This window comes from Paraclostridium sordellii (assembly GCF_000953675.1).
Taxonomy (GTDB): Bacteria; Bacillota; Clostridia; order Peptostreptococcales; family Peptostreptococcaceae; genus Paraclostridium; species Paraclostridium sordellii.
The window spans coordinates 1,953,043-2,010,713 of the sequence record NZ_LN679998.1 but is presented as its reverse complement, the minus strand read 5'-3'; the positions used below and the strand labels follow the sequence as shown (position 1 = coordinate 2,010,713).

57 protein-coding genes (2 of these 57 only partly in view) are annotated in these 57,671 nt (G+C 26.4%); 45 read left to right on the top strand and 12 right to left on the bottom strand.

Annotation, left to right across the window (positions count from 1 at the left end; genetic code table 11):
* On the top strand, window positions 1-1,129 hold the 3' portion of the coding sequence (locus tag ATCC9714_RS09625; RefSeq protein WP_244465142.1) for an MFS transporter. 101 nt of this gene lie to the left of the window's left edge; only the last 1,129 of its 1,230 coding nucleotides appear in the window; the start codon falls outside the window, past its left edge; it ends in the stop codon at window positions 1,127-1,129.
* Window positions 1,130-1,200: 71 nt separating this feature from the next.
* Window positions 1,201-1,746, top strand: coding sequence for a flavodoxin domain-containing protein (locus ATCC9714_RS09620; RefSeq protein WP_021129433.1), 546 nt, complete (start codon window positions 1,201-1,203; stop codon window positions 1,744-1,746).
* A 29-nt stretch (window positions 1,747-1,775) separates the two neighbouring features.
* Here ATCC9714_RS09620 and ATCC9714_RS09615 read toward each other — a convergent pair whose 3' ends face one another.
* The gene (locus ATCC9714_RS09615; RefSeq protein WP_057545130.1) at window positions 1,776-2,573 is read right to left on the bottom strand and encodes a M55 family metallopeptidase; all 798 of its coding nucleotides are present in this window, start codon (window positions 2,571-2,573) and stop codon (window positions 1,776-1,778) included.
* Between the two features lie 123 nt (window positions 2,574-2,696).
* Between ATCC9714_RS09615 and alr the strand changes: the two genes are divergently transcribed.
* The 7 genes from alr to ATCC9714_RS09580 all read left to right on the top strand — a co-directional run bounded on the left by alr (window position 2,697) and on the right by ATCC9714_RS09580 (window position 10,200).
* Window positions 2,697-3,788, top strand: a complete 1,092-nt coding sequence (gene alr, locus ATCC9714_RS09610) for an alanine racemase (protein WP_057545129.1) — start codon at window positions 2,697-2,699, stop codon at window positions 3,786-3,788.
* A gap of 36 nt (window positions 3,789-3,824) precedes the next feature.
* The gene (locus ATCC9714_RS09605; protein ID WP_057545128.1) at window positions 3,825-4,754 is read left to right on the top strand and encodes a S66 peptidase family protein; all 930 of its coding nucleotides are present in this window, start codon (window positions 3,825-3,827) and stop codon (window positions 4,752-4,754) included.
* 96 nt (window positions 4,755-4,850) lie between these two features.
* Window positions 4,851-5,351, top strand: a complete 501-nt coding sequence (locus tag ATCC9714_RS09600; RefSeq protein ID WP_021129429.1) for a MogA/MoaB family molybdenum cofactor biosynthesis protein — start codon at window positions 4,851-4,853, stop codon at window positions 5,349-5,351.
* Window positions 5,335-6,288, top strand: coding sequence for a GTP 3',8-cyclase MoaA (moaA, locus tag ATCC9714_RS09595; RefSeq protein WP_057545127.1), 954 nt, complete (start codon window positions 5,335-5,337; stop codon window positions 6,286-6,288). The genes ATCC9714_RS09600 and moaA overlap by 17 nt, the downstream gene beginning before the upstream one ends.
* 151 nt (window positions 6,289-6,439) lie before the next feature.
* Window positions 6,440-7,609, top strand: coding sequence for an L-threonine dehydrogenase (gene yiaY / locus ATCC9714_RS09590; RefSeq protein WP_054630402.1), 1,170 nt, complete (start codon window positions 6,440-6,442; stop codon window positions 7,607-7,609).
* A gap of 193 nt (window positions 7,610-7,802) precedes the next feature.
* A complete protein-coding gene (locus tag ATCC9714_RS09585) occupies window positions 7,803-8,522 on the top strand; it encodes a hypothetical protein (RefSeq protein WP_054630403.1) in 720 nt (239 codons plus the stop codon).
* A gap of 142 nt (window positions 8,523-8,664) precedes the next feature.
* Window positions 8,665-10,200 (top strand): hypothetical protein, encoded by a 1,536-nt coding sequence (locus tag ATCC9714_RS09580; RefSeq protein WP_057545126.1) that lies wholly within the window; start codon window positions 8,665-8,667, stop codon window positions 10,198-10,200.
* A gap of 71 nt (window positions 10,201-10,271) precedes the next feature.
* On the opposite strand, the gene ATCC9714_RS09575 is transcribed toward ATCC9714_RS09580, so the two are convergent.
* The 4 genes from ATCC9714_RS09575 to ATCC9714_RS09560 form a co-directional block, all read right to left on the bottom strand.
* Window positions 10,272-10,820 (bottom strand): hypothetical protein, encoded by a 549-nt coding sequence (locus ATCC9714_RS09575; protein ID WP_021121406.1) that lies wholly within the window; start codon window positions 10,818-10,820, stop codon window positions 10,272-10,274.
* A gap of 13 nt (window positions 10,821-10,833) precedes the next feature.
* Complete coding sequence (locus tag ATCC9714_RS09570; protein ID WP_057545125.1) at window positions 10,834-11,874, bottom strand: glycosyltransferase family 4 protein; 1,041 nt, start codon at window positions 11,872-11,874, stop codon at window positions 10,834-10,836.
* A gap of 23 nt (window positions 11,875-11,897) precedes the next feature.
* The gene (locus ATCC9714_RS09565; protein ID WP_057545124.1) at window positions 11,898-13,250 is read right to left on the bottom strand and encodes a glycosyltransferase family protein; all 1,353 of its coding nucleotides are present in this window, start codon (window positions 13,248-13,250) and stop codon (window positions 11,898-11,900) included.
* A gap of 189 nt (window positions 13,251-13,439) precedes the next feature.
* Window positions 13,440-14,516, bottom strand: coding sequence for a M24 family metallopeptidase (locus ATCC9714_RS09560; protein WP_054630408.1), 1,077 nt, complete (start codon window positions 14,514-14,516; stop codon window positions 13,440-13,442).
* A gap of 203 nt (window positions 14,517-14,719) precedes the next feature.
* On the opposite strand from ATCC9714_RS09560, the gene ATCC9714_RS09555 reads away from it, so the two are divergent.
* The 6 genes from ATCC9714_RS09555 to ATCC9714_RS09530 all read left to right on the top strand — a co-directional run bounded on the left by ATCC9714_RS09555 (window position 14,720) and on the right by ATCC9714_RS09530 (window position 19,115).
* The gene (locus ATCC9714_RS09555; protein WP_077065683.1) at window positions 14,720-15,313 is read left to right on the top strand and encodes a DUF3793 family protein; all 594 of its coding nucleotides are present in this window, start codon (window positions 14,720-14,722) and stop codon (window positions 15,311-15,313) included.
* A gap of 101 nt (window positions 15,314-15,414) precedes the next feature.
* Window positions 15,415-16,218 (top strand): Cof-type HAD-IIB family hydrolase, encoded by an 804-nt coding sequence (locus ATCC9714_RS09550; RefSeq protein WP_021121598.1) that lies wholly within the window; start codon window positions 15,415-15,417, stop codon window positions 16,216-16,218.
* A gap of 125 nt (window positions 16,219-16,343) precedes the next feature.
* Window positions 16,344-16,562, top strand: coding sequence for a hypothetical protein (locus ATCC9714_RS09545; RefSeq protein ID WP_021121559.1), 219 nt, complete (start codon window positions 16,344-16,346; stop codon window positions 16,560-16,562).
* Window positions 16,563-16,709: 147 nt separating this feature from the next.
* Window positions 16,710-17,666, top strand: a complete 957-nt coding sequence (locus ATCC9714_RS09540) for an alpha/beta hydrolase (RefSeq protein WP_057545122.1) — start codon at window positions 16,710-16,712, stop codon at window positions 17,664-17,666.
* A gap of 129 nt (window positions 17,667-17,795) precedes the next feature.
* Window positions 17,796-18,329 carry a hypothetical protein gene (locus tag ATCC9714_RS09535; RefSeq protein WP_021121422.1) on the top strand — a complete coding sequence of 178 codons (534 nt, stop codon included), beginning with the start codon at window positions 17,796-17,798 and terminating at the stop codon, window positions 18,327-18,329.
* A gap of 18 nt (window positions 18,330-18,347) precedes the next feature.
* The gene (locus ATCC9714_RS09530) at window positions 18,348-19,115 is read left to right on the top strand and encodes a hypothetical protein (RefSeq protein ID WP_054630411.1); all 768 of its coding nucleotides are present in this window, start codon (window positions 18,348-18,350) and stop codon (window positions 19,113-19,115) included.
* A gap of 52 nt (window positions 19,116-19,167) precedes the next feature.
* On the opposite strand, the gene ATCC9714_RS09525 is transcribed toward ATCC9714_RS09530, so the two are convergent.
* The gene (locus ATCC9714_RS09525) at window positions 19,168-21,168 is read right to left on the bottom strand and encodes a CgeB family protein (RefSeq protein WP_057545121.1); all 2,001 of its coding nucleotides are present in this window, start codon (window positions 21,166-21,168) and stop codon (window positions 19,168-19,170) included.
* Between the two features lie 140 nt (window positions 21,169-21,308).
* Between ATCC9714_RS09525 and ATCC9714_RS09520 the strand changes: the two genes are divergently transcribed.
* The 18 genes from ATCC9714_RS09520 (at window position 21,309) to ATCC9714_RS09435 (ending at window position 39,082) form a co-directional block, all read left to right on the top strand.
* Window positions 21,309-22,559, top strand: coding sequence for a nucleotide sugar dehydrogenase (locus ATCC9714_RS09520; RefSeq protein ID WP_057545120.1), 1,251 nt, complete (start codon window positions 21,309-21,311; stop codon window positions 22,557-22,559).
* Between the two features lie 208 nt (window positions 22,560-22,767).
* Complete coding sequence (locus tag ATCC9714_RS09515; RefSeq protein WP_054630414.1) at window positions 22,768-23,070, top strand: hypothetical protein; 303 nt, start codon at window positions 22,768-22,770, stop codon at window positions 23,068-23,070.
* 246 nt (window positions 23,071-23,316) lie between these two features.
* Window positions 23,317-23,940: a DUF4397 domain-containing protein gene (locus ATCC9714_RS09510; RefSeq protein WP_054630415.1), complete on the top strand. Its 624-nt coding sequence runs from the start codon at window positions 23,317-23,319 to the stop codon at window positions 23,938-23,940.
* 57 nt (window positions 23,941-23,997) lie between these two features.
* Window positions 23,998-24,810, top strand: coding sequence for an alpha/beta hydrolase (locus ATCC9714_RS09505; protein WP_057545119.1), 813 nt, complete (start codon window positions 23,998-24,000; stop codon window positions 24,808-24,810).
* A 17-nt stretch (window positions 24,811-24,827) separates the two neighbouring features.
* The gene (locus tag ATCC9714_RS09500) at window positions 24,828-25,862 is read left to right on the top strand and encodes an acyltransferase family protein (RefSeq protein WP_057574256.1); all 1,035 of its coding nucleotides are present in this window, start codon (window positions 24,828-24,830) and stop codon (window positions 25,860-25,862) included.
* Window positions 25,863-25,935: 73 nt separating this feature from the next.
* Window positions 25,936-26,571: a peptidylprolyl isomerase gene (locus ATCC9714_RS09495; RefSeq protein ID WP_054630418.1), complete on the top strand. Its 636-nt coding sequence runs from the start codon at window positions 25,936-25,938 to the stop codon at window positions 26,569-26,571.
* 114 nt (window positions 26,572-26,685) lie between these two features.
* Complete coding sequence (locus ATCC9714_RS09490) at window positions 26,686-27,744, top strand: lysylphosphatidylglycerol synthase transmembrane domain-containing protein (RefSeq protein ID WP_057545118.1); 1,059 nt, start codon at window positions 26,686-26,688, stop codon at window positions 27,742-27,744.
* A gap of 284 nt (window positions 27,745-28,028) precedes the next feature.
* Window positions 28,029-28,202, top strand: coding sequence for a hypothetical protein (locus ATCC9714_RS09485; protein ID WP_021121475.1), 174 nt, complete (start codon window positions 28,029-28,031; stop codon window positions 28,200-28,202).
* A 23-nt stretch (window positions 28,203-28,225) separates the two neighbouring features.
* Window positions 28,226-28,387: a hypothetical protein gene (locus ATCC9714_RS09480; protein ID WP_155485689.1), complete on the top strand. Its 162-nt coding sequence runs from the start codon at window positions 28,226-28,228 to the stop codon at window positions 28,385-28,387.
* Between the two features lie 179 nt (window positions 28,388-28,566).
* Entirely contained in the window at window positions 28,567-29,901 is a 1,335-nt protein-coding gene (locus tag ATCC9714_RS09475) for a uracil-xanthine permease family protein (protein WP_054630420.1), read from the top strand.
* 77 nt (window positions 29,902-29,978) lie between these two features.
* Window positions 29,979-31,214: a cation:proton antiporter gene (locus ATCC9714_RS09470; protein WP_057545117.1), complete on the top strand. Its 1,236-nt coding sequence runs from the start codon at window positions 29,979-29,981 to the stop codon at window positions 31,212-31,214.
* A 205-nt stretch (window positions 31,215-31,419) separates the two neighbouring features.
* Window positions 31,420-32,214 (top strand): FAD binding domain-containing protein, encoded by a 795-nt coding sequence (locus tag ATCC9714_RS09465; protein ID WP_057574257.1) that lies wholly within the window; start codon window positions 31,420-31,422, stop codon window positions 32,212-32,214.
* Entirely contained in the window at window positions 32,208-32,657 is a 450-nt protein-coding gene (locus tag ATCC9714_RS09460) for a (2Fe-2S)-binding protein (RefSeq protein ID WP_021121359.1), read from the top strand. The genes ATCC9714_RS09465 and ATCC9714_RS09460 overlap by 7 nt, the downstream gene beginning before the upstream one ends.
* A complete protein-coding gene (locus ATCC9714_RS09455; protein ID WP_057545116.1) occupies window positions 32,658-34,922 on the top strand; it encodes a xanthine dehydrogenase family protein molybdopterin-binding subunit in 2,265 nt (754 codons plus the stop codon).
* 321 nt (window positions 34,923-35,243) lie between these two features.
* Window positions 35,244-36,050, top strand: a complete 807-nt coding sequence (locus tag ATCC9714_RS09450) for an AAC(3) family N-acetyltransferase (protein WP_057574258.1) — start codon at window positions 35,244-35,246, stop codon at window positions 36,048-36,050.
* 168 nt (window positions 36,051-36,218) lie between these two features.
* Complete coding sequence (locus tag ATCC9714_RS09445; RefSeq protein WP_021121407.1) at window positions 36,219-36,512, top strand: hypothetical protein; 294 nt, start codon at window positions 36,219-36,221, stop codon at window positions 36,510-36,512.
* Window positions 36,513-36,591: 79 nt separating this feature from the next.
* Window positions 36,592-37,215: a hypothetical protein gene (locus tag ATCC9714_RS09440; protein ID WP_057545114.1), complete on the top strand. Its 624-nt coding sequence runs from the start codon at window positions 36,592-36,594 to the stop codon at window positions 37,213-37,215.
* Window positions 37,216-37,381: 166 nt separating this feature from the next.
* Complete coding sequence (locus ATCC9714_RS09435; protein WP_057545113.1) at window positions 37,382-39,082, top strand: ABC transporter ATP-binding protein; 1,701 nt, start codon at window positions 37,382-37,384, stop codon at window positions 39,080-39,082.
* 30 nt (window positions 39,083-39,112) lie between these two features.
* On the opposite strand, the gene ATCC9714_RS09430 is transcribed toward ATCC9714_RS09435, so the two are convergent.
* The gene (locus ATCC9714_RS09430; protein WP_054630427.1) at window positions 39,113-39,955 is read right to left on the bottom strand and encodes a sulfurtransferase; all 843 of its coding nucleotides are present in this window, start codon (window positions 39,953-39,955) and stop codon (window positions 39,113-39,115) included.
* Between the two features lie 249 nt (window positions 39,956-40,204).
* On the opposite strand from ATCC9714_RS09430, the gene ATCC9714_RS09425 reads away from it, so the two are divergent.
* From ATCC9714_RS09425 to ATCC9714_RS09390, 8 genes are all read left to right on the top strand, one after another.
* Window positions 40,205-41,398: a pyridoxal phosphate-dependent aminotransferase gene (locus tag ATCC9714_RS09425; RefSeq protein ID WP_021129397.1), complete on the top strand. Its 1,194-nt coding sequence runs from the start codon at window positions 40,205-40,207 to the stop codon at window positions 41,396-41,398.
* A gap of 222 nt (window positions 41,399-41,620) precedes the next feature.
* Window positions 41,621-42,793 (top strand): MalY/PatB family protein, encoded by a 1,173-nt coding sequence (locus ATCC9714_RS09420; protein ID WP_057545112.1) that lies wholly within the window; start codon window positions 41,621-41,623, stop codon window positions 42,791-42,793.
* A gap of 12 nt (window positions 42,794-42,805) precedes the next feature.
* Window positions 42,806-43,516 (top strand): selenium cofactor biosynthesis protein YqeC, encoded by a 711-nt coding sequence (yqeC, locus tag ATCC9714_RS09415; RefSeq protein WP_057545111.1) that lies wholly within the window; start codon window positions 42,806-42,808, stop codon window positions 43,514-43,516.
* Window positions 43,517-43,518: 2 nt separating this feature from the next.
* Window positions 43,519-44,088 carry a molybdenum cofactor cytidylyltransferase gene (gene mocA / locus ATCC9714_RS09410; RefSeq protein WP_057545110.1) on the top strand — a complete coding sequence of 190 codons (570 nt, stop codon included), beginning with the start codon at window positions 43,519-43,521 and terminating at the stop codon, window positions 44,086-44,088.
* Window positions 44,089-44,102: 14 nt separating this feature from the next.
* The gene (locus ATCC9714_RS09405) at window positions 44,103-45,119 is read left to right on the top strand and encodes a molybdopterin-binding protein (RefSeq protein ID WP_057545109.1); all 1,017 of its coding nucleotides are present in this window, start codon (window positions 44,103-44,105) and stop codon (window positions 45,117-45,119) included.
* Window positions 45,120-45,201: 82 nt separating this feature from the next.
* The gene (locus tag ATCC9714_RS09400; protein ID WP_021129392.1) at window positions 45,202-46,830 is read left to right on the top strand and encodes an ABC-F family ATP-binding cassette domain-containing protein; all 1,629 of its coding nucleotides are present in this window, start codon (window positions 45,202-45,204) and stop codon (window positions 46,828-46,830) included.
* Between the two features lie 142 nt (window positions 46,831-46,972).
* Entirely contained in the window at window positions 46,973-47,113 is a 141-nt protein-coding gene (locus tag ATCC9714_RS09395) for a hypothetical protein (protein WP_155484054.1), read from the top strand.
* A 320-nt stretch (window positions 47,114-47,433) separates the two neighbouring features.
* Window positions 47,434-47,943, top strand: a complete 510-nt coding sequence (locus tag ATCC9714_RS09390; RefSeq protein ID WP_021121576.1) for a TDE2712 family protein — start codon at window positions 47,434-47,436, stop codon at window positions 47,941-47,943.
* Window positions 47,944-48,409: 466 nt separating this feature from the next.
* Here ATCC9714_RS09390 and ATCC9714_RS09385 read toward each other — a convergent pair whose 3' ends face one another.
* The gene (locus ATCC9714_RS09385; protein ID WP_057545108.1) at window positions 48,410-49,270 is read right to left on the bottom strand and encodes an SDR family oxidoreductase; all 861 of its coding nucleotides are present in this window, start codon (window positions 49,268-49,270) and stop codon (window positions 48,410-48,412) included.
* Window positions 49,271-49,725: 455 nt separating this feature from the next.
* On the opposite strand from ATCC9714_RS09385, the gene ATCC9714_RS09380 reads away from it, so the two are divergent.
* On the top strand, window positions 49,726-50,943 hold the full coding sequence (locus tag ATCC9714_RS09380; RefSeq protein ID WP_054630434.1) for a dicarboxylate/amino acid:cation symporter: 1,218 nt from the start codon (window positions 49,726-49,728) through the stop codon (window positions 50,941-50,943).
* Between the two features lie 77 nt (window positions 50,944-51,020).
* On the opposite strand, the gene ATCC9714_RS09375 is transcribed toward ATCC9714_RS09380, so the two are convergent.
* Complete coding sequence (locus tag ATCC9714_RS09375; RefSeq protein ID WP_057545107.1) at window positions 51,021-51,764, bottom strand: NAD-dependent protein deacylase; 744 nt, start codon at window positions 51,762-51,764, stop codon at window positions 51,021-51,023.
* Between the two features lie 206 nt (window positions 51,765-51,970).
* On the opposite strand from ATCC9714_RS09375, the gene ATCC9714_RS09370 reads away from it, so the two are divergent.
* Window positions 51,971-52,528, top strand: coding sequence for a type II secretion system protein (locus tag ATCC9714_RS09370; RefSeq protein WP_057545106.1), 558 nt, complete (start codon window positions 51,971-51,973; stop codon window positions 52,526-52,528).
* Window positions 52,529-52,583: 55 nt separating this feature from the next.
* Here ATCC9714_RS09370 and ATCC9714_RS09365 read toward each other — a convergent pair whose 3' ends face one another.
* From ATCC9714_RS09365 to ATCC9714_RS09355, 3 genes are all read right to left on the bottom strand, one after another.
* Complete coding sequence (locus ATCC9714_RS09365; RefSeq protein WP_057545105.1) at window positions 52,584-53,987, bottom strand: alanine/glycine:cation symporter family protein; 1,404 nt, start codon at window positions 53,985-53,987, stop codon at window positions 52,584-52,586.
* Between the two features lie 419 nt (window positions 53,988-54,406).
* Window positions 54,407-54,814, bottom strand: a complete 408-nt coding sequence (locus tag ATCC9714_RS09360; RefSeq protein WP_057545104.1) for a lecithin retinol acyltransferase family protein — start codon at window positions 54,812-54,814, stop codon at window positions 54,407-54,409.
* A 54-nt stretch (window positions 54,815-54,868) separates the two neighbouring features.
* Window positions 54,869-55,729, bottom strand: a complete 861-nt coding sequence (locus ATCC9714_RS09355; RefSeq protein ID WP_057545103.1) for a YitT family protein — start codon at window positions 55,727-55,729, stop codon at window positions 54,869-54,871.
* Window positions 55,730-56,016: 287 nt separating this feature from the next.
* Between ATCC9714_RS09355 and ATCC9714_RS09350 the strand changes: the two genes are divergently transcribed.
* Entirely contained in the window at window positions 56,017-57,405 is a 1,389-nt protein-coding gene (locus tag ATCC9714_RS09350) for a cation:dicarboxylate symporter family transporter (RefSeq protein WP_055339642.1), read from the top strand.
* Window positions 57,406-57,616: 211 nt separating this feature from the next.
* Window positions 57,617-57,671 carry the 5' end (the start) of a TVP38/TMEM64 family protein gene (locus tag ATCC9714_RS09345; protein ID WP_021121451.1) on the top strand. It continues 506 nt past the right edge of the window, so only the first 55 of its 561 coding nucleotides appear in the window; it begins with the start codon at window positions 57,617-57,619; the stop codon falls past the right edge of the window.

Below are 57,671 nucleotides of genomic sequence, written 5' to 3'. Positions count from 1 at the left end.
CCCATTAATGGCCTTGATTTTAACTCAGAAAATAGGAATGTCAGTTGCAGAAGCAGGTATGTTTGTAACTATGTTATCTGTATTTCAGGCACCATGCATGATATTAGGGGGTAAACTAGCAGACAGCATAGGAAGAAGAAAAGTAATAATAATATTTCAATTAATGGGAGCTATAACATTAATTTCTTGTGGATTTATGAAGCCATCAGTTTTAATGGCAAAATTAATGATATTATCATCTTGTTTTTACTCTATATCTTCTCCTGCATTTGAAGCTTTAAATGCAGATATAACGAATATAGATAATAGAAAAGCATCATATTCTTTGCTTTATATGGGTACTAATATAGGTTTTTGTATAGGGCCAATAATCGGTGGACTTTTATATGAAAATTATTTGCCTGCAATATTTATCGGAGATGGAATAACAACTTTACTAGCTTTAATATTAATAATAATATTTGTTAAAGAAGGTATTAAAAATAGCAGTAATGATGAAAGTACAAAATGTTATAAAAATGATTTAGAAAGTAGTGTTGATGGATCTGTTTTTAAAGTTCTTTTAAAAAGGCCAGAACTTTTATTTTTTGCTATGGGAATTCTTATGTATTACTTTGCTTATTCACAGTGGGGATTTGCTTTACCTATTCAAGTTGAAAATGTTTTCTTAGAAGATGGAGCTAAGTTTTATGGGATTTTAGGGGGGGTAAATGGGATTATTGTAATAATATTAACCCCAGTACTAACATCTATAACAAAAAAAATTAATATATTAAAAGTTGTATCGATAGGTGGGGTATTTTATTCAATTGCATTTGCTATGTTTGGATTTGCAAATAGTTATATTATATTTATCATAGGGATAATAATAATGACTATAGGAGAGATACTAATAACTATAAATCAAGGAACCTTTATAGCAAATAACACTCCCTCATCTCATAGAGGAAGAATTAGCTCTATACTACCTTTAATATCAGGTTTTGGGTTTGCAGTTGGGCCTATGATTATGGGAGATATTATAGAGAAGTATAATTCTTTAACAGGATGGATTATAATTTCTATTATATCTTTTATTGGAGTATCAATAATGATATTTTTAGAAAAATTTACAAAAATAAAAAATTAATTAAAGGAAAAAGAGAATAAAAGTCATATAAATATAATTATTATGTAAATTTTGCAAAATGAGGTGTTTATATGAGTAATAAAATTGCCGTTATATATAAAACTAAATATGGAAGTACTAAAAAGTATTCTGGATGGATAGCATTGAATTTAGATGCAGATTTATATGAAGTTTCAGATATAAGATCAAAGCATTTAAAAGAATACGACATAATCATATTTGGAGGAGGATTATATAGAGGTAAAATCAATGGAATAAACTTTATAGATGACAATTTCGAAAAACTAAAAAATAAAGAAGTTTATATTTTCACAGTTGGTATGGAAAATATAAATGAAGATAGAAAAAGTAAAATTATAGAAAATAATTTAAAAAACATTAAACTAAATAAAAGTAGGCTTTATAACTTTAAAGGAGAATTTGAATATAAAAATTTAAACTTTATAGATAAAATTTTAATGAAAGGTTTAAAAAGTGTAATAGAGAAAAAAGGTATTAAAAATCTAACAGAAGAAGATAAATATATACTCGAGGGATTTAACAATAAAGTTGATTTGTCAAATAAAAAATCAATAAAGATATTAATTGAAGATATAAACAAATGTCAAAAATGCTAATGATAATTTAAATTATCATTAGCATTTTTCTAAATAAATAAAAACATTCTTAAAAATTCATAGTAATTATTTGTTTCAAACAAAATTGTTGAACTATTAATTAACTTACATCCTGGATAAAATGAAGCTTTGTAAGCATCAAAATGATTTTTAAATTTTATTTCGATAACAAAAACTGTAGGAAGTTTTATTAAATGCCTAGATATATCTCCAGATAAGGCTTCTTTAACTCCAATCCTAATCTTTTCTAAAGCTAAATCAGGATGTATAGAAATAGATGCATTACCGATTCCTTTAGAAACAGGAACTGTTACTATATTGGGGTTTAAATCTTTTGCGCTTTTACAAAGTAGTTCGTCTCCGCTTAAAAATGCTACGGGAACATTATAGTAGGCACTAGTATAAGCATTTATTGTGAATTCAGAGGCTATAGTATCATTAATTTTTATGTAGTCATATTTTGAATGGTTCATAGTATGAGCAAGAGGATTTCCATTTTTACCACCACCACTGTGATAGCCTATGAATAAAGTAGCATCAAAATCATTACTTATACCAGCCATCATAATATGTGGATTATTTGCCCAACCCCTTAGTAGTTCAGTATTTTTAGGAAGATAAGAATGTTGAATACTTCGTGCGCTTCCATGAGCATCTTTTACTAGTATATAATCACAGTTTAAGTCATTGGCACCTTCACAAGCACATCCCACCTCTTTAGACATCTGTATTTGATGATACTTTCCTAAGCTTGAATTAAGGTTAGTTTCTTCCCAGTTTACAATTCCGCATGTTCCCTCTATATCAGCACTTATGTATATTTTCATTAAGACCTCCTAGGTATAAAAATTAAAATTCTTTATTATAGATATAGTTATCAATACAAACAAATATACATAGTTATTATCAATAAAAATATTAAATTAAAAAAATACAGTGGAGGTGTGTAAATGACTCTTCTAAGACATACACATGTTGAAATTGATTTAAGTAAAATAAATCATAATATAAATGAGATAAAAAATTTTATAAATGATGAAACTAAATTAGCAATGGTAATAAAAGCTAATGCTTATGGACATGGAGCTATCGAAATGTGTAAAAATATTAACCTTAAAAATATAGATTATATATGTGTTGCTACATTAAGTGAAGCCTTAGAACTTAGAGAAAATAATGTAAAACTTCCTATTTTAGTTATGGGTGATATACCAAAAGAGCATTTTAATCTAGCTTTAAAAAATGATATAACAATAACTGTTTTTTTATTAGAGCAAGCTTATAAAATAGATGAAGAAAGTAAAAGATTAAATAAAAAAGGGAAGATCCATATAAAGATAGATACTGGATTTAATAGATTAGGTTTTAAACTAGATGATAGCATAGATGAATTAAAATTAATATTTAGTCTAGAAAATTTGTATATAGAAGGGATTTATTCACATTTAGCACTTGTAGATAAAAAAATGGATTATATACAATTTAATAGATTTAACAATATTATAGATAAAATTTCTAAATACAAAAATATTCCTATAAAACACATTTGTGATAGTATTGGAATGGTTGCATACAAAAATTTTCATATGGACATGGTTAGAGTAGGAGCTAGCATATATGGATATAACAGTAGAGAATCTAGCTTGAATTTACAAGAATCAATAACTTTTAAATCTAAAATAGTTCAAATAAAAAAAGTCTATAAAGGGGAAGGAATAGGATATGATTACTCTTATATATCTGATAAAGATAAATACATTGGGATAATACCATGTGGATATGCAGATGGTATTCTAAGGCAATTATCAAATAAAGGTTATGTAATGGTTAATAATAAACAATGTGATATCTTAGGAAAGATTTGTATGGATCAAATGGTGATTGATTTAAGTAATTTAGATAAGAAGGATTATGATAAAGATGTGATTTTTTATGGCGAAAATGGGCCCAGTATTTTAGAAATAGCTAGCTTGTGCAATACGAATAGAAATGAAATAATGAGCCTTATATCTAAAAGAGTAGAGAGGGTATATAAAAAATAGAATTTAACAGAGTAAACTTAAAAAAGGGGGAACAAAATGATATTTCCAAAAAAGTTAGAAAAGGGAGATACAATTGGAATTATATCACCATCTAGTCCATATAAACCAAAGTCAAAAGATTCATTATATGAAGAGTTAGATGAAGTAAAAAAAACTATTGAAAGTTTTGGATATGAAGTAAAATTGGGAGAAACATGTTATTTAAACTATAAGGGATATTTAGCAGGAGATGATGAAAAAAGGGTTAAAGATATTGAATTTATGTTTAATGATAGAAATATTAATGGAATTTTATGCCTTAGGGGCGGATATGGAACTCCTAGGATACTTGATAAAATAAATTACGACATTATAAGAAATAATCCAAAGGTTTTTATAGGATATTCAGATATAACAGCACTTCATATAGCATTTAATCAAAAATGCAATCTAGTAACATATCATGGTATTATGGCTTCAACTTCACCTAATTGGGATGAATTTACTTATAAATCATTTATTGACATGATAAATATGGAAGATAAATTAGAGTTGAAAAATCCTGATAATGAGAAAATATATACAATAACAAATGGGCAGGCTAGAGGTAAAATAGTAGGAGGAAATTTATCTTTAATAGCAAGTACTATAGGAAGTGAGTATGAAATAGACGTAAAAAATAAAATTTTATTTATAGAAGAAATCGGTGAAAATATTTATAAATTAGATAGAATGCTAACACAATTGGAACTGTCTGGAAAATTTGAACAGTGTAGCGGAATTATTTTTGGAGATTTTGAAAAGTGTGAGAAAGAAAATGAAGATGACTTTAATATATATGATTTATTAATAGATAAAGTTAAAAACTATAAAAAACCATGTATATATAATTTACAATCTGGACATTGTAAATCTATGATTAGTATGCCCTTAGGTGTAGATTGTTTTTTAGATGCTAGTAATAAAGAGATAATATTAACAAAATAAAGAATTAAAACTCATGTAACTACATGAGTTTTTTTGTTATATTAAAAAGAAATATGATAAAATTAAAGTTATAAAAATGTATAAGAGGGTGGATATATGTTTAATGTTTCTATTATAACTTTAAGTGATAAGGGTTCTAAGGGAGAACGAGAAGATATAACAGGAGAAAAACTTATTAAATTTATAAATAATACTAAAGATTATAAAGTAAAATACTATAATATGATACCAGATGATAAAGAATTACTTAAATCAGAAATTATAAAATTATGTAATTCTAATATAGATTTAATACTTACAAATGGAGGTACAGGCTTTTCAAAAAGAGATGTAACTCCTGAAGCTACAAAGGAAGTTATAGAAAGGGAAATACCAGGAATTAGTGAGTATATAAGAATGGAGTCATCCAAAATAGTAAAAAGAGCTATATTAAGCAGAGGTATTAGTGGAATAAGAAATAATACGGTAATAATAAATTTACCAGGTAGTCCAAAAGGAGCTATAGAAAGTATAGAATTTGTTATAGATATAATTGGACATGGAATTGAAATTTTAAAAGGTGAAGCGGTGGAGTGTGCAAATGATAGACCAGTTTAATAGAGAAATTGACTATTTAAGAATTTCTTTAACAGATAAGTGTAATTTAAGGTGTATTTACTGTATGCCTGAAGATGTAGAAAATAATTATAAGATTAATCAAATGGATGTTGAAGAATATAAAACTATAATAAGAGTATTTTCTAAAGCAGGAATAAAAAAGATAAGATTTACAGGTGGAGAACCATTAGTATATAAACATTTAGAAGAACTTATAGAGTATACAAAAACAATTTGTAACATAGAAAACATATGCATGACAACAAATGGAATAGGGCTTTTAGAAAAAATTGAGGATTTAACTAAAAAAGGATTAAATAGCATTAATATAAGTTTAGATTCTCTAAATGAATATAAATATAAACAAATAACTGGTGGAGGTAACTTAAATAAAGTTTTAAAGTCTTTAGAAAAATGTATAGATTTAGGTTTGAAAGTTAAAATTAATTGTGTATTAATAAAAGGAATCAATGATGATGAATTAAATGATTTTATAAATTTAGCAAAGAAAAAAGATATTGATATAAGATTTATAGAATTGATGCCACTTGGAGAAGGAGTTAAATTTTTTCAAGATGGATATATAAACTTAAACGAAACTTTAGCTAAATTTAGAAATCTAGATCCTATTAAAGTTAATGAAAAAAGTGTAGCTCAATATTATAAAATAGAAAATAGTAAAGGAAGAATAGGAATTATTACTCCTATGAGTTGTTCTTTTTGTGAAAGTTGTAATCGCATAAGACTAACATCAAATGGTAGTATTAAATTGTGTCTACATTCAAATGAGGAAATAAGTATAAAAGAGTATTTAAAAGATGAAAATAAATTCTTAGAATTTATAAATAAAATCATTTATAATAAACCAGAAAAACATAATTTAATAAAAAATGAAAAAAGTGATACTAAAAGAAATATGTATCAAATTGGAGGTTAAAAAGCTTGTATATTTATAAATATACAAGCTTTTTGTTTTGAAAAATTTGAAATAAGATATACATATAGTAAAAAATGGTATATAATATAATTGTGTTAAATAAAAAACAATCAATGCGTTTTAAAACATAATATCAAGGGGGTAAAACAATATGAGTTATGCATTTTTTATGCCAAACATAAGTTTAATGGGACCAGGATGTGTTAAGAAAATATCAGAGGAGATAAATTCAAGAGGTCTTAAAAAAGCCTTAATAGTATGTGGTAAAAGATCTTCAAAAAGTGAGGAGTTTAAAGGGGTAACTGATCTTTTAGAAGAAAATAATATAAATTATGTAGTTTATCCAGGATCACAACCAAATCCAACTGTAAAAAATGTAATGGATGGAGTTGAAATTTTAAAAGAAAACGATTGTGACTTTGTAATATCTTATGGAGGAGGTTCTCCACACGATTGTGCAAAGGGGATAGCCTTAGTTGCTACAAATGGAGGAAACATAAAAGATTATGAAGGAATAAATAAATCTAAAAAACCTCAACTTCCATTAATATCAATAAATACTACAGCAGGTACTGCATCCGAGATGACTGTTTTCTCAATAATAACAGATGAAGATAGACATGTAAAAATGGCTATAGTTGATAAAAATGTTACACCAATACTTGCAGTAAATGATCCAGAATTAATGGTTAGTATGCCAAAATCACTTACAGCAGCAACTGGTATGGATGCATTAACTCATGCAGTTGAAGCTTATGTATCAACAGCTGCTACCCCTGTAACTGATGCATGTGCTCAAAAGGCTATAGAGCTTATAAGTCAACATTTAAGAGATGCTGTAGAAGATGGAACTAATATGGAGGCTAGGGATATGATGGCCTATGCTGAATATTTAGCAGGTATGGCATTTAACTCAGCTTCACTTGGATATGTCCATGCAATAGCTCATCAACTTGGAGGCTTCTATAATCTTCCTCATGGAGTATGTAATGCGATTTTACTGCCAGAAGTTCAAGAGTTTAACTCTAGAGTAAGTAGTAATAAGCTTAAAGATATTGCTAAGTTTATGGGAGTAGATACAAGTAATATGAGTGATGAAGAAGGTGCAAAATCTTGTATAAATGCTATAAGAAAATTATCAAGTGATGTAGGTATTCCATCAGGTTTAAAAGAATTAGGTGTGAAAGTAGAAGATTTTGATACTTTGGCAGATAATGCACTTAAAGATGCTTGTGGATTAACAAACCCAATAAAAGCAACTCATCAAGATGTAAAAGAGATATTAAGTAAAGCTATGGGAAAAGAACCTGAATTAGCTTAAAATAAATAGACATAAAAAAGATTATCATAGGTTGATGGTAATCTTTTTTATGTCTATTTTCAATTAAAATCTAATATATAAAATGAATATATAATTTGTAAAATAAATACAAATGTAACTATTTCTTGTAGAGATACATATTATTTAGAGTAGAAAAAATTCTATAAATAACCTAGATTATACAGGAGGAATTATGAAAGATAAAAAAGTAATTTTTCATATTGGATTTAATACATTTGAGTTTGATTTTGTTTTTAAAAATAAAAATATTGAACCACCTAGGTTAACAAAAGAATGGATTGATTATAGAATGGATGTATTTATGAAACATACGTATAAAAGTCTTATCAACCAAACTAATCAATCTTTTACAGCTGTAGTAAACTATGTAAAAACAAGTGAAAATTTGGTTTTTGAAGCTTTAAGTAAATACCCTAAACTTGCAGAAAATATAATATTTACATGTGAAGGTGAAAAAGTTATAAAAGATTTGATTTCAGACTATGAATACCTTTATATGGTTAGATTAGATAGCGATGATATGTATCATCCAAGTTTTGTTCAACAGTTAATTGATTTTAATGATAACTCAGTTCAATGTATAATAAATCAAGAAGGGTACGTTTATGATATAAATGCAGATAAGCTAGGATTATGGTATGCGTTGTCACCTCCATTTTACACTCATATTTATAAAGTAGATGAATACCTAAAAGGATATAGACATAAGCTGGAAGGCGGTCATTTAGGAGCTATAAATTTGAATCACAAAGTTTTACAAAAAGGAAATTTTATGGTAATAATACATGGAGGAAATACATCTACAACCTTTAGCAATCACAATTGTACAAAATCAGTAATAGATGATGAATCACTTAAAAAACAAATTTTAAATGAATTTAATCTAAATTAAATAAAAATTTGTTTTTTAAAGATAGAACTTTAGAAATAGAAATTACTGGAGTGATATAAACTCTAGTAATTTTTTATTTAAGTATTACTAAAATATTGAAAACAATTAGATTAATAAATAAGTTATAAGGAGTATATTATAGATGATAAAACCTATAGATGTTTTTGAAAAACATAATATAACGGAAGATATAAAAGTTATTATAACTGATTTAAATAGTCAAAAAATATACAAAACATATGATATCTCTCAAAACGAAAAGTATTTAATTGATGATAGTGAGATATTAAGTAGGCCATGGAGTTATTTGTACAAAATTCAAGTTAAAAAAGATAAATGGATTGATAAGATAAAGAATCAAATTTTTATCGATTTAGAATATATAACCAAATTGTTAATGGATAAAAGTGAAATAGAAGACCTAAAATGGATTTTAACTTCTGATTTATGTTGTATACCTTTATATTCACAAAAACTTTTTCTACCTAAAATACTAGGTATAATAAATGATTATATATGGAGAGATTATGGAGCTTATCATAAAAATATAGATATCTTTACAAAATTTATATTGGAAAATTTAAAATATGAACACTGTTTTATTACTGAGATTTGCTTATATTTAAAAGGTATTGTAAGTTTAAAAGAAATACTTAAAAAACACAATATAAGATTAAATTGGCATGAATACATTTTTAAAAAATTATATAATGAATCAAAATATAAAGGTATTATAAATGATTTAAATGATTTATTAAAAGAGTTTGAAGAATATATAAATACTTTTATGTCAGCAAACGTAATAGCAGGTAAGATTTATGATTTTATAGGAAAAAGGAAAGTTGCTGTAGAAAAGTATAAAAATGCAATAAATTTAGATTATTCTAAGTTAATATATTACTTAGGTGATATGTATATATACACTTATAATATAACAAAAAAAATAGAGATTGAGAAAGAGAGCAATATTAAGGTTATAGGAAATAAGATTCCTCAAAGCGACACTACTATACTATGTTCTTTAGATATAAATTACTTAAGATTATTTGGACCGCAAATAATGGTTATGTGCAACCAATTAAAACAACAACATGTGCATCTTCACATAATTGGTAACGAAAATGATTGTATGGATATAATAAAAGAGTCTATAGATTTAATGAAAAATATATGTGAATTTAGTAAAAAAGATATTCAAATACCTAGTTTCTCCATTGAAAACATAAAAGAGAATATAAAAGATAAAAAAGCATTTTTTGCATGTTCAAGATTTATACATGCATTAGAGCTAATGAATACGTTTAATAAAGATTTATATATTATGGATGCAGATATGATGATGATAGATTCACCATATGATTTTTTTAAAAAATCAAAAGAACATGATATGGTTTGTACGACAGTTAGTGGATTTGATTATTTTTCATCATGGAAAAAATTTAGTATAGGAAATATATATTTTAAAAATAACGATAAATCTAAGTTAGTTTTAAAGTTGATGAGAAATTATATTCTTGAAAATATATATGAAAAAACTGCATGGACATTAGATCAAAACGCAATTTCATATTCAATTGATTATTGTAGAGATAATAATATTAAAATAGATATAGTAAATGCATGGACTTTAGGGCTACCAACTAGACAAGGCACTATAAAACAACAAATTATAGGTTAGAAAATACCCCTATAAAAATTTTATAGGGGTATCTAGTATAGACAAAATATATTTAATAAATTTTTTATAGTCTATAAAATGATTTTTTCAGTCTCTAAAATTACTAAATCTTCATAATTATTATTTTTTATCAGTCTAGAGTACACCACTATGCTATACAATCCTGGTGATAAATTATAAAATGTATGGGTATTTGACTGTTTATACCAAATCTTTTCTATAACTATGTTATCTTTTTTTAAGTAGTATGCAAAATGTTGTTTATGAGGTTTAATAGGGCATAAAGCTTTAATTGTAATATCTGAATTAGTTTTTATTACATCTAAACTATCAATATAAACAAAATCTTCAATAAAATCTAAGATATTTGAATCAAGCGTTGCAATATGAACAGAATCTTTAAAAACTAAGGCAGAAATTTTAAAATTAGAATATTCGTTAGGATAAAATGAAAATGTGGAGTTTGAAGATATCGAACTTGTAGATAGTATAGAACCATTTTTATATACAATATATTGATAAGTATAGTTTTTGTTTTTAGGTAATATAGATACAGTAAATGGTTTATTAAAAAATAAGCTTCCTTGTAAAATCTGCAAAATATTTAAATCTTTATTCATTATAAAATCATCCTTAAAAAATATATTTATTTAAAATATCTAAAAAAATATCTAAAACTTTATTAGGAGTGTATTTACTTAAATCAAAACAAGTATTACTATTGAGATTTTGTATTATTAATTTACAACACATATCTAAATTTCTAGGAGTGTATAAATATTTACTTTTTACATCTTTACCAAATAGTTCAGGAATAGCACCTAAATTGGGGACAATAGTTGGTAATCCAATTGACATAGACTCTAATATAGTCATACCAAAAGATTCATTTTTGGTAGTGGATACATAGACTCCACCGCTTGATCTAACCATAGAATATATTTTATACATATCACTATAATTAATGGATGGGTACCATGTAGTTTTTTCTAGCAAATTATACTGTATTAAATTTTTTACAAATGTATTAGTAACAGAATTATTAGCAGTTATACCACCAACTATTATATAATTAAATTTATAATCTTTGTAATTTGATTCAAGCCTTCTACATACTTCAATAAAATCATTCCATCGTTTATGATTATCTAGTTTGCCAACCCAAAGAACAGAATTCTCTTTTGAATTTTTTTGACACTTATCATAATTAAATTTACTAAAGTCTAAACAGTTGGGTAAGACTTCTACAGGAAAAATATTTTTAAATTCATAACTATTTTCTATTAAGTTTCTCATGTAATAAGATGGTGTTAGAATTAAATTTATAAACTTATTGTTTTTTAATTCATTTATTTTATTTAAGTTAATTGTTGTTGTGTGAATTTCATTTATAATAAAACCATTAAAATCCACAGTATCAATCCAATCATAAATTTCATTTGTATCTATTATAGATAATATATCGTATTTATTACTTATAATTAAATCATTAAATTCATATTGATTTTTAACTATATATACGTTTGGATAATCATTAAAAGCAGAAGTTCCTCCATAATCATTTAAGAAAGCAAAATGACACTCAAAATATTTGTTGAAAGTAGACAACCTATTTACTAATTGTGTTGTCACGCCACCTAATATGGCGTACTTATAAATAAATAATATTTTCATTAAATCACCATACTTTATTTAGTTTATTTTTTAGCTAACAATTCAAAAATGGTATCTACTCTATTGGACCATAAATTATTAGATAGGAATTCTTTTACATCACTAAAATTAAATTTTTCATTCATAGATATATTAATTAGATTTACAAATTCGTCAAAAGAATTAGCACATTTTACTTCAGGATAATTTCTTATTTGAGGCATATCGAATGAAACAACTTTTAAATCTAGGGCAAGATATTCATAAACTTTAATAGGGTCTACAGCCTTAGTAAGTTTATTAATTTTAAATGGTATTATTCCAATTTTCCAATCCATCGAAATAGATTTTATTTCATCAGGGGTTTTAGGCCCTATATAACTTATATTGCTAGGTAGCTTATCAATCTCTGTAGGCATGCTATGACCTATTATTTCAAAATTGTAATTAGGTAATTTAGTTGCAACATAAATTAGTGCATCCCAATCAAACCAAGATGAAGTTAAGTGACCAAAATATCCTATCTTTTTTCTTCTATTAATATTTCTATCGATTATAAAATTTAATCTACTTTTATTAATTATAAACTTAGAATCAAGAGCATTTGTAACTAGATGAATTTCTTTATTTATTTTTGAACTAAACTTATTAATTAAAGGTTGAGATGTAGCTATTACTAAGTTGCTTTTTAATATAGAATAGTATTCATATGATTCATTATACCATTTTGCCTGATTAACAAGGTGAAACTCTTCCCAATCATCTCTTATATCATAGATTACAGACCAGCCATAAAATTTAAAAATTTCTATATATTTACTTGCCTCTGGATATGGAAAGCTTAATACAAATATTTTATTTTTACATTTAAGTTTGTATGTTATTATATCCATCATAGATTGTAAAGCTTTATCTACTGGAATTTGAAATAAGTTAGTTTTATCCCAAAGGTCCATAAATTGAGTAGTAGAATTTTTATATCTCCAAAAGGAATATAATACAGGAACATTTCTAGATATTAATTCTAAAGTTAATTTTACAGGTCTATTGCCACTTAAAGGAGTTATCTTTCCAACACCAGAGAACATAAAAACAAATGTATCTGAGCTATCGTTTACAAAATCTAAATAATCATATAAATATGTTTTATAATTATCTTCTAATTTTTCTATTCGTAATTTAAGAGCTTCATTTTTTTTCTTATCAAGTAGACTATACATTTTTTGTAAAAAGACTTTAAATCTACAATATACTTCATCGCTATAACCTAAACTATATCTATCTAAATTTTTATATGAATTCAAATTAGATTCAAGTTCTGTTAAATACTCAAAATCACAAGGGTTAGTACTTGATAGTAAATCAAAGTCATTTAATAGTTTATTGGTATCTATCAAATTGAATCACCTACCATAATTTTATATAAACACAATATAGTATATGAATATTTTAATGAAAAGTTCATTTGCTATTTATAAAATAAAAGAGATATACTTTATAATATTATTAAAAGATAAATATAAAAATTAAGGCTATAAAAATTTCAATACTAAAATTTTTATAGCCTTAATTAAAAAACTAATTTATTATCCAACTATAGAAAGCTCTTTAACATGTTTATTTAAAACTTCATGTCCATCCTTAGTTACTAAAACTAAATCTTCTATTCTAACTCCAAATTCACCTGGTAGGTATATACCTGGCTCAACAGAGAATATCATACCTTCTTCAACACAGTCAGTATTTACAGAAGAAACATCTCCCATATCATGACATTCAAGACCTATAGAATGACCAGTTCTATGAGTAAAGTATTTGCCATAACCTTTTTCAGTTATATAGTCTCTTGCAGCTGCATCTATATCGCAAAATCTTACGCCTGGTTTAACTAATGCTATAGCTCTTTTATTAGCTTCAAGAACTATTTCAAATATTTCCTTAGCTTTTTCTGGAGCCTCTTTGTAAAATACTGTTCTAGTCATATCAGAACAATAATTATCTTTAACGCATCCTATATCAAGAATTATAGAATCTCCAACTTTAACTTTTCTATCTCCTGGAGTTCCGTGAGGGTCTGCTCCATTAGGACCAAAACCTATTATAGGAGAAAATGAAAATCCATCTGCACCTAAATCTTCGTATATACCAGCTAATTTATTAGCAAGTTGTTTTTCAGTTAAATCATCAGATATTATAGATTTTAATATTTTCATGGCCTCATCATTTAAAGCAGAAGCTTTTCTCATTAAATCTTTTTCTTCTTCGTCTTTAGAAGATCTTAAAGTATCAACTATATAAGAAGAGTTAACAAACTTACAGTTTTTACATAAATCCATTAGTGCTAATAAGAATTTTGCTGGCCAGTTTTTATCAACTCCGATAGTACCTGTTTTATTTATATTATTGGCAACGATTTCTACAGCGTTTTGAGTATCGTTAAACCAAACCATTTCAAGCCCTAAATCCTCATTTACAGGGAATAGTTCATTTATAAACATTTTATGGTTTCCATTAACATTTAAATATAATGCTAATAATCTCTCTCCCGGATGTATCATTTTACCTGTTAAATAAAATATTGCATATGAATCACTAACTAACATTTGATCTATTCCATCTTTTCTCATTTGATCAAGAACAGCGTTTAATCTTTGCGTTTTCATATATCCATCTCCCTCTTAAATTATAAAAATGTATTACAATTAAATTTTAACATAAATTAACATAAAATGTAATAGATTTTGGCAACCTATATGTATAAGTGACAAGCTATAAAATTAAACTTATAATTTTATTGAAAATTATTATCAATCGTGTTATGATAATGGTAATTAAATGAAAATTATTATCAAGTATGGAGGGTATTATGCAAAGAAAATGTAATTATTCATGTAGAAATAAATTAAATTCATCATATATAAAATGGCTTTTAGAGATTTTAGGTCCAGTAATTTTAGGATCTAAGCCATGTGAAATTTTAAATATATCATCTAAGGATGAAAATAAAGAAAGTAAAATAATTGAAATTCAAAGTTTTTTTGACAATTGCTCAAGAATTACATATGAAATTATATCTATGGACGATGGATCATTAAGACTATTATTTTTAAATGAAAAAGCATTAAATGAAGTATTAAATAATAAAAAATGCTTAAACTTTTTAAAGTATCTAGGATATCCTGAAAAATTTAGTGTAAAATCTTATAAAAATGTATTAATTGATAAGTTAAAAACAAAAGATTTTCCACATGAAATAGGGATTTTCTTAGGATATCCACTAAAAGATGTTGTAGGATTTATGGGCTACGGAAATTATAAATTAAGTAAAATAAAGTATTGGAAGGTTTATGGAGACCCAGAGATATCTGATAATATATATAATAAATTTTTATATCATAGAGAAAAAATGAGAAAAATATTAGAATTAAACACATTAGATTCATTGAAGTTTGTAGTTTAATAAAAATACTATTAATTTATGTTACAAATATAAATAAAAAGGATATTATAAAAAAATATAGAATATAAAAATATATTAAATTTTATCTTCAAGGAGGAATTATGTCATATAAATTAATAGTAACTGATATGGATGGAACATTATTAAATGATGTTCATGAGATAAGTGATGAAAATAAAAAAGCTTTAAAATTGGTAGCTAAAAAAGGTGTAAAAGTAGCTATAGCTACTGGAAGGATTTATGAATCAACTATAAAATATGCTAAAGAACTAGAAATTAATACTCCTATAATTTGTTGCAATGGAGCATTAATTAAAGAGGATAATGGGAAAATAATATATGAAAATAAAATTGAGCAGGATATATGTAATAAAATTATAGATGTATTAGATAGAAATAATATATATTATCAATGCTTCACAGATGATACTATATTTACATCTTATATTAATGAATGGTTAAGAAAATACCAAATGCAAGAAGATTTAAATATAAAAATAATAGAGAGTAGTAATATAAAGGAAGATATTAAAAATAGTGATATATTAAAATTTTTAATAATAGAAAGTGATATTAATAAGCTTTTAAAAGTTGAAGAGCAACTAAGACTCATTGATGAAATTGAATTAACTAAATCTTTTTTTGACAATATAGAGGTAATGAAAAAAGGTGTTAATAAGGGAAGTGCTATTGAAGATTTAACAAAGTATTTTGGAATAGATAAAAGTGAAGTTATAGCTTTTGGAGACAACCACAATGATTTGTCTATGATAACATATGCTGGAATTGGAGTTGCAATGGGCAATGCAGAAGATGTAGTAAAAGAAAATGCAAACTTTATAACATGTAAAAATACAGAAGATGGAGTGGCTAAAGCAATATATGAACTATTTAATATAAAATAAAAAACAACTGATATCAGTTGTTTTTTTATTTATTTAATACTAAGCGAGAATCAGTATTTAATAGAATTAAATTTAAAAAATTAAGCATAATAAAAGGGAAGATGAACTAGAAAGGAAGATTATATATGACTAATAAGAAAAAGCAAAATTTAAAAAGAGTTGAAATTTATAATCAAAATAAAGAAGAAATAGCAAGTGAATTAGGCATAAATGGAAGTGAAAATACTGAAGTAAATGTAAAAATGGCATCTGAAGGAGAAGCTAAATATAGTAAGAAGACTATGAATAGAAAAAACCATATAAAAAATGGAAGTGGAAATTACAAAGGTAAAATGGATTTATAAATGTAAAAAAGTATATTTAATTTATATATAAATTAAATATACTTTTTTTATGAAGTTTATAAATTGGCATAAATTACATAAAGATGATATAATAATTTTAATATATAAAAAATTAAAATTATTATAAAAATAAGGGGGATTATTTTTATGGATAAGTTTACCTTTAAGGGTGAAGAAAATTTAGATATACATGTTTATAAATATAAGCCTCGTGAAAATGAAGCAATAAAAGGAGTAGTACAAATTTCTCATGGAATGTCAGAAGAGGCTAGTAGATATGAAAATTTTGCTAGAGCTTTAAATAATAATGGATATATTGTATATATAAATGATCATAGAGGTCATGGTAAAAGTATAATGAACAAAGATGATATTGGAAAACTAGCAAAAAAAGATGGGATAGATTGTATTGTAAAAGATTTACGAAAACTAAATAAGATAATAAAAAATGAAAATGAAAATTTACCTATATTTTTATTCAGTCATAGTATGGGATCTTTTGCCTCTCAAAAATATATAATGGAATTTGGAGATACAATTGAGGGCGTTATACTTTCAGGAACAAATGGAATACATGGATTAGAAGTAGATTTTGGTTTTATAGTTGCTAAACTTATGTGTAAAATTAAAGGAAGAGATGAAAGAGCTTATTTAATAGATAAGTTAGCATTTGGAGGGTTTAATAAAAAATTTAACCCAAATAGAACTGATTTTGATTGGTTAAGCAGAGATACTATTGAGGTTGATAAGTATATACAAAATGAAAGCTGTGGAGTAGTATTTACAAATGGATATTTCTATGACCTATTTAGCTTATTTAAGGAGATTAGAAAGTTAGACAATATAAATAAAGTAAACAAAAACTTGCCTATATATATTTTTGCAGGTGATAAGGATCCGGTAGGTAAGTTTGGAAAAGGAATAATAAGATTATATGAAAACTATAAATCAGTAGGTATAAAAGATTGTACATATAAGCTATATAAAGATGGTAGACATGAAATGTTAAATGAATTAAATAGAGATGATGTTATACTAGATACTATAAAATGGATTGATAAAAGAGTAGATAATATAAATCAAGAAGCTCTATATAAAAGTTAAAGATTGCAAAAATGCAATCTTTTTTTATTAAAAAATACAAAAATGATAAACAAAATTACTTCTTTTTGCATATACATATAGGAAGGGTTTTAAACCCTTATTAAAAAGTATATAGGAGGAAGGATATATATGGCCTTAACATGTAATAAATCTACAGAATTAGACTTCTCTGCTACATTTAATGTACCAAAGGAGTTTCAATATTTAGATGGAGATAATTTTTCAATAGCAATTTCTACTGAAAATTTAACAGCTTATAAAAATATTATAGAAGAAACAATACCAAGTGCAAAAGTAATTTGTGATAAAACTGTAGAAAATTTAAAGGTTAAAGTTGCTCAAGTAAATGTATCTGGATATATCTATTTTAGAGTAGCTGTGGATGGAATACAATCAGATGAATTAATAATTGACCCTAGTATACCTAACGTAACAATAGATCCAGCATGGTCTAGTACAGACGGAATCGTAGCAGTAGAAGATCAAAATGGAAATAAGTTTATGACAATTGCATATATACCTGTAGATCAAGAATTACCTACAACTCCATTTAAAGTTTATTTAGAAAATATAGAATTAGGAAATGTTAATAGAGATCCTCAGTCAGATAATATTACTGTGAGAGTTGATGGCAAATTTAAAATAGTTTATATGCCACAATAGGTCAGGGGCGATTAAGTAATGGAAGAAAAAATAGGTTTAATAAATTTTATTAAAAAATTCATTAAAAAAGAAATAAAAAATAATAATACCGGCATTAAAGATGAAGTTTTTGATGAAACTCATAATTTAAATGATAATATAGAAATCCAAAGTGTAGATATATTTGACATAAAAGAAACTATACAAGAAGAAATAATGCAGCCTGAAGAACCTATTAATGAAAAAATTAGAGTAGAAGATAGTGAAAGCAACGATAACTTATATATTGAGAGGGTGGCTGATAATATGTTTGATATAAAAAGAGATATTGTATCTCCATGTGAAATAACTAATAATCTAAAGCAAGCTGTATTAAAAATCCAAAAAAATTTAATAACAGAAGAACAATTAGCAAACTTAGGAGTATCTATAAACTTAGGTCATATAGATGAGTATCAAGTATTAGATGTGGCTTTTAAATATACTTATGAAATTGATAATCCATGTGGAGGAAAAATTCCAGCAGAAGCATTGCTAAAAGCTGTAGTTTTAGTAGGATCTGTACATTATTCTTGGCTTTTATATGATAAGACTACTGAAAAAGTTGTCTATGATGGAGCAGCAGATAGTGTGACTGCATACTCTATATATGATATAGTTCAGTTTGATGATCAAGATGTAAGACCTACTAATGTTACAGCAAAATTTACTCCTGGGCCATTGACTAAATTAGATGTAGTAAACGACCCAGATTTAGATTTCTATTTATTTACAGTAAACGGAACAGTTGATATAGTAGCAATATAGACTTTAGGTAGCCAAATTGGCTACCTTTTATTAACTGAAAAACTTATTTAAATTAAATGTTAACTAGTTTAAATAAGTTTTTTGAGGTTGAGAAATTAAATTCATCATCTGAATAAATTTTAAAGTTATTAGTTTTATTTGATATAATTATACTTTTAAGAAAATCTATTTTATAAATTATTTCTAGTAAAGTTTTTCTTTCAATAAATGATGTAAACAAAAAAATAGATGAAGTATAAGAGTCAATAAATGCATCACATTTTAAATAAAAAGGTTTATTTTTTTTATTAAATCCTATTAAAATTTTATTTTTACCTAAAACTTTAGCGTTTACAAAAGATAGTGTATTTATATAATCTCGTATATAGTTTTTGCCGTAATTGTAGTTGGAGTAAAAAAATGAAAAATAATCTATCTCATTATTTTCTAAAAGTAGATTATTTATTTTTACGTTTATTTCATTATTATTATCAAAATCACAATAACAAATATTTAGTTTAGAAATATCGATATTGTTTAGATATTTTGAAATTTTTTTAGAAACTAAAATTATATAATTAACATACCTATAGAATTGATTGTTAATATTTTCGTAAAGATTAAAAAACGAGTCATAAGTTTTACAAATACCTATAATAAATACTTTGAAAATTTTTTCTTTAGTATAATTAACTTTAAGTGTATTAAATATATGTTCTAATCTATTTTTATAAGTATGATTTTCTAATATAAATCTCTGATTTTTTTTAGAAAGTTTTTTTATTTCAAATTGATTGTTGAGTATATAATTTATACTGTGTATAGTTTTTTCACTAGAGTTAGAAATAAAGATCTTATCATAAAAATTATCTTGTAGGCATTTACAATTAGAAGAAAGAACTGGAGTTTTAGAACAAAGTATTTCATAAACTCGCCTTGAGGCCATATGTTTACTATTAACTATTGAATTTACATTTAAAAATAAACTATAATTTTTATAAGCATGTATTAAAAAATTATAATTAAGAGATCCAACTATATTATCTATATACTCATCTGGCCAATAAAGATTTAAATAGGTTAATTTATTTTTATTTTTAAAATTTCTATCAAATATATCTAAATCAAATTGTAAACTAGGTTTTAATATGTACTTCATTTCTAAAAGCCTATCTTGATGTTTATTTCCATACCATGATCCAGCAAAAGCGATATCTCCAAGTTTATATTTATTTTTATTAATAGAATTATGAAGTTTAGGTTGGGCAGCAAACTCAAGAATTTGTATATCTTCATAATTGTATTCTGATATATACTCTTTAATAATATTTTCATCTGTAACGAATATATAATCAAATAATAAACTTACAAGTTTGAAAAATTTTAAATTTATTAAACCTTCCTTATTCCAAAATACAGTAGGAATATTTTTATTTTTACAATAATTAATTAATTCAAGTAGTTTTGAATCTACAAAAGCATTTGTACTTGCAATTTTATTTTCCCATGAATTATTTTTTCCTTTCCAGGCCGATTCTACAAATAGAAAATCAGGATTAAAATGTTTGATTTCATCTAAACAACTTTTATAATTTAAATTTATTAAATTAACATCAGGATTAAAACATTCGTATGAAAATTCATCTAATATAGATGCTATATTAATACCAGAAAAAGTTTTAGGTGAATCTATAGGAACTTGTTTTTCAATTATATTTATAAATTCATCAATTTTTTTAGAGTTTTCAGGTGTTTCTAAATTGAAATTTTTTTGTATCTCTATTATTTCAACTTTAAAATCTTTACATTCTTTAAAAGATTCTACATTTAAAAATTCAAATGAAAGTTTTGTTAAGTAGTAGTTTGATAAAGTAATAGAATTGTTACAAGCTAGAAAACTTTCTTTTATAGTATTATCTAAATAAAAATGTTTGATTTTTAAATTTAAGGGATAATTCAAGTTAGAAGTAAAGTTTATTTTATACTCTTTAAACTTTTTTATTTTTTTAAATTCAAAATTTTTAATTTCATTTGATATGCTAAATACTATATTATCAGGAATAAAAAAATTCATAAGGCACCTCTATATTATAATTAAAACTTTTTATAAAATATATGACATATATATTAAATTATGTGTCAAAAAATTCAACTGAGAATAATATAATGTAGTGATAGGCATTAAAAATTTATAAAATTAGGAAGGCGATTAAAGTGATTAAAAAAATTTGCGTTATAGGAATTGGGTATATAGGTCTTCCAACAGCTGCAATGTTTGCTAAATATGGACATGACGTAGTTGGAGTAGATATAAATGAAAATATAGTAAATCAATTAAATCAAGGAAATATTGTTATAGATGAACCATATTTAAATGAATTAGTAAAAGACTTGGTAGAAAGAGGAAGTTTAAAAGCAAGTAAAACCCCATGTATTTCAGATGCTTTTATAATATCTGTTCCAACACCTATAAATAATGAAAAAAAATCAGATATGAAATATGTTAAATATGCTTGTGAGTCAATTTTACCATATATAAAAAAAGGTGATATTGTTATACTAGAGTCTACGTCACCAATAGGTACTATAGAAGACTTAGTAAAACCTATTTTAGAGACTAGTAAATTAAAAATAGGTGAGGATATTTTTTTAGGTTACTGTCCAGAAAGAGTTATACCGGGAAATATTTTAAAAGAGTTAAAAGAAAACGATAGATTAATTGGTGCAATTAACCAAATTAGTGGAGAGAAAATCAAAAACTTATATTCTTCTTTTGTTGAAGGAAATATATATTTAATGGATACTAAAACGGCAGAAATTTGCAAATTAATGGAGAATACGTATAGAGATGTAAATATTGCATTAGCAAATGAATTAGCTATTATTTGTGATGATTTAAATATAAATGTCTGGGAAGTTATAAATTTTTGTAATAAACATCCAAGAGTGAATATTCATAATCCGGGTCCGGGGGTAGGAGGACATTGTTTAGCTGTTGATCCATGGTTTATAGTTGAAAAATCTCCTCAAAAATCAAATTTAATAAAGCTATCTAGAGAAATAAATGACTACATGCCACTATATTTATTTAAGAAGATAGAACAAATTTTAGCTAATATAAAACAAAATAAAATAGTAACTATTTTAGGAATGACATATAAGGCTGACATTGACGATATTAGAGAGAGCCCTATAATTACCCTTATAGATATATTAGCTAAAAATGGTTATGAAGTAAGAGTATGTGATCCTAAAGTAGATATATATGAAAATTTATATGAAGATCTAATAAAAGCATGTGAAAACAGTGAGTTAGTTTTATTAGCTGTAAATCATAAAGAGTTTAAAAACATAGATTTTGACAAAATTAAGTCTGTCATGAAAATTCCTATTATTTTAGATAGTAGAAACTTTTTTAATGAAAATGAAATAAGTCAAAAAGGGTTTAAATACTATTCCATATAAAAAATTAGTTTTGTATAATATTTAATTTACTAGAGTCATATATAATAATTAATAGAATAAATAACTTAATTAAATTAATAAAATTTAATCTGGAAAAATTTAAATATATTTTAATGTTTTTATGTGCATAAATAAAATAAAATGTTAAAAATTATGATAATATATAAATATAGGGAACTTAAGAAAATCTTTTACTGGGGGGAAGAATATGGGCAGATTTAAGAAAAGAAAATGCCATAAGTGTAAGTATACTTTAAGAAGTAAAAACTTTGTTCAACTTAAAAATGGGAAACCTGTATGTGATATATATAAAACAGGCATACCGGATGAAATATTCTTCAATGGGAAATACTGTAGTAAATTTGAGTTAGCACATAAATATAATATAGTAGAGATGATAGATAATTTAATAAAAAAAATAAAGAACATAAATAAAGAGGAAAATAAAAAAGATGAAAAGCATCAAAAAAGTAGAGTAATATCTATAAAAAAAGATGTAGCCGACAAATAATTCAATCTATATAAAAACTTTTACAATAAACTTATTGTAGAAGTTTTTTTATTTTGATTGCTAATGTAAAATGACGGTTTAATTAATATGAGTAAACATTATGATAATTTATACAGAAAAATGTCTAAACTATAGTTATTTCAATGGATTTATTGCCCAGGTAATTATCTTTCCTTATATTTAAAAGGTAGCATATAAGAAAAGTAAACATATAATGTAATATATTTTGTTTTAGGGGGGGATACTATGAAGATTAGGCTAAATGAGGAATCATCATATATCAGATTTTTAAATGCTACACCAAATAGTAATCAGATAGAAATTTATATGAATGATAACATGGTTTTTAAAGATGTAGACTATAAAGAATTTACATCTTATATACCAACTATACCTGGAAATTATATTGTGAGAGTATATGAGTCTGAGAATAAAGAAGATATATTACTAGAGCAAGATATAACTATTGCAAAAGGAAATATAGCTACACTAGTTTTATCTGGAATGACTCCAAAATTAATAATGTTTGCAGTATTTGAAGATCCAAATGAATTAGTAGGAGAAGGCAACTCAAAGTTTAGGATAGCAAATTTATCACCTACAAGTTTACCTGTAGATTTAATTGTCAATAATGTCAAAATGATAGATGAAATACCGTTTGGTAAAAGAACTAATTATGCAGAAGTTCCAAGTGGACTATATGATTTTGTTGTAAAAGAAAGTGAAATAGATATGGATTTAAATGAAACAAAAACACAAATTAGCAATAAAGTAGAAATAAAGAATGGAAAAATTTATACAATATATGTAGTTGGAGATTCTCCAAGTTTAGAGATGGTTCAATCTTTAGATGTAACTACTTTTATTTAATTAAATAATAAATGTCTCTAAAGAGACATTTATTATTATTTATATTAGGAGAAAAATATGAATAAATATAGAATAAAAGAAACGATGCTTAAAATTCCATTAGCTTATAACATTATAAAGGCAAATTTGAGTAATAGAGAAATTAAAAGTATAGATCAAAATTATGGTAGCGATAAGAGACAATATTATAGAATTTTTAACTGTAGAAAAGAAAGCCCTATAATATTTTTTGTTCATGGTGGAAGTTGGTGGCATGGTAGTCCTAAAAGATATTCTTATATTGGAAAGTTTTTTAATAGTAGAGGATATACAGTAATTCTTACATCGTATAGATTAGTACCTAAATTTACTTACCCAACTCAAATAAACGATATTTTTGATGGATTTAAACATTTCCTAAGAAATGAATCTATAAATGGAGATAAAAATAGAATATATGTAGTTGGGTTTTCAGCAGGAGGCGAATTAGCAGCAAATCTTGTTTTTAATAAGAAGTTTCATAATAAATATAATATTAATAGCATCATATTTAAAAAATTTGTCTCTATATCCGGCGTATTAGACTTTGAAAAATGCAATAGAAGCTATGCAAAAATGATAATAAAAAATTATTTAAACAAAAATAGTTTAAGGGAATGTAATCCTATAAATTTGATTGAAGGAAATGAAAAAATACCTGTATTGTGTATACATGGAAAAGAGGATTCTTTAATTAACTCTGAATGTTCTATCAGTTTTATAAGTAAGATTAATAATACAAAAATAGCAAAATTAATTCTTCTAAATAATACATATCATAGTAATATACTTAACTTATTAAGAAAAGATGGAACTAAAGAATCAAAGCTTATCTTAGAATTTTTAAAATGAAGAAAAGAGGATATATGTTGAAAGGTTACACTTATGGATACAAAAGAAATTACTTAATTGATAATTTAAAAGTAATATTAATATTTTTAGTTGTTCTTGGTCATACGATAGAGCATTATATAAATCAAAATTATATATTAAGAGGTATTTATGTATATATTTATATATTTCATATGCCTTTATTTATATATATATCTGGATATCTATCTAAAAAAAATTTAAAGTCTGTAAATGGAATAATCAAAAAATTGATTCTTCCGTATTTATTTTTTAATACTATGTGGTATCTTTGTGTATATTTAGTTACAGGGGAAAATATGTTTTCTATATTTTATCCTGGATGGACATTATGGTATTTAATAAGTCTATTTTTTTGGAGAATGTCAGTTATGTATATTACTAAAATTAAGTTTATAATTCCTATTAGCTTTATTGTAGGATTATTAATTGGATTAGATAAAACTGGTGAAAATTTTTTGTCTTTATCTAGAACTATAGTATTTTTACCGTTTTTTCTAATGGGATATTATACAAAAGAAAATTTTTTAAATAATATATCTAGTATAAAGAAAAGTATTGGAATAATTATAATGGGTGTAGTTTTACTAATAAGTATGTATATTGCAAAAGAACAAATTGTAAATTATAAATTTTTATATAATTCACATGGTTATAGTAGTAATAATTTATCTATTTACAATGGTATTTTATTTAGATTTATATTGTATATACTTTCAAAAATTTTAAGTATAGGAGTAATAATCTTAACTCCATCTAGAAAAGTTTTTTATAGTAAGTTTGGCAAAAACACAATGAATGTATATCTTTTTCATATATACTTAGTTGCTATTGTTTTGGGCATAGTACCTAAGTGGAATATTAGTTTTTTACATAATCTAATAGTTATTACAAGTCCTTTTTTTATAATGATTTTATTATCTCAAAATTTTATGAAGGTTGTGTACAAATATATATTTATACCTATAAATTATATATTTGATGTTATCTTAAGAATTATAAAAAATATTTACTTTAAAATAATAAAAATCTAAGATTATGGATAAGTAACAATAAAAATGTTATAATATTCTAAAAATATTAACTTTAGAATAAAGGGGATAGGAAATGGGAAAAGTTTTAAAAAATTTAATATTGATAATAATGGTATCGTCTTCTATATTAATAATAGATGGGTGTTCAAAAAAAATAGAAATAACAAATAAACCACTAAACCCGCCAAAAGAATTGCCTATAGCAACAATAAATATTAAAGATTATGGAACTATAAAAGCTGAATTATATCCACATTTAGCTCCAAATACAGTAAATAATTTTATAGAATTAGCTAATAATGAATTTTATAATGGATTAATAATACATAGAGTTGTAAAAGATTTTGTTATTCAAGGTGGGGACCCTGAAGGATCAGGTATTGGTGGACCTGGATACTCTATAAAAGGTGAATTTGAAGAAAATGGATTTAGAAATGATTTAAAACATGAAAAAGGAGTATTATCTATGGCTAGAAGTCAACAACCTGATTCTGCCGGAAGTCAGTTCTTTATAGTGACTAAAGACTCTCCTAATTTGGATAAAAAGTATGCTGCATTTGGAAAAGTTATAAGTGGTATTGAGATTGTGGATGATATAAATAGTGTAGAAGTAGATAAAAAAGATAAACCTAAAGAAAAAATAGAAATAGAAAGTATAAGTGTAGATACTAGAGGTATAGAATATAATAAATCTGAAAAAACAAAATAAGGGCTTTTAAGGCCCTTATTTTGTTTTAAATCATGTTAAGTTAAAAACTATTGAAATAAACCCTAAAAAGAGTATACTTATATAATAGTAATACAACTGATTAGGAGACAATGTATGAATATATTAACTAAAAAGCAAAGGGATATATTACAATATACCTTTTTACTATTTTTAATAATACTAACTGCATATATAGTTATTAGCACGCTGGATATAAAAATACTACCAGAACTTATCAAAATAATAAATTATAAATATATAATATTAGGATTTATATTAATATTAATGTACATAATATTAGAAGGATATATTATAAAGATAATTATAGATTCGATACAAAAGACAAAGATAAAGTATTTGGGTATGAAGCTTGCTACTATGGGTTTATATTATAACTTAGTAACTCCCCTTGCATCTGGAAGTCAGCCTATACAGATTTATGCGCTGACAAAATATAAAATTCCTATGAGTAAAGCAATAGCTATTATAGTAAATAAGACCGTAATATTTCAAAGTGTAGTTACTATTTACTGTAGTATGCTTCTTATAGGAAACTATGAATATTTAAGTGGAGAAATGCACTCTGTAATTATATTAGTAGCTACAGGTGTTACTGTAAATATCGTTTCGTTAGGATTTGGATTTTTTATAATATATAGTCCGACTAAGACAAAAGCTATGATAAATATGATTTTAAACTTTTTAAAAAGGTTTAAAGTTTTTAGGAATCTAGAAAATAAAAGAGACAATATAAATAAGTTTATAGATGAATACTATGAATCTGTTATGTTTTTTATGAAAGATAAAAAATCATTGATAAAATCTTTAATTTTTACAGTTATTCAATTAACTTTATATTTTAGTATAGCTTATTGTATTTATAGAGCTTTAAGTTTAAATAAAGAATCCTATGAACCTTTACTTTCTTTACAGGCCTTTTTATATATGGCAGTTTCTCCAGTGCCAACACCGGGCAATGTTGGAGCAAATGAAATTGTATTTTTTAATATATTTAAAAATATATTTCCAAAAGAATTAATAGGATATGGTGTATTTTTATATGGAATATTTATATACTACTTTATATTGATATTTTGTGGAATATGTACAATTATATCTCATTATAGATTAAAAAAATGTAAAATAAAAGGAACTATTAATGCAAAATCATAATAATATATATAAATACTAAAAACCTAAACAATTAGAGGTGAAATATATGTTTATATCAGTTATATTGTGGGGAATAGTATTTATAATAACTGTTTTAGGAATTTATGTTTTATATAACGATAGAAAAAATGAAAAAGAGAATAAGGATGATATATATTAATTTATAAAAAAGAAAAGTATTCAAATATACTTTTCTTTTTCTTTTTATAGAAAAAATTATAAGTTTAAAATAAATCTCATATGGACATTCTAGTATTAAATAATATAAAAGGAAGGTAAACTATATGAGTGAGAGAAATATAAAAAAAGAAGAATTAGATAATAATGTAGAAGTAAAGAAGTTATTAAAACAAAATAATAATAAGGAAGAAATCGCAAATGAAATCTCACAAAATAAAAAAATAGCAGATATATTAGGTAATAGGTTATCAAATAAAAACTATTTTCCTCCATGCTAAAATAAATTTAAGGAGTGAAGCATATGACAAATGAAAAATTAAAAAAAGGACAATATGATAATGCTTTACAATACACTAAATATATTTTAAGTAGTAGTTCATCTATAGATGAATTAATAAATAAAAATAATATGCAATTTAAATACTGTGAAGAATTAAAGAATGAATTTAAAGAGAAAAAATAAGTTTTATATTAAAACCTCAAATATTTGAGGTTTTTTTATTTCGTATATTTTTATTGAAAAGTAATTTAAAATTCGTATTTTATATTGAAAAAAATAAATAAACTGCTATAATTAATATATAAATACGAATATTAAAATATAAAAATGAAAAAACATTCGAAAAGGGGAAGTAAAAATCTATGAAAAATTCAGTTATCTACCAACTAGATGGTAAGCCGAGGTTAAAAGAAGCTATACCTTTAGGACTTCAACATGTTCTAGCTATGTTTGTAGGGAATGTAACTCCACTTATAATAATATCTGGGGCATTAGGACTTAGTTTAGAAGATAAAACTATGCTAGTTCAATGTGCTATGTTAGTTTCGGGATTAGTAACATTAGTTCAATGTTATAGAATAGGACCATTTGGAGCAAAGCTTCCAATTGTAATGGGAACTAGTTTTGGTTTTGTGTCGGTGGCTATATCAGTGGGAAGTAAATATGGATATGAAGGAATATTAGGGGCTTGTTTAGTTGGAAGTATTATAGAAATTTTATTTGGTACATATGTAAAAAAAATAAGAAGATTTTTTCCTCCAGTTGTAACTGGAACAGTTGTTTTAGCAATAGGTATATCTTTGTTACCAACAGGAATTAATTATTTTGCAGGTGGAGTTGGAGCTAGTGATTTTGGCTCTATGTCTAATTTATTATTAGGAAGTATAGTTTTAATAACGGTATTATTTTTTAAGCAATATACAAAAGGAATAACAAGTATTGCTTCGATATTAATAGGTCTTATAGTAGGATACATAGTTGCCATACCAATGGGTAAAATAGACTTTTCTCAACTTTCACAAATGTCATTAGTTTCTGTTCCTATGCCACTTCAGTTTGGATTTAAATTCCATATAGATGCAATTTTTGCGTTTGTATGTATGTTTATAGTATCTGGAGTTGAAACAGTTGGAGATATAACTGCTATTGCACATTCTGGAATAGGTAGAGATGCTAAGGATGAAGAAATATCAGGGGGAGTTATGGCAGATGGTTTAGGAAGTATGATTGCATCAGTCTTTAACTCAATGCCTACTACGTCTTTTGGTCAAAATGTAGGTCTTATAGCAATGACTAAAGTTATAAATAGAAATGTAGTAGCTATAGGTGCTGGCTTTTTAATACTAGCAGCAATTTTCCCTAAATTTGGGGCATTAATATCACTAATGCCATCAAGTGTATTAGGTGGAGCTAGTGTTATGATGTTTGCTATGATAGCTGTAAGTGGAATAAAACTTATAACATCAGAACCTCTAAACAATAGAAATAGCACAATAGTTGCAGTAGCCTTAGGTTTAGGCGTTGGACTATCTTTAGTACCAGGAGTTTTATCTCAGATGCCAGAATCTATACAACTTATATTTGGAGATTCAGGATTAATAGTTGTTGCAATTGTAGCTATTGTATTAAATATAATATTGCCTAAAGAAACAAATGAATTAAAAAATAAGGTAGAAATTATAAATAGCAACACATAAGCTTCTTAAATTTAAAAATCACCTCTAAAATTTAAATTCATATAATTTATTAAATTTAAATTTTAGGGGTTTTTTTTATGGAGACATCTATTCACGCAATAGCTAGCAATAATTTATTAGTTATATTTGCAATAGTTGCTATGACAGGAATAGTATGCAGTAAGATCAGTGAAAAAATAAATATACCAGATGTAGTTTTATTCCTTATAGCAGGAATATTTATAGGACCATCTGTTTTTAAATTTATTGATATAAGTTCTTATCAAATAGAAAACCAACTTATATTAACTTTTGGATCTGCTTTTATACTTTACCTAGGTGGAAAAGAAATAAGTCTTAAGGTACTAAAAAATGTAAAACTTACAGTTCTTTTTTTATCAACTTTAGGGGTTTTAATTTCTGCCGTAATAATGAAAGAAATTATAGGATTTACGTTTGAAATTAATGCAATAACTGCTTTATTAGCTGGATCTATAATAGCATCGACTGATCCAGCTACACTAGTGCCTATCTTTAATAGTATAAATATAAAAAATAAAGTAAAACAAACTGTAATAAGTGAATCTGCATTTAATGATGCAACAGGAGCTATACTGACATCAGCAGTTCTTGCTATAATTCTTTCTGGAAAATTTTCTATAAAAGAACATATATATGATTTAGGAATTATGGTTTTTGTTGGAGTTATTGTTGGAATTCTAACAGGAATTATTTTATTAAAATTAATAAATGACAAACCTTATGGAATATTTAAAGATTTTGCACCTATAATATCCATAATATCTGTAATAATAGCTTATGAACTAGCTACTAAATTAGGTGGAAGTGGGTATATGGCTTGCTTTATAGTTGGAATAATTAATGGTAATAAAAAGAATTTTAGAATATGGTTAACTCAAAAATCATATGATGCAGATGTAAATGTTGTTGAAACTCTAGGAACTATTTGCAGAATGATGATTTTTATTATATTAGGAAGTCAAGTTGACCTATATGTTTTATCAAAGTATTTTGTTCCAGCTACAATTGTAGTTATAGGCCTAATGTTTATTGCAAGACCTATAAGTGTAATAGTTTGTTGTATTTTTGATAAAAGAGCTAAATGGGATAAAAAAGAAATCTTATTTATGATGTGGGTAAGAGAAACAGGAGTTATACCTGCTGCACTTTGTGGGATAATTGGAGCTATGAAAATTCCTGGGTATGAAGTTATATCTTCTATTGTGTTTATGACAATTTTAGTGACACTTATAATACAAGGAAGTACTACAAAATACCTTGCAAGTAAATTAGAACTATTAGAAAAAGAATAACATAAACTTATATGATTTTGATGCAAAATAAGGCATCCTAATTTTAGGATGCTTTATTTTGAAATATATATAATGATATAAGTTATTATTAAATAGTTTTTTCAATATTAAAAAGGCATATTTAATATTGTTTATTATGGTATAATTTATGATGAATTGTGTATTAAATGAAAAAAATTTGTAATATAAAAAAGGGAGGAAAAGTATGTTTACGCTTACTGACATAGTACAACCAACTACATTAGAAGAAGCATACTCTATATTAGTTAAAAGAAAGAACAATCAAATTCTTGGAGGGACAGCTTTTTTAAGAATGGGAAAAAAAAGAATTGGAACAGGAATTGAACTTTCAAACTTGGGATTAGATTATATAAAAGAAGATGATGAGTCTATAGAAATTGGAGCTATGACTACACTTAGAAGTTTAGAGATTAGTCCAATTATAAATAAATATTTTAATGGAATAATTAAAAACGCAGTTAGAGATATAATAGGAGTTCAATTTAGAAATGTTGTAACAGTAGGTGCAAGTGTATTTTCAAAATATGGATTCTCAGATGTTATTGTAGCATTGCTTAGTTTAGATACATACGTTGAGTTATATAATGGAGGAAGAATACCTTTAGATGAGTTTTTAAATAAGAAAATTGAAAGAGATATACTAACAAAAATTTATATAAAAAAGAATGAAAAATGTGCAGTATACAAATCGATGAGAAATGCTAAAAGTGATTATCCTATATTAAATGTATCTGTATCAAAACTAGATAGTCAGTTTAAAATTTGTATAGGTGCCAGACCTCAAAGAGCAACAGTAGCAATAGAAGCTAGTAATTTTTTATCTAATAATGATATAAATGAAAAAAATATTGAAATGGCTTTAGATATGATAATAAATGACGTTAGTTTTGGGGCTAATATGAGAGCATCAAAAGATTATAGAATTCAAATAAGTAAGATATTAGTAAAAAGGGCTTTAATGGAGGTTGAGACATGTTAGTTGAACTTAAGGTAAATGGGAAAAATAGAAAAATAGATATAGAACCAGAGGAATACTTAGTAGACTCTTTGAGAAAGTTAGGAAATTTAAGTGTAAAAAGAGGGTGTGATACTGGTTGTTGTGGACTTTGTACTGTATGGATTGAAAAGAAACCAACCTTATCATGTGCTACTTTAACAGTTAGAGCAGTTAATAAAGAAATTACGACTATAGAAGGGTTAGAAAAAGAAGCTAGTGAATTTGCACAAATATTAGTCAGCGAAGGTGCAGAACAGTGTGGATTTTGTTCACCTGGATTTATACTAACAGTTATAGCTATGAAAAATGAACTTATAAACCCAACAGAGGACGATATAAAACATTACCTAACTGGAAATCTTTGTAGATGTACAGGATATATGGGACAATTAAGAGCTATAAAAACGTATCTGGGGGTAAAGTAAATGAAGATAATAGGTAAAGGAATACAAAAAATTGATGGAATGGCTATAGCTACAGGAAAACCAGTATATACAGATGATTTAGCTTCAAAAGAAGCATTAGTAGTTAAAATATTAAGAAGCCCACATGCTTATGCAAAAATAAAAAACATAGATACTTCAAGAGCTGAAAAAGTTGATGGAGTTGAATGTATAATAACATATAAAGATGTTCCAAATACAAGATTTACACTAGCTGGACAATCTTATCCAGAGCCATCTCCTTATGATAGATTAATACTTGAAGATACTGTTAGATATGTAGGTGATGAAGTTGCAATAATTGCAGCAGTAGATGAAAAAACTGCAGTTAAAGCAATGAGAATGATTAAGGTTGAATATGAAGTGTTAAAGCCTGTAATAAATATGGAAGATGCTATAGATAATGAGATAGTAGTACATAATCAAGACCTACACTGTAATTTTGATATAGGTATGGAAAGAGAAAGAAATATTGTATCTAAACATTTTTATGAAAAAGGAAATGTAGAAGAAGAACTATCAAAGTGTGATTTTGTAGTAGAAGAAACTTATTATACTCAGGCTCAAGCCCATGCTATGATGGAAACCTATAGAGCATATAACTACTTAGACCATAATGGAAGATTGGTAGTTGTTAGTTCTACCCAAATACCATTTCATGTAAGAAGACATTTATCTAGAGCTTTAAATATACCATCAAGTAAAATTAGAGTTGTTAAACCTAGAATAGGTGGGGGCTTTGGAGGTAAGCAAACTGCATGTGTAGAAATTTTCTCAGCTATAGTTACTTTAAAAACTGGAAAGCCTGCAAAAATAATTTATGATAGAAAAGAAACATTTAACTGTTCTACAAGTAGACATGCAATGAGATTAAATGTAAAAATTGGAGCTACGAAAGATGGAGTAATAAAAGTTATAGATATAGATGCTCTATCAGATACTGGAGCTTACGGAGAACATGCATCAACAACATTTGGTTTGGTTGGAGAAAAAACTATGCCTATGTACAATAAGCTAAAAGCATCTAGATTTAAGGGAAATGTAGTTTATACTAATAAGATGCCAGCAGGAGCACTTAGAGGATATGGAGCAACTCAAGGCTGTTTTGCAGTAGAATCAACTATAAACATACTTGCTCATAAATTAAATATGGATCCTACTGAAATAAGACTTAAGAATATAGTAAAAGAAGGGGAAACAAGCTTTGCATATAATAAGACTTTAAACAGTGTAGATTTGGCTAAATGTATAGATAAAGGAAAAAAACTTATAAACTGGAATGAGAAATATCCATGTAAGAAATTAGAAAATGGGAAAGTTAGAAGTGTAGGTATGGCACTTACTATGCAAGGATCTGGAATAGCTGGAATAGATACAGCAAGTGCAGAAATAAGATTAAATGATGATGGGAATTATACATTATTAATAGGGTCAACAGATATGGGAACTGGAAGTGATACAATTTTATCTCAAATGGCATGTGAAATACTTGAAACTAATATAAATAAAATTAATGTAATATCAGCAGATACAGATGTAGTTCCATATGATCCAGGATCTTATGCATCATCTACTACATATGTAACAGGTATGGCAGTAGTTAAAGCTTGTAATATACTTCGTGATAAAATTATAGAAGTTGGAGCAAGAAAACTTGATGTAGATAAAGAGTATGTAGATTTTGATGGAGAATATGTTTATTGTGAATGTAGTAAAATATCATTATTTGATATTGCAATAGATTTTACCGTAGGACCGGAAAAAGAACAATTAGTAGGTTATGCATCTCATGGTAGTGATGTTTCACCTCCACCTTTTATAGCTGGATTTGTTGAAATTGAAATGGATATAGAGACTGGTAAATATGAAGTTTTAGATTATGTTGCAGTTGTAGACTGTGGTACGGTTATAAATAAAAACTTAGCTAGAATTCAAGTTGAAGGTGGAATTGTCCAAGGAATAGGTATGGCCATGTTTGAAGAAGTAAGATATACAGATGATGGGCATATGGATACTAATACCTTTATGCAATATAAAATTCCAGCAAGATGTGATGTTGGTAATGTAGTTGTAGATTTTGTTGAAACTCATGAACCAACAGGTCCATTTGGAGCCAAATCAGTTGGAGAGGTAGTTATAAATACACCTCTACCTGCAATACAAGAAGCTGTATATAATGCATCTGGAGTTAGAGTAAACAATCTTCCTATTACTCCAGAGAAAGTTTTTATGAAAATGAACAAATAAAAAGGTTAGGATATTTTATCCTAGCCTTTTTATTTTATAAATCAATCAAATTAATTTTCTAAGCATATACAAACTCTGAATATTACACTCAGGGTATACATAAATCTTAAACATTAAATAATCTTAAACATTGAATAGGGGTTTTAATAATTCCATATTATTATCTTGAGTATCAAATCCATAATCTTTTAGAAATTTAAGTTTATTATCATATTTTTTACAATAATATTGGTGTCAAAAAATTTACACATATTTATATTAGAATGATTTATATATAAAGTAATAGAAAGATAATATAAAAATTAAGAGGGGTATAAAATTGTGAATAAGCATGAAGTATTAAAAAGTAGCAATGGACCAATTACAGTAAGTAGATTAATTGAGGGCTTTAAAAACATAGGAATTGAAGAAGGTATGACGTTAATTGTACATTCATCCTTAAGCTCTATAGGGTGGGTATGTGGAGGAGCAGTAGCAGTTATAGATTCATTGATTGAGTGTATTGGTAAAAAGGGGAATTTAGTTATGCCAAGTCATAGTGGAGATTATTCTGAGCCATCATACTGGTGTAATCCTAGTGTACCTAAAGAATGGTATGATGCAATAAGAAATGAAATGCCAGTGGTTAATCCCAAGATAACACCTTGCAGAGGAATGGGAGTAATAGCACAAACATTTTTAAATTATGATGGAGTTATTAGAAGTAATCATCCACAAGTTTCATTTAGTGCATATGGAAGAGATAAGGAATTTATTACTGATAATCACAAGTTAGATTATGGCTTATCTGACACATCTCCATTAGGAAGATTATATGAGTTAGATGCTAAAGTATTACTTCTAGGAGTTTCATATACAAACAATACATCTTTTCACTTAGGAGAATATAGAAGTAACTCTAGAGATGAATATATAGAATATGCTCCTATATTGGAAAATGGAGAACGATTATGGAAAGGCTTCAAAGAATTAGAAATAGATTCTGATGGATTTGAATATATAGGTGAATGCTTTGAAAAAGAATATAATGTATTAAATTATAAAATTGGAAATGCCAACTGTAAATTGTTTTCACAGCGAGAATGTGTTGATTTTGCTACGAAATTTCTATCCTTTAAAAGAAGTTAGGGAGAATATAGTAGATAAAATTATTTAAGTATTGAAAATTCAAATATGTTTATTTGAAAATAGATTAAAATGATAATTATTATAATATAGATGAATTATATAAATTGTAAAAAGATTGTGAAAATATGTGCTATAATTTAATTAATCAATGTAAATGGGGGGAATACAATGAGTAAAATAGATTTAAGTAAATTAAGTATAGTTTCAGATTTTAATCTAGTAAATAGTTTAATAGCTATGACAAAGGTTTATGAAACAATAGAGGATAAAGATATTCCTAGGATAGAAGAGTACATACAAAATAAGTTTGTAGATAAAGATTTATTGAAAATAGGTATGCAAATAGTAAATGACAAGAAAAACAAAATAAGTCATATTGAAATAAAAGAAAAAGCAGAATTTGAACTTAATGAATATATGGATAGAAAAGATAGAGAAAGACAAGCCAAGCAAGAATCGTAAACATAGACAAGATAGTAATAAAAGTAGTCCAAGTTAAATATCCTTATAATATAAACGTATTTATAAGGAGGAATTTAACTTGGACTTTAATAATATAAAGGGGATTTTAATAGATAATTTAGGTAACTTACTAGATAAATTTAATAAACAAGATCTAGATAAATATAATTTTTTATATAATTGTCCATACTGTGAAAGTGACATAAATGAAAGTGATGGATATAGAACTTGTAATTCCTGTAAAAAGAATTATAGAATTTATAGAAATAATATATATAAAGATGAAGAAACTATAAATGATATATTATATTATTTTATAAAGATTATCACTCATATTTCAAATAGCAATGATCATATAAGTGATAAAAAACTTGATTATATATACTATATTGTAAAAGAAGATATAAAACTAAGTAATAATCAAATAAAATGGTGTGCAATAATTTTTAAAGAAGCTGAAACTGAAATATATACCAGTGAACTAATTGAAAAATTTAAAAATAGTTTAAAAAAATATTACTGTGATAACTACAATATAGAAAGATTAAATATGTTAAGGTGGATAATAAATTTAATTAATATGGATTTATATTTGTTTGAAAAACAAGAAAAAATACTATCTGATTACATTAGAATATTTAATATAAAAGATTCAGATTATGCTTATATAAATTATTCAGAAGTAAGTGTATCTAGAGATTAAATAAAAAATCTATGGGTGAATTATAATAGATAGCCTATAGATTTTTTTATTTGTTTTAATAATATAAAAAATATACAGAAAATTAAAATATATGAAATTGTACAAGTTGAACTTTAATTAAATGTGCTATACTTTATAGTAAGATTTTAAGTGAAGGAGGTAAAATATGTTAAAAGAATTTATCAAATACTATAAGCCATATAAAAAATTATTTATACTGGATTTATTAGCAGCTTTTGCAGTTGCTTTATGTGATCTAGTTTATCCCATGATAACTAGAAATATAATGGATGATGTAGTACCTAATAAAGATGTTAGAATGCTAGTTATATTTGCTATAGCTTTATTTGTTATATTTATAGCTAAAGCTTTTCTAAACTATTTCATGCAATATTGGGGTCATGTTGTAGGAGTTAGGATGCAAGCTGATATGAGAAGTGATGTATTTACTCATCTACAAAAACTACCGAACACATATTATAATAATAATAAATCGGGAGTTATAATGTCTAGAATAATAAACGATTTGATGGAAGTTTCAGAACTTGCTCATCATGGACCAGAGGACTTATTCATATCTATTGTAATGTTATTTGGGTCTTTTTTAATACTTATAAAGATTAATATACCACTTACACTAATAGTATTCTCTATTTTGCCTATAATACTTTGGTATGCAATATCACAAAGAAAGAAAATGAATAGAGCTTTTAAAGAAACAAGAGTAAAAACTGGAGAAGTAAATGCTACACTAGAAAATAGTATTGCTGGTATGAGAGTTACAAAATCTTTTTGTACAGAAGAAGAAGAGTTAAATAAATTTAATAAATCTAATAATGTATTTAAACATGCAAGAGAAGTTGCCTATAAGGTTATGGGTACATATTTTTCTGGCATGTTTTTATTAATAGATATATTGGAATTAGTTGCATTAATTGCAGCTGGATATTTTACTTATATGAATTATATAACACTTGGAGATTTTGCAGCATATCTTTTATATGTGAAAATGTTTATACAGCCAGTTAGAAAGCTTATAAACTTTACGGAACAGTATCAAAATGGTATGACTGGATTTGAACGATTTATAGAGATAGTTGAAGAGGAAACAGAAAAAGAATCTTATAATCCAATAGAACTTAAAAATGTAAAAGGAAATATTGAAATAGAAAATGTGTCTTTCACATATGAAGATGATAATGAAGTATTTAGTAACTTAAGTTTGGATATCAAAGCAGGAAAGACAATAGCTTTAGTTGGACCATCAGGTGGAGGAAAAACTACACTATGTAATTTAATTCCAAGGTTTTTTGATTTTACATCAGGGGATATAAAGATAGATGGAATTAGTGTAAAAGATGTAAGCTTAAAATCTTTAAGAGAAAACATAGGAGTTGTAGCACAAGATGTATTTTTATTTACTGGGACAATAAGAGATAATATTGTAATAGGTAAAACAAATGCAAGTGAAAAAGAAGTTATAGAAGCTGCTAAAAAAGCTAAAATACACGATTTTGTTGTAAGTTTGCCTGATGGATATGACACATACATTGGAGAACGAGGAGTGAAATTATCTGGAGGACAAAAACAAAGAATTTCTATAGCAAGAATATTTTTAAAAAACCCTCCAATAATGATTTTAGATGAAGCTACTTCAGCGCTAGATAATGTTACAGAATATGAAATACAAAAATCTTTAGAAGAATTAAGTAAAGATAGAACAAATTTAGTTGTTGCACATAGATTGTCAACTATAAAAAATGCAGATGAAATAATTGTTTTAACTGAAAACGGAATTGAAGAAAGAGGAAATCATGAAGAGCTTATTGAAAAAGGTGGAGTTTATGCAGGGCTTCAAAGAAAATAAAAGGTTACCACAATTGGTAACCTTTTATTTTTATATTTCAGTTGTATTAACTTTATTATCGTCATAGCTAACCCAGTCACTAAAGCTTCCAGTATACACCTTATGTTTAATTCCAGACTCGTTAAGAGCCAAACTATTAGGGCAAGCTGTTATACCTGAGCCACAATAAACTATTACTTCGTCATAGTTTTTAAGTTTTTTAAAATGTTTTTTTAGCTCATCTACAGATTTTATATTAAAGTTATTTTCATTTTTATCAAGTATATCCATCCAGAAATAATTCATTGCACTAGGAATATGACCAGCTTTTCTATCTACAGGCTCAAATTCTCCTAAGTATCTCTTGTGTTCTCTTGAATCTATTATTGCGATTTTATCATTGTATAATCTATCCTTAACATAATTCATATTAACTCTCATAGAATCATCTACATTGGCTTTGAAGTTACCTTTATTTATTGATGGAATGACATTATTAGTTTCTCCTCCAATTTCGATAAACTTATTTATACCTCCATCTAAAACAAAAACTTTATCATGACCTAAATACTTTAATATCCACCATAATCTTGAAGGACCTGCTAAATCTCCATCATCATAGCATATTACTATAGAATCGTTATTTATTCCTAAGTTTTTAAATGTAGATTCAAGTTCATTTATTTCGGGAAGTGGATGTCTACCACCGTGTTCCTTAACCTCACTAGATAATTCAGTTTCTATATCAACTCTAACTGCACCAGATATATGATTATTTTCATAACTTTTTTTTCCATACTCTTTATTCATTAAATCAAATCTACAATCAACTATAACAAGATTTTTGTTATCTAAGTTTTCTTTTAACCATTTAGCATTTACTAAGTTTGTCATAAGTTTCCTCCTGAGTTTCAAAATTGACAAGGTAATTGTTTTCATACCTTCTTTTAAATAATATATACTTAGATTGAGGAAATTTCAATATGTTAAAAAATTTACTCAAAATACAGAAAATAATAACTTTTTATAATTTGTAAAAAAACGTTTAACTAAATTGATTTATTGTGCTAAAATATGGGTAAAGAAGAAATATTGTATACGAAGTGCAGCTAAAAATAATTTTGACAAGAGGTGGGTAAGAATATGAATTTTTCTTCAAGAATAAAATCAGTAGAGGCTTCAACTATAATGGAGTTATTAACTTATGCAGAAGAAGCTAAGAAACAAGGGAAAAAAGTATATTATTTAAATATAGGACAACCAGATATAAAAACTCCTGAAAACTTTTTTAAGGCTATAGCTAATGATAAGGAAAACGTATTGGAGTATGCGTTATCTGAGGGTCTACCAGAACTTAGAAAAGCTATACAAAAATATTACAAAGAATATGATATAAACTTTGATATAGAAGATATATTAATATTAAATGGTGGTAGTGAAGCTTTATTCTTTACAATGTTAACTATATGTAATGAAGGGGATAATATATTAGTACCAGAGCCATTTTATTCAAATTACAATAGTTTTGCAAATGCAGTAGGGGTTCAAATAAAGCCTATAACTACACTTGCTGAAAACGGATTCCATTTACCAAGTAAAGAGGAAATCGTATCTAAAATAGATAAAAATACTCGTGCAATATTATTCTCAAATCCAGGGAATCCAACTGGGGTAGTTTATACTAAAGAAGAAATAAAAATGATTTCAGAAATAGCAAAAGAACATGATTTATGGATAATTGCTGATGAAGTTTATAGAGAGTTTGTATATGAAGGTGAATATACAAGTTTAGGAAATGTTAAAGAGGTTGAAGATAGAGTTATAATTGTAGACAGTGTTTCTAAGAGATATAGTGCATGTGGAGCTAGAATCGGATGCTTAGCTTCTAAAAATAAAGAGTTTATGGGTGAAATATTAAAACTTTGTCAAGCTAGACTATCTGTTCCTACATTAGAACAAGTTGGAGCTGTAGAGTTATACAAAACTCCAAACTCATATTTAGAAGAAGTTAACGAAGAGTATAGAGAAAGAAGAGATGTATTATATAATGAACTTATACAAGTTCCAGGTGTTATATGTAAAAAACCTACAGGAGCATTTTATATAGTTGCTAAACTTCCAGTTAAGAGTGCAGATGATTTTGTAAAATGGATGCTAAGTGACTTTGAAATAGACGGAGAAACAGTAATGCCATGTCCAGCTGAAGGATTCTATAAAACAGAAGGTCTTGGTGTAGATGAAATAAGACTTGCATATATATTAAATAAAGAAGATTTAGCTAAAGCTGCTAAAATCTTAAAAGAAGGATTAGAAGCTTACTTAAAGCTTAATAAATAAAATAAAAAGGACTTATACTATTGGTGTAAGTCCTTTTTTTATACAAAATTACAAATAAAAACTGAAAAAATTTGATAGAAAAAAGGAAAACTTACATATTTATAGAAATGTATTTTTATGAAAGAAATAATAAAAATAAGTTTTAAATTGAAAACTCATATTTATTAGGTTAAAATCAAAAGTATAAAAAGTATATAAGATACACTTTGGGGAGGAGAGTATATGTATAATAATGTGATGAATTTTGATGATGGAGTAAATAGAATAAATACAAATTCTGTAAAATATGATAAATATAAAGAAAACTTTAATACAGATAAAGATGATATAATTCCTATGTGGATTGCAGATATGGATTTTAAAACCTGTGATGAAATAACTAAAGCATTACAAACTAAATTAATTACTGGAAATCTTGGATATGATACAGTAAATGGTTATTATGAAGCTGTAGAAGATTGGATGAAAAAAAGACATGGACTTAAAATAACTAAAGAGGATATTGTATATACTCCAGGAGTTGTAACGGCTATTAATTTTTTACTTAAAATACTTGTAAAAGAAAATGATAAAGTTTTAGTTCAATCACCTGTATATCACTCTTTCTTTAGAGTATTAAATGAAAACAATTGTGATATAGTTCAAAGTGAATTAGAATTAAATAATAATAGATATGAAATTAATTTTGAAGAATTTGAAAGACAAATTTCCACAGGAGTAAAAGTATTTATATTATGTAACCCACATAATCCTGTTGGTAGAGTATGGGAAAAAGAAGAACTTGAGAGATTAGTTGAAATATGTGAAAGCTATAAAGTATTTATAATAAGTGATGAAATACACTCAGATTTAATATTTAAAGGATATAAACATAACTCACTAACAACAGTATCCCCTTATTATAAAGATAATATAGTTACATTAACGGCACCAAGCAAAACGTTTAACCTAGCAGGATTATATACATCAAATGTTATAATTACTAATGAAAAAATAAGAAAAAAATATAAAGATTTATTCTCAACAGACCCTAATGTATTAGGTGCAGTAGCTTTAATTGCAGCATATACGAAAGGTGAAAAATGGTTAGAGGAACTTCTTGTATATATTGAAAATAATTATAACTATGTAAATGATTATATAAGTAAAAATATTCCTAAAATTAAAGTTACAAAACAAGAAGGTACATTTTTAACTTGGCTAGACTGTAGAGAACTAAGATTAAGTGATGAAGATTTAGATAGGTTTTTTATAGATAAAGCTAAATTAGCTCTAAGCAGTGGGGCTGTATTTGGAAATGGTGGTAGTGGATTTATGAGAATGAACATAGGGTGTCCTTTAAATACGATAAAGGAAGCTTTATGTAGATTGAAAATTGTAGTGGATGATATATAGTAGGGAGGATATATGCTAGAGGATTTATTAGAAATAAGTTTAAATGATATAATAACAGTTGTTGGAGCTGGAGGAAAGACTTCTTTAATAACTTATTTATCTAAAAGACTTTCTAGTAATTATAAAGTTTTATTAACTACGACAACCAAAATATATTTACCTAAATCTAGTGATTTTAATAATATGATTATGTTAAATGAAAAGAGTGATACCTTTATTGATAAAGGTATCACTCTTTGTGGTAAATTTGTTAATAATGAAAATAAAGTAGTAGGATTGAGCTTTAATGAATTGGATAAATTATTAGAAAAATTTGATATAAGTTTAATAGAAGGAGATGGTTCTAAACGAAAAAAGCTAAAAGGATGGAAAGAAGATGAACCTTTAGTTCATCCAAAGACAACTAAATGTATAGGAGTGCTAGATATAACATCATACAATATGTATATAAATGAAACTAATATACATAGGGTGGATAAATTTTTAGAGATTTGTGGCAAGTTTGATAGCAAAGTAAGCTTAGAAAATTTAAAAAATATAATATTAAATAAAAATGGATTATTTAAGAACTCAGTAGGAGAAAAAATTTTATTTATAAATAAAGTAGAGAATAGTTATAAAGAAGAGTTAACTGATAAGTTAATTAAAATGATAAAAAAAGAAGATAATAATATGAAAGTTATTTATGGTAGTTTAATAAAAAATTACTATAAGAAGGGATAAATATGGTAAATGCAATAGTTATGGCATCTGGCTTTTCAACTAGAATGGGAAAAAATAAACTATTAATGAAATATAGGGGAAAAACAATAATTGAAAATGTTTTTGATGCAATAAGCAAATGTGACTTTAATGAAGTTTTAGTGGTTAGCCAGTATGAAGAAATATTAAGTATAGCAAAACAATATAATTTTAAAGGTATATTTAATGAAAATGCAGATATTGGACAAAGCGAATCTATAAAATTAGGAATAAGAAATAGTAAGGTTTGTGAAGGCTATATGTTTTTCGTGGGAGACCAACCTTTTTTAGACGAGCTTGATATAAAAAAACTTATAAGTAAATTTAAAGATGATAAAAGCAAAATAATAATACCTACATGTGAAAACAGAAAAGGTAATCCAGTTATATTTCCTAATTCATTAGCAAATAATCTGATGATGTTAAAAAAGGATGAAAAGGGTAAAAAGGTAATAAGTGAATATGATAAAATAGAGTATGTAAAAGTAAAGGAAAAAACTTTATTAGATATAGATACTCAAGAAGATTATGACTGCTTAATAAATTTGTATTAATAGAGGGAGATAATATGAAAAAAATAAAAACAGTAGATGCAGTGGGACATGTGTTATGCCATGATATAACCCAGATTATACCAGGAGAATTTAAAGGAAGGGCATTTAAAAAAGGACACGTGGTAAAGGAAGAAGACATAGAAAAATTACTATCCCTTGGAAAGGATAATTTATACGTATTTGAAAAAGAAGAAGGAATGGTTCATGAAAATGATGGAGCTATATTTTTAAAAAATATAACTGCTGGGAAAAACTTAGAATTTAGTGAGATTAAAGAAGGAAAAATAGATTTTATAGCAAACTGCGATGGACTTTTGAAAATAAATGTAGATAAGCTATTTGAACTTAATTGTATAGATGACATAATGATGGCTACATTACATAATAATTATATAGTTCATAAAGGGCTTAAAGTAGCAGGAACAAGAGTAATACCTTTAATGGTAGAACAAGAAAAGCTAGATAAAGCAAAATTGGTTATAGGTGAAGATAAAATAATCAATGTTATTCCTTTTAAAAAGAAAAAAGTTGGGATAGTAACAACAGGAAATGAAGTTTATCATAAAAGAATAGTTGATAAATTTGGACCTGTTATGATAGAAAAAATGAAAAATTATGACTGTGAGATATTAGGACAAACAATATGCCCTGATGATACAGAAATTATAAAAAATGCTATACAAGATTTTCTAGATAAAGGTGCAGAGCTTATACTTTGTACAGGTGGAATGAGTGTAGACCCGGATGATTTAACTCCTGCAGCTATAAAACAAACTGGAGCAGATATAATAACTTATGGTTCGCCAATACTTCCAGGAGCAATGTTTTTATTAGCATACAACAAGGGTGTACCTATAATGGGTATACCAGGATGTGCTATGTACTCAAAAACAACTGTTTTAGATGTAGTACTTCCTAGAATTTTAATAGATGAAAAGCTTACAAAAGCGGATATAGCAAGATATGGACATGGGGGTCTTTGTATGAACTGTGAAATCTGTACTTATCCGGCTTGTAATTTTGCTAAGTAGTTGACTAAGTTACAATTTTGTTATATGATTAGAAGAGTTGTAAAATTTTATAAATTTTAGTAGTTAGAAAGGAAATAAGCGAATGTTACAAGTTACTAATGTTGGTCTTAGATTTGGGGATAAAGAGTTATTCAAAGATGTTAACTTAAAATTCACTAAAGGAAATTGTTACGGAATAATAGGAGCTAATGGAGCAGGAAAATCTACTTTCCTAAAAATATTAGCTGGTGATATAGAAGCAAATACAGGAAGTATATCAATAACTGAAAAAGAAAGAATGTCAGTACTTAGACAGGATCACTTCAAATATGAAGAAGATACAGTACTTGATGTTGTTATAATGGGACATGCTAGACTTTATGAAATAATGAAAGAAAAAGATGCATTATATATGAAGGCTGATTTCTCAGAAGAAGATGGTATAAAAGCTGCTGAACTTGAAGGAGAGTTTGCTGAACTTGACGGATGGGATGCAGAAACAAATGCAGAAAAATTATTAATGGGTCTTGGAATAACTAAAGATGTACATTATAAGCAAATGAAAGAATTAACAGGTGGAGATAAAGTTAAGGTATTATTAGCTCAAGCTTTATTTGGTAAACCAGAAATACTAATCATGGACGAACCTACAAACCACTTAGACTTCCAATCAATAAACTGGTTAAATAACTTCATAATGGATTTAGAAGATTCTATAGTAATAGTTGTATCACATGATAGACACTTCTTAAACCAAATATGTACAAATATAGTTGACGTTGACTTTGGTAAAATACAAATGTATGTTGGTAACTATGATTTCTGGTATGAATCAAGTCAATTAGCATTACAATTAGCTAAAGATCAAAACAAGAAAGCTGAAGAAAAAATAGCTCAATTAAAAGAGTTCATCGCAAGATTCAGTTCAAATGCATCTAAAGCAAAGCAAGCAACTTCTAGAAAGAAACAATTAGAGAAGTTAGAAGTAGAAGATATACAACCATCAAGAAGAAGATATCCATATGTTGGATTTACTCCTGAAAGAGAAATAGGTAATGAAGTTTTAGAAGTGAATAACTTAACTAAAACTGTAGATGGTGTTAAAGTTTTAGATAATGTAAGCTTTAGATTAGATAGAGATGATAAGGTAGCATTCTTAGGAGATGAGATAGCTATAACTACATTATTTAATATAATAATGGGTGAAGATACTCCAGATAGTGGAGATTTCAAGTGGGGTGTAACAACTTCTCAAAGTTATCTTCCTAAAAACCACAATAAATACTTTGATGGTGTAGAGTATTCATTAGTTGACTGGTTAAGACAATATTCAGAAGAAAAAAGTGAAAGTTTCATAAGAGGTTTCTTAGGTAGAATGTTATTCTCTGGAGAAGAAGCTTTAAAACAAGCTCAAGTTTTATCTGGAGGAGAAAAAGTTAGATGTATGTTATCAAAGCTTATGTTATCAAATGCTAACGTTTTAGTTTTAGATGACCCAACTAACCACTTAGACCTAGAATCTATAACTTCTGTAAATAAAGGTTTAGAAAAATTCCCAGGAGTATTAATATTTAACTCTCATGACCAAGAGATGATACAAACTCTTGCAAATAGAATAATAGAAATAACTCCAAATGGAATAATGGATAGAAAAACTACTCTTGATGAGTACTTAGATAATAAAGAAATACAAAAGCAATTAAAAGAAATGTACGGAGATGCAAAAAAATAATTGCTAATAATTATTTAAAAGCACTTAATGTGTATTAGATAGTATTAAAACTTAATAATATAGGTTTTGGAATGCCTTTTATATTCGATAAGATGAAAGAACGTCTATGTTCTACTTTTTCAAATATAGGAGGTATTTTTTTATGCAAATAATAGAAGCAATAACAGAGTCTATAGATGAATTAGAAATAACAAATACAAGTAAAGAAACAATAAGGTCTTATAAAAATTCTTTAAATATATTTAGTAAATTTATAAAAGAAAATTTTAAATACTATTTATAATATTAAACTTTATACAAAATAATTTATAAAGCTATTAATTTTTTAGAATTAGTGTAAAATTATGGTATAATATTTATTAGAAAATCATAGAAAGAGGTAATATTCTTGATTTTATGATATACTGGTAATATGGTAGAACTTTCAAAACTGTAAAATATTCAACCAATCGCCAACTGTATGTGAAGCGAAAACTAAGGCATAAAACATACAGAGTAGTTTCTATTTACAAGCCAATTAGGGGGAGCTGGGAACGGAAGGTTAATTTAAGTGGAGAGTAGTTCGCATATAAAAAATATTTAAAGGAAAAAGGGGGATTTAACTTGGCTAAAATTGTAATTAAAAGTGAAATCTTAGAAATGATGCTTTATATTTGGGATTCACTACATCAAAAGGAAAAGATAGCAGATTCATTTTTTATAGAACTAGCGGATCAAACGGATATGAAATATCTATATGATGAAGACTTTACAAAGGAATCTGTAAGAAAGGTACTTTCCGCAATGTCAAACAGAGAGCTTCTAAATAAACCAACAAAAAAGGAAAGTAGATACTGGAATAAAAACATGTGGATGCTTGAAGATTTGGAATTTACAAATATGATGATAGCACCAGTAAAGCAGCTTAATTTAGACTATATGGAAGATAAATTAAGTAAGGAAGAATATGAGGTAATATTTATTCCAGGACATATGGATGAATATTATATGGATGAAAATAAATTAATAATCAATTTCTTTAATATTACAGTAGATTTATTTGGGGAAGGCCCAGTAACAATAGCAGGTAAACCATTTAATGAATATATAGAAGAAAAGCTTCTTAGTATATAGCTAGGAGCGATAAACAGTTAAAATAAATATATTAAAAGTGTACATAATAAAAAGATTACTTAAATATACATAAGGCTATATATGTAATCTTTTTATCTATTAGATTAAAAAGGTTAGATTTTTTAATAGCTTCAGAGTTGATAATTGATTTGGTAGATAATTTATTGAAAAAGAAATAGATACATTCTTAAGTTTATTAAATAATTAAGATTTGTCTAATCTATAGTATTTATATACTATGAAACAAGACCAGCAAATTTTGATGGTCTTGTTTCATACATATTATACATATATAGTATGTTAGGTATAAGTATTAATTATATTTTATAAAAATTTACTCTTGATAAACTTAGTATTCCTGCTTTTTTATCATATCTTTATTACATTATATAAAAAATCAATCCCACAAATACCAATAATAAAAAAATATCTACAAACATTTGTATTTTTTTACTAATCACTATAATTATCCATTTACTATTTCTCCACCATTTACATGTATAGTTTGACCAGTTATAAAAGATGACTCGTCGCTTGCTAAAAAGACATAAGCACCGGAACATTCTACCGGCTGACCTGCTCTTTTCATAGGATTGTTATTACCGAATTTTGCAACTTCTTGTTCATCAAAACTCGCAGGTATTAATGGCGTCCATATAGGTCCTGGTGCTACTGCATTAACTCTTATTCCTTTTGTTGCTAATTGCATAGATAAAGACCTAGTGAATGTTGTTAATGCCCCTTTAGTCATAGAGTAGTCTAGTAATGTTTCATGGCCATGATATGCGACAACAGATGTTGTATTTATTATACTATCACCACATTTTAAATGAGGTAGTACAGCTTTTGTTAGATAAAATGCTCCATAGACATTAGTCTTAAAAGTTTTATCAAATTGATCGTCATCTATGTCAGTTAAGTTTTGTTGAGTATACTGTACCGCTGAATTATTTATTAATATATTTATTTTCTTATATTCCTTTAAAGTAGATTCTATAGCTTCTTTACAAAACTTACTTTCTTTTATGTCACCTTTAATTAAAAGGCATTTTCTACCTTCGTCTTCAACCTTTTTCTTTGTGACAATAGCATCATCATCTTCATTATAGTATATTATACTTATGTCGCATCCTGATTTTGCGAAAGCAATAGAAACTGCTCTTCCTATTCCACTATCTCCACCGCTAATAATAGCTACTTTATCTTTTAATTTATCATTTGGTTTGTTATATAATGGACTGTCGTATATAGGACTTGGTGCCATTTTATACTCAAGTCCTGGTTGACAATCTTGATGTTGCTTTGGAAATGAAGTTGGAAAAATCATAATCTTATTCTCCTTTAAAAAATTTAGTATATGAATATGATTTCCATGTGAATATAAATTATTCTTACTTGATACAGAGTTAGTCTATCTTCATTTGCTAATAATTATTTAAAAGCACTTAATGTGTATTAGATAGTATCAAAAGTTATATGTTAACTCTTAATACTATCTGACACAGGAGGTGCTTTTTTATGCTTTTAAAAAGATTATATCTAATAATTTTTGCTTGAACTAGATAAAATGAAACTTAATGTAAAAAGAAAGAAAATTTATAAAATATAGTAAAGTTAAAAAAATAACTTATTTCTGAAAGTTGACAAAATTGGGAAAAGGTTTTACTATAATATAGTATAGATGGGAAAAATGTATAATAAGTAAAGAAAAAGGGGTTTATACAGAGATTTAATTAGGTTAAATATTGACATGCTTAAATAAAAGTCATAAGGAGGGAATTTATGAAAAAAAAGAATATTGGATTAATACCTAAATTAATTATGGCAATAATTATAGGAATTGTAATTGGTACTTATATGCCAAGAGAATTAGTACAAATTTTAGTAACTGCAAGTTCTTTATTCTCAACATTTTTAAAATTTGTTATACCATTTATCATTTTAGGGTTTGTTACAGCAGGAATAGCTGATTTAAGTTCAGGGGCAGGTAAGTTATTAGGAGCTACAACTATTATCTCTTATGTATCAACAGTAATAGCAGGATTACTAGCATTTACTCTAATAAAAACCTTATTTCCATTTTTTATGGATCCATCGTTAGCTAGTAAAATAGGAAATCCTGAAGCTGGTATGCTTCCAGCTATATTCTCAATACCTTTAAAACCTATGATAGATGTAACAGCAGCAATAGTATTTGCATTTATGATGGGGCTTGGGATTTCAGCTTTAAGAAAAAATAATAAAGGTGAAGTATTATATAAAATAGCCTTTGATTTTCAAAGCATAATTCAAATGGTACTAGCTAAAGCAATAATACCATTATTACCACTATATATAGCTGGTACATTTGCTAATATAGCTTTTGCAGGTCAAGTAATGAACATATTAAGTGTATTTTGGAAAGTTTATATAGTAGTAATGTCACTTCATTTAATATATGTGGCTCTACAATTTACAGTAGCTGGAATGTATGCAAAGAAAAACCCAATAGAAATGATGAAAAACCAAATACCTGCATATTTAACAGCAGTAGGTACACAGTCATCAGCCGCGGCAATTCCAGTAAATGTTGATTGTGCAGAAAAAAATGGAATAAGTAAGCAAATTAGAGAATTTGTAATACCTCTATGTGCAACAATACACTTATCAGGGAGTATAATATCTATAGTATCATTTTCTGTTGCAGTGTTAATGATGAATGGAATGGATTCTGGTATAAATATAGTATTACCATATATAATGATGCTAGGTATAGCAATGGTTGCAGCACCAGGAGCACCAGGAGGAGCTGTTATGAGTGCATTACCATTTTTCCCAATGGTTGGGATACCGGCAGATGGTGGTTTAGCAAGTTTAATAATAGCTCTACATATTACACAAGATAGTTTTGGGACAGCTGCTAATATATCTGGAGATAATGCTATAGCAGTGGCAGTTGATGCTTTAAATAATAAGTGGAGAAAAAAAGAAAATAAAAGAAAAAGTGAAAAAATTGCATAAAAATTAATAATAAAAAATACCTTTTGCATAAAATTAAAAAATGTATGCAATAAGGTATTTTTTAATACCATAAAGTATTAGTTATTATCTAATATGGCTTTGTTAAGTACTTCCCCAATTGACTCATTTATTTCTAAGACATTATTTTTATTAAGATTTATATTATCTTTGTTTATAACAACAATGTTTTTACCTTTAAAATAATTTATAAAGCCAGCAGCAGGATAAACCACAAGAGATGTACCACCAATTATTAATAAGTCGGCCTTACTTATAGCAGATATAGCTTTATTAACAACTTCATCGTCTAGTGCCTCTTCATATAATACAACATCTGGTTTTACGATTGAGCCGCATTCTTCACAATGAGGTACAATACCATCTAAATTAAGCATGTCATCTAAGTTATAAAACTTTCTACAATTTTCACAATAGTTTCTATGAACAGAACCATGTAACTCAAATACGTTTTTACTTCCAGCCATTTGATGAAGACCATCGATATTTTGAGTAATTATAGCTTTTAATTTACCACACTTTTCAAGTTTGGCCAAAGCTATATGAGCTTTATTTGGTTTTGCATTTTTATATATTAATTTATCTTTATAAAATTTGAAAAAATCTTCTGGGTATCTAACAAAAAATGTATGAGATACTAATTGCTCAGGTGTAAAATTGAAATTTAACTTTTCATTGAACAATCCATTCGAACTCCTAAAGTCTGGAATTCCTGATTCTGTTGAAGTTCCAGCACCTCCAAAAAAAACTATATTATTGCTAGCACTTATTAACTCTTTTAATTCTTCTATTTTACTATTCATAAAATCATCTCCAAAATATTTTTTGATAATTCTATTATGACATAAATAATATAAAAAATAAAATATGAAGATTAGAAAGTACTAGTTATTTTAATGATTGCACTGACTGCACATAAATAGTACAAATTCACTTAGATAAAAAGCTTTTAGATTTATATAAAATGGTATAATATATTTAGAATTTAAATACAGAAGGTGAAGGGAAAATGGGGAAAAAGTTTAAGGAAAACAAAGGATTTACACTAATTGAGTTATTAGTAGTTATATCTATAATAGGAATATTGGCAGTTATAGCGGTACCAGCGTTATTTAATAGTATAAAAATGTCTAAGATTGCAAAGTTAGAAAAAGATGTTGATGCAATTAAAGGAGCAGTTATACAATATAAAATAGAAAACAATAAAAATCCAACATGGAATAAAAAGGATCCTATAGAAAGTAAAGAGTTTTTAAGATATATTGAAGGAATAAGTCAAAAATCACCAATAGGGGGAGATTATAAGTTATACTATAAGTCAAAAAATACGTCACCAGGATTTATTAAACTAAACAAGATAGATGATAATGGTAATTTAGTAACAATTGATGAAGATATAATAAAACCAGGGGACATATATTTAATGATAGAAAGTGGAGATAGCGATTTAAAAATAACTAAGAAACAATTACAAAAGTTAGATAAAGATTTAGGTAAAGATAGAGTATATGTATCTGAAAAATCTTTAGATGATGGAGATTTAATACTATTTATAAAAATTTTATAATATGATACATAAAGATAAAAGACTATGATTGTTTAATCATAGTCTTTTATAAGCTTTAAACTGTATGTTTTTTCTTTTTGTGTTTAGAACTAATTCCACCATTTATTTTTATATAATCATTATGAACAGATTTTACTATTCCAGTAAGTGCAAGTAATCCAATTAAGTTAGGTATAACCATAAGTCCATTAAACATATCTGACATTGTCCATACGATAGAAACTTCTCCTAATGTGCCTAGTAAAACACATACACATACAAAAACTCCATATATTTTAACTGCTTTTGAACCAAATAGGTATTTTATATTTGCTTCTCCAAAGAAATACCACCCAATGATAGTAGAAAATGCAAAGAAGAACATACATATAGCTATAAATATATCGCCAAACTTACCAAATACTGATGAAAAGCCAGCTTGAGTAAGAGTAGTTCCGATAAGAGAGCCATCTGGAGTTACTGAACGAGTTGTAATTATAACTAAAGCTGTTAAATTTAATATAACAAATGTATCTATAAATACTCCCATCATAGCAACAAATCCTTGTTCTGATGGATGATCAACTTTTGCTACAGCATGGGCATGAGGAGTAGATCCCATACCAGCTTCATTAGAGAACAATCCACGTGCAACACCTTTACTCATAGCTTTTTGTATAGTAGCCCCAATAACACCACCTGCTATTGATTGAGGTGCAAATGCTCCAACAAATATTTCTTGGAATGCTAAAGGAATATTTCTAAAGTTAAATAATATAACAATTAAAGAACCTATGATATAAAATAAAGCCATAATTGGAACTATTGTTTCTGTAACTTTAGCTATTCTACTAATTCCTCCTGAAAATACCGCAAATGATAAAACTGCTAATATGATACCGATTAAAAGAGGACTTATACCAAAAGCTGTATCAAATGCTGCAGCAATAGAATTTGATTGTACTGCATTTCCCATAAATCCTAATGCTAAGATAATAAATACTGCAAATGAACCTGCTAAGAACTTACCAAATTTACCTTTAAATGCAGCTTCTATATAATAAACTGGTCCACCAGTTACTGATTTATCGTCACCTATTTTTTTGTATTTTTGAGCCATTGTTGCTTCTGCATAAATTGTTGCCATTCCAAAAAATGCACTAACCCACATCCAAAATATAGCTCCAGGACCACCAACTGCTATTGCTGTAGCGGCTCCTGCTAAATTTCCAGTTCCTACTTGAGCTGCTATTGCTGTAGCTAATGATTGGAATTGAGACATACCTTCTTTATCAGCATTTTCACCTTTTTTAAATAGTCCTCCAAATGTTCTTCTAAACCCTTCTCCAAAGCCTCTAATCTGGACAAATTTTAGTTGAAAAGTATACCATACACCTGTACCTACAAGTAAGACTAATAAGATATTCTTATCCCAAAGTATACTATTGACTGAGTCTACAACTTTTGTTAATACCTCCATTACAATTACCCCCTTGTTTTTTAATATATGTTATTCAAAGTTTGTATAAAAACTTAAGATGACCTATTTATATCAAAGAATTTTCCAAAATAATAATGATTTGAAGTATTATGAAATATTTAAGTAGTATAAAAGAAAAGTTCTATGATAACAAAAAAGTTTTATATTACAATTTATGAGTTGGCAAGATGAGTCAAATTAAAAAATTACTATTAAATTATAGTTTTTAATGATTGTATCTTTAGATTATATTTTGAGTTGATAGAATAGATAAATTTAAGACTTTATATTTAAGTATGTTTTTAATTATATTGTATATATTTATATCTATATTCGCAATGCAGAATATTTAGTAATTTAAGAGTAAGATAATATAATATTTATTTATATAATAAAAACTACTAGACGAGAGTTCTAATCTAGTAGTTTTTTAATTCAAAGTAATTGTTAGTTAATAAAAATAATAATAAAAAAGATACAAAAAAATTTACTTGATATGATTTTTTTAAACCTGTTTTACACCAATAAGCAAAGTGCTCACAATTATTAAATATTAAATTAAAGTTTCTTTCATTTAGATGATTTTTAGCACGATTTACAACTTCATGTGGAGGAATTGGATTTTTAGATAAGTTAAGTATTTTAAAATTATCTTTACCTGCTAAAAATCTATCCATACCAGTTTGTCGTACACACATATTTCTTAAAAATCTATCATCTAATTTTCCATCATAATGTATAACACAATCATCGTTTATATATATACCAAAATGTTTATACAAGCCATGATCAACAAATATTAAATCTCCATATTTAGCTCTAGACATAAAAACCTCCTAAAATCATATATTTATAAATATGATTTTAGGTTTACAAAGTTACTAAGCTATAGCTTTAAATCCTTCGCCTAAAACTTCATGAACGTCACTGACTATTATAAAAGCAGAAGGATCTATATTTTTGATAACTTTTTTTAGGTGAACTTCCTCATTTTTAGATACTACAACTAGCAACACATTTTTGTCTTCATTAGTATAACCACCTTTACCTTGTAAAAAAGTTACACCTCTTTTTACTTCTCTAGTTATTCCATCTCTTAAAACATTAGGTTCATTTGATATAATCATAAATGCTTTAGAATAGTTAAAGTCAGATACTATAGCATCTACTAATTTAACTATTATATATAATGCTACGCCAGAATAAAGAGCAGTCTCTAGATTTTTACTAGCTAAGCCAGCAGAAATAACAACCATACCATCTAACATGACCATAAATTTTGACAAAGGTACATTAGGAAAAACTTTATTTAACATAAGTGCAATTAAATCAGTTCCACCAGTTGAAGCATCCATTTTTAGTATAATACCAAGTCCTATTCCTAAGCATAATGCACCAGAGATAGAACATAACAATACATCTTCAGTAACATGAACATTAGATAAATAAGAAGTGATACTTAATATAGCAGAAAATACACTCATACCTATTAATGTTTTAATTGAATTTTTTATTCCTAAAATTTTTACTGAAAAAACTATAAGAGGTATACCTATAACTAACATTACAATTGACATAGGCAAGCCAGTTACTTTTCCAATTACCATTGAAAGTCCACTAAGACCTCCAGGAGCTATAGTATATGGTTTAAGAAACATGTTTATTCCGATACTCATAAATATACAGCCTAAAACGAGACCTATAGACTCAAATATAAAACCTCTAAAACCCTTTTCCTTCATAAGACACCTCACAACAGATTATTAAAATTCCACAAGATATAGTATAACAAGATATGATTAAGTTGGGAATATGCTTTCCTTTTTCAGGAATATTTTAATTATTTTAAAAATTAATTTATATTAGAAAATAAGGAATATGCGGTATTTTAGAAAAAAACTAAAAATTGCATAGGAAAATGTTGACACCGCAAAAGTTATATTATACTATAATTAGGCGAGGGGGAATTAGTTAAATAAATAACTAGTTTTAGCAATTATAAAATTATACATCTTGGAGGAATAAGAGTATGGGAGAAAGTTCGTTTTTATCGCAATTTTTAATGGTAACAGACATTAAAACAGTACTTTTCATAGGGGTTTTATTAGGGACATTTTTTATAGTAAAACAGTTTGAAAAGAAAAAAGTAAAGTTCTCAACAAGAACAATTTATGCAACAATAATAGGACTTTTATTAGGAGTAATAATTCAAGTTGTTGCAGGACTTCCAGAAAATCCAGAAAATGTTGTCTGGTTACAAGAAGTAACTAAATGGTATGGATTATTTGGATATGGATTTATGGACTTATTAAAGATGCTAGTTGTACCTATGGTTTTTGTATCTATAATAAGAGTTATAATCAATATGAAAGAGGGAGACAATCTACAAGCATTAACTTTTAGATCATTAGGGATGTTACTTGGAACAACTGCATTAGCAGCAATTATAGGAATTATAGTAGGAAATGTTATGCAACTTGGAGTTGGAGCTGAAGTAGCTGGAATAGAAGCACCTGAAATGAGAGAAATAACACCACTTGTAGATACTCTAAGAGGTTTATTACCGTCAAATCCAGTAGGAGCTATGGCTGATGGAAACATAGTTGCAATTATTATATTTGCTACATTTTTAGGACTTGCAACAAATAGAATGAAGAAAAAATATATGGATACAGTTAAACCATTTATAAACCTAGTTGAGGCTTTTTATAAAATAATAGTAAGTGTTGCAATGACTGTTATAAAGTTTATGCCATATGCAGTAGTTGCTTTATTAGCAAATACTATTACTGCAAGAGGAATTGCTTCAATGATATCAGTTGTTGAGTTTGTAGTGGCCTTATATGTTGCAACTGCAATATTATTTATAGTTCATTTAATAATAGTAAGTATAAATGGTTTAAATCCAATAACTTACATAAAAAATGCAGCAGAGCCATTATTACTTGCATTTACATCAAGATCAAGTTTAGGTACACTTCCTGTTACTATAGAAGCGCTTGTTAAAAATCAAGGAGTAGATGAGGGAGTATCTAGTTTTACAGCTAGCTTAGGAGCTAACATGGGTATGAATGGATGTGCCGGAATATATCCTGCATTAATGGCTATAACTATAGCAAATATGGCAGGTGTAGATAAAGATATAAGTTTCTATGTTATGTTATTAGTAGTTATAACAATATCTTCTTTAGGTATTGCAGGACTTCCAGGAACTGCAACAATGGCAGTATCTGTAGTTGTATCAGGAGTTGGATTAGGATCATACTTCCCATTAGCAGGAGGAATACTTGCAATAGATCCAATACTTGATATGGGTAGAACTATGATAAATGTAAATGGAGCTACTACTGCATCTATAGCAGTTGGAAAATCGTTAGGCAAACTAGATAAAGAGGTATTTAATTCAAAAAATATATAAATATATAATAAAAAAAGCTTTGTTATAAAAAATAACAAAGCTTTTTTTATTATATATATTTTTACAGTGAGTATAATAAGCTTATATAATAAACTTATTATAAATCAGAATAAATAAAATTATAGCTAATAATAACGAAAATAGTATAGGCAAATTAGTAAAGATATTTACTAATTAGGAGCTAAAATCACAATCAAGTAGGTGTTAATATATGGAACAAATAATATATAGTTTACAAGAATATAAATTTTTAGTTGCTATAGTTG

Bases quoted from the DNA above. Each gene is read 5' to 3' on its own strand.
- ATCC9714_RS09620 (WP_021129433.1), top strand. From the start codon at position 1,201: ATGAGTAATAAAATTGCCGTTATATATAAAACTAAATATGGAAGTACT.
- ATCC9714_RS09615 (WP_057545130.1), bottom strand. From the start codon at position 2,573: ATGAAAATATACATAAGTGCTGATATAGAGGGAACATGCGGAATTGTA.
- alr (WP_057545129.1), top strand. From the start codon at position 2,697: ATGACTCTTCTAAGACATACACATGTTGAAATTGATTTAAGTAAAATA.
- ATCC9714_RS09605 (WP_057545128.1), top strand. From the start codon at position 3,825: ATGATATTTCCAAAAAAGTTAGAAAAGGGAGATACAATTGGAATTATA.
- ATCC9714_RS09600 (WP_021129429.1), top strand. From the start codon at position 4,851: ATGTTTAATGTTTCTATTATAACTTTAAGTGATAAGGGTTCTAAGGGA.
- moaA (WP_057545127.1), top strand. From the start codon at position 5,335: ATGATAGACCAGTTTAATAGAGAAATTGACTATTTAAGAATTTCTTTA.
- yiaY (WP_054630402.1), top strand. From the start codon at position 6,440: ATGAGTTATGCATTTTTTATGCCAAACATAAGTTTAATGGGACCAGGA.
- ATCC9714_RS09585 (WP_054630403.1), top strand. From the start codon at position 7,803: ATGAAAGATAAAAAAGTAATTTTTCATATTGGATTTAATACATTTGAG.
- ATCC9714_RS09580 (WP_057545126.1), top strand. From the start codon at position 8,665: ATGATAAAACCTATAGATGTTTTTGAAAAACATAATATAACGGAAGAT.
- ATCC9714_RS09575 (WP_021121406.1), bottom strand. From the start codon at position 10,820: ATGAATAAAGATTTAAATATTTTGCAGATTTTACAAGGAAGCTTATTT.
- ATCC9714_RS09570 (WP_057545125.1), bottom strand. From the start codon at position 11,874: ATGAAAATATTATTTATTTATAAGTACGCCATATTAGGTGGCGTGACA.
- ATCC9714_RS09560 (WP_054630408.1), bottom strand. From the start codon at position 14,516: ATGAAAACGCAAAGATTAAACGCTGTTCTTGATCAAATGAGAAAAGAT.
- ATCC9714_RS09555 (WP_077065683.1), top strand. From the start codon at position 14,720: ATGCAAAGAAAATGTAATTATTCATGTAGAAATAAATTAAATTCATCA.
- ATCC9714_RS09550 (WP_021121598.1), top strand. From the start codon at position 15,415: ATGTCATATAAATTAATAGTAACTGATATGGATGGAACATTATTAAAT.
- ATCC9714_RS09545 (WP_021121559.1), top strand. From the start codon at position 16,344: ATGACTAATAAGAAAAAGCAAAATTTAAAAAGAGTTGAAATTTATAAT.
- ATCC9714_RS09540 (WP_057545122.1), top strand. From the start codon at position 16,710: ATGGATAAGTTTACCTTTAAGGGTGAAGAAAATTTAGATATACATGTT.
- ATCC9714_RS09535 (WP_021121422.1), top strand. From the start codon at position 17,796: ATGGCCTTAACATGTAATAAATCTACAGAATTAGACTTCTCTGCTACA.
- ATCC9714_RS09530 (WP_054630411.1), top strand. From the start codon at position 18,348: ATGGAAGAAAAAATAGGTTTAATAAATTTTATTAAAAAATTCATTAAA.
- ATCC9714_RS09525 (WP_057545121.1), bottom strand. From the start codon at position 21,168: ATGAATTTTTTTATTCCTGATAATATAGTATTTAGCATATCAAATGAA.
- ATCC9714_RS09515 (WP_054630414.1), top strand. From the start codon at position 22,768: ATGGGCAGATTTAAGAAAAGAAAATGCCATAAGTGTAAGTATACTTTA.
- ATCC9714_RS09510 (WP_054630415.1), top strand. From the start codon at position 23,317: ATGAAGATTAGGCTAAATGAGGAATCATCATATATCAGATTTTTAAAT.
- ATCC9714_RS09505 (WP_057545119.1), top strand. From the start codon at position 23,998: ATGAATAAATATAGAATAAAAGAAACGATGCTTAAAATTCCATTAGCT.
- ATCC9714_RS09495 (WP_054630418.1), top strand. From the start codon at position 25,936: ATGGGAAAAGTTTTAAAAAATTTAATATTGATAATAATGGTATCGTCT.
- ATCC9714_RS09490 (WP_057545118.1), top strand. From the start codon at position 26,686: ATGAATATATTAACTAAAAAGCAAAGGGATATATTACAATATACCTTT.
- ATCC9714_RS09485 (WP_021121475.1), top strand. From the start codon at position 28,029: ATGAGTGAGAGAAATATAAAAAAAGAAGAATTAGATAATAATGTAGAA.
- ATCC9714_RS09480 (WP_155485689.1), top strand. From the start codon at position 28,226: ATGACAAATGAAAAATTAAAAAAAGGACAATATGATAATGCTTTACAA.
- ATCC9714_RS09475 (WP_054630420.1), top strand. From the start codon at position 28,567: ATGAAAAATTCAGTTATCTACCAACTAGATGGTAAGCCGAGGTTAAAA.
- ATCC9714_RS09470 (WP_057545117.1), top strand. From the start codon at position 29,979: ATGGAGACATCTATTCACGCAATAGCTAGCAATAATTTATTAGTTATA.
- ATCC9714_RS09465 (WP_057574257.1), top strand. From the start codon at position 31,420: ATGTTTACGCTTACTGACATAGTACAACCAACTACATTAGAAGAAGCA.
- ATCC9714_RS09460 (WP_021121359.1), top strand. From the start codon at position 32,208: ATGTTAGTTGAACTTAAGGTAAATGGGAAAAATAGAAAAATAGATATA.
- ATCC9714_RS09455 (WP_057545116.1), top strand. From the start codon at position 32,658: ATGAAGATAATAGGTAAAGGAATACAAAAAATTGATGGAATGGCTATA.
- ATCC9714_RS09445 (WP_021121407.1), top strand. From the start codon at position 36,219: ATGAGTAAAATAGATTTAAGTAAATTAAGTATAGTTTCAGATTTTAAT.
- ATCC9714_RS09435 (WP_057545113.1), top strand. From the start codon at position 37,382: ATGTTAAAAGAATTTATCAAATACTATAAGCCATATAAAAAATTATTT.
- ATCC9714_RS09430 (WP_054630427.1), bottom strand. From the start codon at position 39,955: ATGACAAACTTAGTAAATGCTAAATGGTTAAAAGAAAACTTAGATAAC.
- ATCC9714_RS09425 (WP_021129397.1), top strand. From the start codon at position 40,205: ATGAATTTTTCTTCAAGAATAAAATCAGTAGAGGCTTCAACTATAATG.
- ATCC9714_RS09420 (WP_057545112.1), top strand. From the start codon at position 41,621: ATGTATAATAATGTGATGAATTTTGATGATGGAGTAAATAGAATAAAT.
- yqeC (WP_057545111.1), top strand. From the start codon at position 42,806: ATGCTAGAGGATTTATTAGAAATAAGTTTAAATGATATAATAACAGTT.
- mocA (WP_057545110.1), top strand. From the start codon at position 43,519: ATGGTAAATGCAATAGTTATGGCATCTGGCTTTTCAACTAGAATGGGA.
- ATCC9714_RS09405 (WP_057545109.1), top strand. From the start codon at position 44,103: ATGAAAAAAATAAAAACAGTAGATGCAGTGGGACATGTGTTATGCCAT.
- ATCC9714_RS09400 (WP_021129392.1), top strand. From the start codon at position 45,202: ATGTTACAAGTTACTAATGTTGGTCTTAGATTTGGGGATAAAGAGTTA.
- ATCC9714_RS09395 (WP_155484054.1), top strand. From the start codon at position 46,973: ATGCAAATAATAGAAGCAATAACAGAGTCTATAGATGAATTAGAAATA.
- ATCC9714_RS09385 (WP_057545108.1), bottom strand. From the start codon at position 49,270: ATGATTTTTCCAACTTCATTTCCAAAGCAACATCAAGATTGTCAACCA.
- ATCC9714_RS09380 (WP_054630434.1), top strand. From the start codon at position 49,726: ATGAAAAAAAAGAATATTGGATTAATACCTAAATTAATTATGGCAATA.
- ATCC9714_RS09375 (WP_057545107.1), bottom strand. From the start codon at position 51,764: ATGAATAGTAAAATAGAAGAATTAAAAGAGTTAATAAGTGCTAGCAAT.
- ATCC9714_RS09370 (WP_057545106.1), top strand. From the start codon at position 51,971: ATGGGGAAAAAGTTTAAGGAAAACAAAGGATTTACACTAATTGAGTTA.
- ATCC9714_RS09365 (WP_057545105.1), bottom strand. From the start codon at position 53,987: ATGGAGGTATTAACAAAAGTTGTAGACTCAGTCAATAGTATACTTTGG.
- ATCC9714_RS09360 (WP_057545104.1), bottom strand. From the start codon at position 54,814: ATGTCTAGAGCTAAATATGGAGATTTAATATTTGTTGATCATGGCTTG.
- ATCC9714_RS09355 (WP_057545103.1), bottom strand. From the start codon at position 55,729: ATGAAGGAAAAGGGTTTTAGAGGTTTTATATTTGAGTCTATAGGTCTC.
- ATCC9714_RS09350 (WP_055339642.1), top strand. From the start codon at position 56,017: ATGGGAGAAAGTTCGTTTTTATCGCAATTTTTAATGGTAACAGACATT.